Origin of the sequence: Alteribacter keqinensis (assembly GCF_003710255.1) — a bacterium.
Classification (GTDB): Bacteria; Bacillota; Bacilli; order Bacillales; family Salisediminibacteriaceae; genus Alteribacter; species Alteribacter keqinensis.
Genome location: NZ_RHIB01000001.1, coordinates 57672 through 115342 on the forward strand (window position 1 = coordinate 57672; position 57671 = coordinate 115342).

Here is a 57671-nt window from a genome sequence, read left to right on the forward strand (position 1 = left end):
TTTTTTTGAGGTGAAGAATCAGTTATGGGAATTCATGTTGTTTTGTATCAACCGGAAATCCCTGCAAACACGGGGAATATTGCCCGAACGTGTGCAGGTACGAATACATCGCTCCACCTGATCAGACCGCTCGGATTTTCAACAGACGACCGGATGCTGAAACGCGCCGGGTGTGACTACTGGCCAAGCGTTAAGATTCATTATTATGATTCATTGGAAGAGCTGATCGACTCCTATGAAGACGGGGAATTCTTCTTTATTGAAACGATCGGGAAGAAGTATTATCACGAATTTGACTACAGTGAAACAGACAAAGACTATTTCTTTGTTTTCGGCCGCGAGACAACCGGCCTGCCTGAAAGCATTACAGAGAAGTATGCTGACCGCTGTTTCCGTATACCGCAGACGGACAAAGTAAGGTCCCTTAACCTGTCCAACACAGCAGCCATCCTCGTCTATGAAGCGCTCCGACAGCAGTCGTTTGGGGAGTTGACGTAAGAGTCACTCAAAAGGCAGGAGCGGGTCTTCAGGATAAAGTGCTCGTTCTACAATCAAAACCCTCCCACACCACAAGCCAGTAAACCAAGCCTTTCCGCACAACGGGCCGTTCCGGAAAGGCTGTCCTCTTTTTTGGCACAAAAGACTCAAATATCCCTCCCTATAAAAATATTCCTTGCAAACATGATCACCGTCTACTAAAATACTAAATAAGCAACAACGATCATCACTAAAACACAATATATAGTATTAATGCTGAAATTCAGGTGTCATGCAGACTTAATAGGGAATCCGGTCCGAAACCGGAACTGTCCCCGCAACTGTGAATGCCGACGAAATGAGATCCACTGTACCAGCAGCCGCTCGATTGAGCGCGAGAGGTATGGGAAGGCTCAAAGTAGGACGACGCATGAGTCAGGAGACCTGCCTGAATTTCGACAGTTTCATACCTTCGGGGATTGAGTGTATGGAGCGGCAGGTCAATAGAGGTTCAGGTAAACTCATTTTTTGAAAAAGGAAATTCATTTTTCAAATGGAGATGACACCGTTATTCACCTCAGCCTCAACCGTTACCTGCCGTCTTCCATCAAAACGAGCTCTTTCCCTTCGCGGAAAGAGTTTTTTATTTTGCCAAAAAGAGAGGGGTTCCATCAATGACCAAAACAATCACCTACCATTCCGAACTGACTGAACAGCTTATCGCTGAGTTTCCAAACCTTACGTGGACAAACTGGCCGCAAGAAACAGGAAACACAACAGTAACGTTGAAGGACATGCAGCAGCAGGCACTGGACCGGATGCATACCGAGGAGCCCGACTGGACCTATGTGGCAGCAAGATACCGCCTTAAAGAACTCTATGAAACCATTGCAGCAGAACGTTTTTGCGAGGTTCGAGAGGCCTATGAACGTTTTCCGGAAACGCTCAGATATCTTACGAACGAGAACATTTACTCCCATGAACTCGAAGCAGGCTACAGCGAGGAAGAACAGCGTGAGCTGGCGAAAACACTGGACCCGGACCTCGATAAACAATTTACCTTCCTGGGGTTACATACGTTCATCGACCGCTATCTGGCTAAAAGCCAGGACAATAAAACGGTAGAACTGCCCCAAGAACGTTTTATGATCATCGCCATGGTTCTTATGCAGCATGAGCCAAAGAATGTCCGCCTGACCCTTGTAAAAGAAGCCTATTGGGCCATGGCTAATCTGTATATGACTGTAGCAACGCCAACCCTCGCTAATGCGGGGAAAACCCACGGCCAGCTGTCCAGCTGTTTTATTGACACGATGGGTGACAGCCTGCGAGGCATTTTTGACTCCACAACCGACGCGGCAACTCTAAGCAAAAACGGAGGAGGAATCGGTATTTATCTTGGAAAGGTCCGTTCAAAAGGATCATCGATCAAAGGATTCAAAGGAAATTCATCCGGTGTTCTTCCGTGGATGAAACAGCTTAACAACACTGCGGTAAGCGTCGATCAGCTCGGCCAGAGGCAGGGAGCCATCGCTGTTTACCTGGACGTATGGCATAAAGATATCTTTTCTTTTCTCGATGCAAAGCTGAACAACGGTGACGAGCGAAAACGGACTCACGACCTTTTTACGGGAGTCAGCCTGCCTGATCTGTTTATGGAAAAAGTCGAAGCAAGAGAAGCCTGGTGCTTGTTCGATCCACATGAAGTCAGACAGACGATGGGCTTTTCACTGGAAGACTGCTACGACGAGGAAAAAGGCGCGGGAAGCTTCAGGGAGAAGTACGAGGTCTGTGTAAATAATCCAAAGCTTTCCCGTGAGGAAGTACCAGCCATCGATATTATGAAGCGGATCATGATCTCCCAGCTGGAAACGGGAACGCCTTACATGTTTTACCGGGATGAAGCGAACCGGATGAACCCGAACAGCCACAGAGGAATGATTTACGGCTCGAACCTTTGTACCGAAATCATGCAGAACATGAGTGAAACCACCGTTACGGAAGAAAAAACGAAAGACGGCACAATCCTTATTACAAAAACTGCCGGTGACTATGTGGTCTGCAATTTAAGCTCGATTAATCTTGCCAAAGCAATCCCTGACGATGTTCTGAAGCGCCTCATCCCGATTCAGGTTCGCATGCTCGATAACGTCATTGATGTGAACAGGCTGGAAGTGCCCCAGGCAAAGCTTACAAACGAGAAGTACCGGGGAATCGGTCTCGGCACCTACGGGTGGCATCATCTCCTCGCCTTGACGGGGATTCGCTGGGAAAGTGAGGAGGCCGTTGCCTTTGCAGATGAACTCTACGAAACCATCGCCCGCCTTACCATACAGGCAAGTGCAAATCTGGCCAAAGAAAAAGGGAGCTACCCGGCTTACAAAGGCTCTGATTGGGAGAAGGGGCTGTACTTTACAAAACGAGGCCTTGACCTGCACTGGGAAAGCACAATTAACATGGTCAAACAGTCGGGTCTGAGAAACGGCTATTTAATGGCAGTTGCCCCCAACTCTTCAACGGCAATTCTTGCAGGGACAACCGCTTCGATCGACCCGATCTACCGGAAAGAATACGCCGAGGAAAAGAAAAACTACCGTATTCCCGTTACGGCACCGGATTTGTCCAGTGAAACGACGTGGTTTTATAAAGCGGCACACGAGATCGATCAGCATTGGAGCATCCGGCAGAACGCCGCACGTCAGCGCTATATTGACCAGGGGATTTCCTTTAACCTGTACGTGAAAAACACGATCAAAGCAAAGGACCTTCTGGCTCTCCATCTTCATGCCTGGAAAGAGGGGCTTAAGACCACCTATTACGTAAGGTCTACATCAAGTGAAATCGAAGAATGCGACAGCTGCGCCAGCTAAAAGGAGAGAGATTAAGATGACGAGATTACAAGAACGGAAACTTTATGATGTTTCTGCACCGAACGCTTCAACCGGGATCATTAACGGACAGAGTTCAAACGTGCTGAACTGGGATGACACCCGGTTCAGCTGGGCTTATCCCCTGTATAAAAACATGCTTGCAAACTTCTGGACACCTTTTGAAATCAACATGTCCAACGATGTGAAACAATATGAATCCCTCAGCAGTACGGAGAAGGAAGCCTTTAACAAAATCATCGGTCTGCTGGCGTTTCTTGACAGCATCCAGACCGACTACTCCATGCACGTAGCCAGGTATCTGACTGACTCGTCGTTGAGTGCCCTGATGACCGTGCTTTCCTTTCAGGAAGTTGTTCACAACCAGAGTTATTCCTACGTATTATCGAGCGTGACCGATAAAAACAAACAGGACGAAATCTTTGAATACTGGAAAAGTGATCCCGTTTTACGGGAGAGAAATGACTTTATCGCAAAAGGATACGAAGCTTTTACCAAGAACCCGACATCTCAGACATTCATGGAGTCGATTGTGTACGACGTCATTCTGGAAGGGCTCAACTTTTACTCTGGATTCAGTTTCTTTTACAATCTGGCAAGAAATCAGAAAATGGTCTCCACATCAACGATGATCAATTATATTAACCGCGACGAACAGCTCCATGTGCACCTGTTTACGAACATCTTTAAGGAGATGCTTCGGGAAAACCCGGAACTGAACACGGCAGCCAATCATCAATTTGTCCGGGAAACCTTTGTAAAAGCCGCCGAGCTTGAAATTAACTGGGCCAGGTACCTTTTCAAGGAGCCGATAGAAGGGATTAATCTGACCGACCTGGAAGACTATATTAAATTTATGGCAAATAAAAGAGTAAATGAATTGGGGATCGAACGTCCGTTTGATGGCCACAGGAAAAACCCGATGCGCTGGATCAAAGTCTATGAAGATGTTAACGGCGGAAAAACGGACTTTTTTGAACAAAAATCCAGACAATACACAAAAGTGGGAGCCGATAACGGCTTTGATGATTTATAGGAACGAAGGGCTGTCTCAAAAAATGAGACAGCCCTTTTTCTGATGTTTTTAATTAGTTGTGCTAAAGGTCATTGTGGGTATAAAGGTGTTGATTGGAGCGCAATGAGTGTAAATCAACACTTGATTTTAAAAATGTCATTAAAATTCAGAAGTTTTTTAACACCTCTGCCCCATTGCTGCATCAGTATTTCACCTGTTTAAGTATTCAGAAAATGATGAACGTTATTAAAATAAACGTTTACATTAAAACAAACCTATGATATTTTTTTATTAACGGTCTTATTAAAGACAATTTCCGTAATTTGAAAAAGAGGAGTGAACGTATATGACTGACTCAAATGGAGGCGGGGAAAAGAAAGGGATTTTCTCAAAGTTTCTTGACGGTGTAGAGCGCGTCGGAAACAAACTGCCTCATCCGTTTATGTTGTTTGTTTATCTTGCTTTGGGTGTAATCGGGCTGTCCTGGTTCATCAGTTTATTTAACATTTCGTTTGAACATCCGGGGACCGGGGAGACAGAACAAATACAAAGTATGCTTTCAGCAGATGGAATTGAGTACATTCTCTCCTCGATGCTAGATAACTTTACCGGGTTTGCGCCACTCGGCCTTGTTCTTGTGATGATGTTTGGTATCGGTCTTGCCCAAAAGGTCGGACTGATCGAGACATTTATGAAAAAGACAATATTAAACGCACCGAAAAGCCTGATTACGTATGCCATTATTGCAACTGGTATCATGGGGAACCTTGCCTCTGATGCGGCATTCGTTATCGTACCGCCACTTGCGGCAATGGTCTTTTACGCGATCGGCCGTCATCCGCTGGCAGGTATTGCTGCCGGTTTCGCCGGGGTTGGTGCCGGTTTTACAGCGAACGTCATCATCACAGGTACCGACGCCCTTCTTGCGGGTATTTCAACAGAAGCGGCACGGACAATTAACGCTGAAGCACTCATTACCCCTGTAGATAACTGGTATTTCATGCTTTTCTCAGTCCTTATGCTGATGTTTGTAGGTGCATGGATTACAGAAAAAATCATCGAGCCTCGACTTGGAAAATACGACCCGTCACTCGGTGAAGATGATGTTGTAGGGCAGAAGATTGAAGAGATCACACCTGAAAAAAACAGAGGTCTCAGAAATGCAGGGATTGCCGGTCTTATTTATACTATTTTAGTTTCATTGCTAATCGTTCCCGGTGATGCAATTCTCAGAGGGGAAGGCGGCACGATTGTACCTTCACCGTTTCTGACCCATATCGTACCGATCATTCTCTTTTTCTTTATCGTTGTTGCCATTGCATACGGCCTTACTGTAAAAATAATCAAATCCACAAAAGACATCCCGGAATTCATGGCTGATTCCATGAAGGACATGTCCGGTTATATTGTCCTGATTTTTGCGGCTTCCCAGTTTATTGCCTACTTTGAATGGACAAACCTCGGTGCTTTCATTGCCGTCTCTGGTGCAGAAACACTGACGAATCTGAACTTTACCGGACTGCCGGTTATTGTGGGCTTTATTATTCTGGCTGCGGTGCTCAACCTGTTTATCTTCAGTGGTTCCGCTCAGTGGGTACTCATGGCACCGATCTTTATCCCGATGTTTATGCTTCTGGATTACAACCCGGCATTCGTTCAGCTTGCCTACCGGATTGCAGATTCATCTACGAATATCATTACACCGCTTAATCCGTACGTGGTCATGGTTCTTGCATTCATGAAGCGCTATGATAAAAACGCAGGGTTTGGAACGCTCATTACGATCATGCTTCCATACTCTCTTATCTTCCTCGGAATCTGGATTGCGATCTTTATTGCCTGGACACTGCTCGGGATTCCGATCGGACCCGGTGTAGGAATGAACTAAATATAGTCAGAAAGGGAAAGGAGTTGTTGTGCAGCAACTTCTCTTTTCCTTTTTTACTGAGCGGAGTTAAAAAGACTTTTTTCATAAAGATTGTTGCTCTTACAATGGTGAATTCCGCTACAGGCGGACGCTTTCCGCGGGCATCATTTCAGCCTCCTCGGGGAGAACGCAACGGCACTTAAAAAGTTCGGTCTTTAACTTTTTCCAGTGCCTTGAGAACGCCCTGCGGGGTCTTCAGTCGAAGTTTTTCCTGCTTCTTTCTCTATCAGCGAATGCTTTGAGGTGTATGTGTCGAAGCAACTCGAAGCTTATTCCTGAAGTAAACGCTCGTCGCAGGAGTCGCCGCCTTTCGCTCCATTTTTTTTGCGCTAGGTTATCCTGTTCTTCTTTCTTTTCAACTCAGCTGAATTTGGATGAAGGGTCACACTCCCTCCTTGAATCTTTTTTGGTGTAGCGTGATTTTTGGAAGATTTCCGTATACTGCAACTTCACCTGGTGAAAGTTGCTGATTTGAATCTAAAGCGGACGCAGACAATTGTATAAACACCACTCTCAAAGAACTCAATGGAGCCGGAATGTCAGAGACTTCTGCGGTAGTGGGGGCCAGGGCGGGACCCCGCAAGCGAAGCGAGGAGGCTAGCCGGCACCTCCGCGGAAAGCGAAGGAAATGGAGGCTCCATTACACAAACCTTTAAAAGAATGTAATTTAAACAATGAGTTTCATACATTCACATATAAAACCAACTTAAGGAGTCGTTATCAATGGGATTTTCAGTCAAAGGACAAGGCATACAAATAGAAGAAATGGTCGTCCATTACCGGAGGCATTTTCATAAAAACCCTGAACTGAGCCAGGAAGAAGAAGAAACGTCAAAAACCATCCAGGCCTTTTTGAAAGAAGAAGGCATTCCTTATGAAACCGGTTTTGCCACTCACGGGGTTCTTGCCATCATTGAAGGAGAAAAGCCGGGGAAAACAGTCGCTCTCCGGGCTGATATTGACGCCCTTCCGATCACAGAAAAAAACAACGTCCCCTATGATTCTGAAACGAAGGGGAAAATGCATGCCTGCGGACACGATGCCCATACAGCGATGCTGATGGGAGCCGGTGCTCTCCTGAACAGAAATAAAGCCGAACTTCCGGGAAAAGTGCTTCTCGTTTTTCAGCCTGCTGAAGAACTGGCTCCTGTTGGAGGAGCGCAGGAAATGATGAAAGACGGTGTCTTTGATACACACAAACCTGACGCCATTTTTGCCCAGCATATGTGGCCGGATCTTCCGGTCGGACAAGTCGGGGTGATGGGCGGCCCTATCATGGGGAATTCCGACCGCCTGTCCATGACGATTCACGGGGCAGGAGGGCATGCGAGTATGCCTCACCAGGGAAAAGATGCGATCGTCATTGCCGCACAGGTCATTAACCATCTTCAAACGGTCGTAAGCAGAAATGTGGATCCCATGGAGTCTGCCGTTATTACGTTTGGGGAGATTCACGGCGGCGACCGCTATAACGTGATCCCGAGCACAGTGACTCTTGAAGGAACGGTACGCACAAATTCCGACGAGGTAAAGAACAGAGTAAAAGACCGGATAAAGAAAGCGGTAAACGGACTTGCAGATGCCAATGAAGTTGTTATCGATGTGGATTACGTGGACGGATATCCGGCAACGGTGAACTCTCCCGAGTGGGAGGCACCAGTTAGAGAAACCGCCCAGGCCATTCTGGGCAAAGAGGCAACACCACAGTTGAACCCAAGCCTTGGAGGAGAGGACTTCGGCCGCTTCCTTCAGGAATACCCCGGACTCTACTACTGGCTTGGTACTGCCATACCGGACCGGCCGGCGCAAAAGCCTCTTCATGATGCTGAGTTTGACATTAACGAAGAGTCTCTCGCCATCGGTACGGAGCTCATGACCCAGCTTGCATTTGACGCACTTGAACGACTGAACAAGGAGAACGGCCAATGAATATCGATGCCTGTTTAGAAGAGCTGAATCCGAAGCTTATACACTGGCGAAGGACCTTTCACGCGTTTCCGGAAACCGGCTGGACCGAATACGTGACTACGTACCGCATTTACGAACAGCTTCAGGCCCTGGGGCTTACGGTTTATACAGGCACTGACGTAGTTGAGACGTCGGCACGGATGGGCGTTCCCTCAGACCAGGAACTTTACGCCTCTGAAAAAAGAGCATCAGAAGCAGGTGTACCTGAAGAGTTTCTAAACAAGGTGGCTGGCGGGCATACAGGAGTGGTGGCTGTTTTAAAAACGGGGAAGCCCGGACCTCATATTGCCTGCCGGTTTGATATTGACGCGCTTCCGATTGAGGAGTCAGACACCTATGACCACGTACCGGCGGAAAAAGAGTTTGCCTCTTCTTTGCCTGGCTCGATGCATGCGTGTGCCCATGACGGCCACACTGCCATCGGCCTTGGAGTTGCAACCTGGCTGGCAAAAAACAGGGACGAGCTTACAGGAACGTACACGCTTCTTTTTCAGCCTGCTGAAGAAGGGAGCCGCGGCGCAAAAGCCATGGTGGAAAAAGGGTGGCTTGACGATGTTGACGTTTTTCTGGGAGGACATATCGGTATTGAAGACCTGACTGTCGGTCAGGTAGCTGCAACAACGGAGCAGTTTTTAGCCACTACGAAGTTTGACGTTCATTTTAAGGGAACAGCAGCCCATGCAGGGAAACGTCCGGAACAAGGGAAAAACGCCCTTCTTGCAGCGGCAGCGTGTGCCCAGCATCTTCATGCCATCGCTCCTCACTCACAAGGGGCGACCCGGCTCAACATAGGTACCCTTCACGCCGGCACGGGGCGTAATATTGTTCCCGATCAGGCAACCCTAACAGGAGAAACAAGAGGGGAAACGAACGAACTGAACGACTACGTGTTCCAGGAAGCAGAACGAATCATTCATGGCTCGGCCTCTCTATACGGTGTTGAAGCAGAAATGAAGGTTGTCGGGAAAGGAACGTCTGCTGTCTGTGATCCGGAGTTTACACGTATGCTGGAGCAGGCTTCAATAAGAACAGCGGCGATTACAGAAGTCCTGCCGGTTCTTTCTTTAGGCGCATCAGAAGACGTGACTCACATGATGAACCGCATTCAGGCACGGGGAGGAAAGTCAACATACATGATATTTGGGACACCGCTTCCTGCAGGACACCACCACCCTCGCTTTGACTACGATGAAGGGGTATTAAAAACAGGAGCCGCAGCGTTTATTTTACTTATATTAGAATGCAATCAAAGGGGGAAGCAGCGATGAAACAGTGGTTGGAAGAAACATTAATGAAACTGAACCTTGTAGAGACGATGGACCAGCCGGACGGATTTACCAGACTCGGGCTTACAGAGGAAGAATGGGAAGCCATGGCTGTTTTTACGAAAACAGCGGAAGAACTCGGCCTTTCTGTGAGTCAGGATAAGGCGGGAAACCGGATTGCCCGCTGGGAAACAGATGAAAATAAACATAAACCAACTGTAGCTACAGGGTCTCACGTTGACACAGTTGAACGGGGCGGGGGCTATGACGGTGTCGCAGGAGTACTGTGCGGACTCGGAGCCGTTAAGGAACTAAAAGACGAAGGATTTTCACCGGCCCAGCCCATTGAAGTGATTTGCTTTGCAGCTGAAGAATCATCCCGGTTCGGGATATCCACCATCGGAAGCAAAGCGATGTCGGGGCTGGCGGATTACCGCGCACTGGAAAACGTGACAGATTCCGGGGGAATGACCATACGTGAAGCGGTGGAATCAAGAGGACTCGTTTGGGGTGACGTAAAAAAGGCGGAGCGGGCACCTGATGAGATTGCTTCTTTCGTCGAACTTCATATAGAACAAGGTTTAAGAGTAGAACAGGCAGGCGCAGATTACGGAGCGGTTACGGCAATCGCATGCCCGATCAGACTCCTTCTCCATTTTAATGGGAAAGCAGGCCATACAGGAACAACACCGATGATGGGGAGGCAGGATGCCCTCGTAGCAGCGGCCCCTCTGATTTCCTTCATCTCTGAACGGGCAGGAAAACTTTCAGCCGAATCGGATTTGCCAATTGTAGCCACTGCTAGTACGATAGAACTAAAGCCGAATGTGATGACAGTCATTCCAGGCTCTCTTGATCTTGGCATTGACATTCGCAGTGTAGATGACAGTTTAAAAGAACAGCTCGAACGTGACATTTACGACAAGTGTAAGGAACTGGAGAAGCACTTTAACGTAACAATTGAAGGTGAAAAACTTGTCCATAACCCGTCTGTCCATTTAAACGAGCATGTCTGCGAAAAGCTTGTTTCAGTGGGAAGTGAACTGGGGTTCTCCTCACTTACTCTTGAGAGCGGTGCAGGACATGATGTGATGAATATGGCAGCAAAATGGCCCTCCGGAATGATCTTTATTCCGTGTAAAGGCGGTCTCAGCCATCATCCTGCTGAAGAAGCCAGTGTGGAAGACCTGGCCAAAGGGGTTAAAATTATTGCGGCTTATTTACGTAAAGAAGCAGGTGAGTAGATGTGAAAATCAGATTAGGTGCTGTAGGACCTGAGGACTCGATTAAAAAAATTGAACAGGAAGCGGGACGGTTCCAGGACCTTGTTCTTATTCCTTTTCCTTATGAAAGAACGGAAGAGACAAAGGGAATTATTGAAGCGAACAAAGACAAAGTAGATTACTGGCTTTTCTCAGGGCAGGCGCCGTACTTCTTTGCCCGCAAGCTTAATCTTGTAGAAGACCATGAAGCCACCTATCCGCCTTTATACGGCTCAAGCCTTCTTGGGAAGCTTCTTAAAGCACAATATGAAAAAGGGACCATTCTGCCCAGCATCAGCGTTGATACGATCAGTGATGAGGAGATGGATTCGTTCAGGAACATGTTTTCCCTTCAGGATCTTGAAGTCTATAATTATCCGTATGAAGGCTACCTCCCGCCTGATGAGATCGTGACGTTTCACGAAAATCTCTATAAAGAAAAGAAAATCGAAGCTGCATTTACGAGCATTCGCTCGGTTTATCTGGCGTTAAAAGAACGGGGCGTTCCCTGCTACAGAGTGACGCCCACAGAGCTTGCGATTCAACTGACGATCAAATTTCTCCGAGAACGGATTCATTCTGCTTTGTACCGGAAATCACAGATTGCAATAGTAGGGATTGAGAGTGTTCAAAGCCCTCTTCAGTCTGAAGAAGAATACTACTCCTTCAAGTCAAAGCACCGGGACCTTGATTTGAAGCGGCTGATTCTTCTTTATGCTGAGAAAGTCCACGGGTCCTACGTCCAGATCGGCGATGGTGTTTTCTTTATTTACACGACCCTGGGAGAACTTGAATACCAGACGTACCAGCCTCTTTTTGACCTTATTCACCAGGCGAAGCTGCAGACAGGACTGTCGCTTCGTACCGTATCAGGATACGGACGTACGGCTATTGAAGCAGAGCAGAATGTGCGCATGGCTTTCCGTGAAGCAAGATCAAGCAACGACCAAGTTGTCTTTACTGTAGATGAAGACAAATCAGTCCGTAAAGTTTGGGAAAACGAGGGTGAAGTCTCCTATAACCAGCGGCTCTGGGGGGAGGAATGGCTTGAAAAGTTTAAAAATGCTCATATCAGCCCTGCCATCGTGTCAAAAATTCAATCGATCTCTGTTTACTATGGCCAGAAGACCGTTACGGCCAAAGACATATCTACATGGCTGAACAGTACAGACCGGAACGCAAGACGGATTCTTACGGCCCTTGAGGATATGGGGCTTGCAAAAATCAGCGGTGAAGAGCAGCCCGGACAGCGGGGAAGACCAAGGAAAATATACACCCTTACGTTTGCTGAATAATAAGAAAAAAGCACCAGTTGGGTGCTTTTTTAGTGGGTTATTATTCACATATAATATTAAACCGATATCCTCAGTGGAATCCCATTTACTTGAATTTATGTATCATGATGGGTTTTATTACCTGGATAATACGAATGGTGGCAGTTATTGTTAAAATTCAATTATCCCCTGTGTGACGCGCATTTAAGCAGAATAGTCTAAAAAATAAGATATTAATATAGTTTTTTCCTTTACATTGCAGTGAAGGTATAGTAGCTTTGTACATAACGTTTTCTCTGCCGGCTTTCGGTGGAGGGGAATGGGATAGCTGGACGGAGAGAGGAAAATGGTGCAATACATAAACTGAATTTTCTGAATAAACACCATATTCCATATTATTTACTCTCATTGTTCAGGAGTAAAAATAAGATAGATAATTAAACAAGGGGGAGAAAGAGATGTTTAAAAGCAAAGTACTTAAAGCGGGGGCCTTTTCACTGGCTTTGGCCACAGTTGTAACCGGCTGTGCCAGCGAACCGGATGAAGGAGCAACAACGGACGAAGGCGGAGATTCAGACGGGAGCGCGGAAGAAGGTGGCTCCGGTGAAGCAGGGGGAGACTTGAAAATTGGTGTTCTTTCCGACATCAACACACTTGATCCGCATACCGCAAGTGACGTTCCATCAGGACAGGTTCATACAGCAATCTATGAAACATTGACGAAGTTTAACGAAGATATGGAACTTGAACCGCTTCTGGCAGAGAGCTGGGAAGCCACAGACGAAAATGTCTGGGAATTTAAACTTGTAGAGGGCGTTCAGTTCCACGACGGTTCTGACTTTAATGCAGAAGTTGTTAAAGCGAACGTTGAACGTATCCTTGATGAGGAGATTGGTTCTCCACGAGCGATTCTCTTTGAAATTATTGATGAAGTAAATGTCATTGATGACTACACAGTAGAATTTGTTACAGAAGACCCATTTGCTCCACTTCCGGATCACTTTGCTCACTACGCTTCCAGTATCGTAAGTAAAGAGTCCATTGACGGTGACTATGAAGCAATGGAAGACGGAGATCAGGCAGGAGCTTATATTAACCAAAACCCTGCAGGGACTGGCTTCTTTGAATTTGAAGAGTGGAATTCAGGTAACGATGTGAAGCTTGTAAACTTCGAAGACTACTGGGGTGAAAATGCGAAAGTGGATACGGTCACACTTGAGGTTATCCCGGAAGACTTAACACGTCTTGGGAACCTTGAGTCCGGCGATATGCACATTGTTGACCCTGTAACGGCAAGTGACCTTGCCCGGGTTGAAGGAAACGAAGGAGTAGAGCCTTACATCCGTGACGGAGCAAGCATCACATACCTTGGCTTTAACATGGAAAAAGAGCCGTTTGACGATCCACTCGTACGCCAGGCTCTCGATATGGCACTTGATAAGCAGGCGATGCTGGACGGTATCCTTGAAGGAACAGGGGAAGCTGCCAACGGGCCGATTAATGATACGCAGTTCGGCTACAGCGCTGATATTCCTGTACAAGAGCAGGATATTGAAGGAGCGAAAGAGCTTCTCGCTAAAGCCGGCTATGAGGACGGATTTGAAACAACGATCTGGACAAACGACAGCCGTGAGCGTCAGGATATTGCCGAGCTGGCACAGGCAAACTTTGAAGAAATCGGTGTAACGGCGGACATCAATACGGTTGAGTGGGGTGCCTACCTTGATGCTACAGGTGCCGGGGAGCATGACATGTTTATTCTTGGACTGTCACTTGGTACCGGTGACGCAGATTACCCGCTTCACATGCTCTTTCATTCTGATAACGCAGGACCTCCGGGTAACCGCGTATTCATGAAGGACGATGAGTTTGATGCCCTTCTTCAGGAAGCTCGTATAGAGCAGGATGAAGACCAGCGTCTGGCTCTTTACAAAGAAGCGGTCGAGTACCTGAACGAAGAACAGCCAATGTCGTTCCTGTACCACCCATCCCATATCATGGGTATGCAGTCCAACGTTCAAGGATTCTGGGCTGACGGCTCCGGAATCTATCAGCTTCAGGATGTAACCATTAACTAATGGCTGCATAAAATAACAAAAGAAATAACGTGCCGGGCAAAGGCTATCCTTTGTCCGGCATGTTTTGTATTTTTCTGATTAATATATGCAGTTACTATTTTCCCTGCAGATTACGTAAGATGAAGCCGGAGTGCACTTCATTTTCCGCGGTGTTGCCGGTTAGGCTGTCGGCATATAAAGAACCCCTGCTTCTTCCTCTGCCAGTTAAGCTTCGCAGCTTTCTGCGTCGAAGCAACTCGAAGCTGATTCGTGATGCAAACGCTCATTGCTCCCGCAAGAGTGTGATGCATTCGCTGCAATCAACATTTCTTTAAAAAGGTTACAACGTTCTAAGCCCTCCTCAGGCTGGTGTCTTACAGGGACTCAACGAGATTCTGCATCGAAGGAGTTTCGTGCACTCCGGTTTCACCCTTCTTTTTAAGAAACAAATTACATTTTTTACATTAAAAAGAAATTAGATAAAAACTGGTACTCCCCGGAACCATCTTCCTACATATACAAACTCGCAAGAAAAATCCCTAAACTATCTTCGTACATTTCGTCAAACTGCTCAATCGGAAGGGGGTTTTCGCCAAGGCCGAGTTCCACTGTAAACCCGGGCCTTCTGAACTCCTGGATAAACCAGTCTTTAAAGCCTGCGTAGCTCTCTACATATTGAATCGGTTCGAATCCTGACACTCTCGCAAACTCATTCACGATCGTTTCGGACTCTTCAGGTTCAAGTCCCTGATAACCCCAAAAAATAACCTTCCCCTGCGTATGATAGGCAAGAACCCGGTCAAAATCAGATTCAAAGACAAGATCAGCCATAGCGATGGCCTCCGGTTCTGTTAATGGTGCGTATCCAGGGAAATCACGGGGGGAAGGGCTTTGAGGCTTCGTCTCTGCTTCTTCTTCCCACTGGGCAGGGTACTGGTTGTTCAGATCTACACCTCGGATATTTGCTTTCCAACCTGAAAAGTCTGTGCTGTTATTATTGATTGCCAGCACCTCACTGCGGTAAGGCTCTTCATCGGGCAAGCCGTTGATAAGCAGATCCACACCATCTGGATTTACATTTGGGACGATGGACAACATCACCGATGAAAAGAACGGCAGAAGGGCAAGCCCTCTTACCGGTTCACTGTTCACAAGTCCGAGTAAGTACGTATTAAGTGTCTGCATCAGTACCGGTGTTGTGATCCATTCATGGGCATGAAAAGAGCCGTTCAGGTGAACCCGTTTGTCTCCTGTACCTACGCTCAGTTCATAAATGTCCTTTCCCATAACCGAATTCCCGATCGTTCTTACAGCCATAAAGGGATAAATTTCCTTAAGCATTGCTATGTCGTTTGCCATAGCGGCAGAGTTGTATTCCCTTCCCCCCTGAACAATCGGGGAGCGGACCCTGACCGGGATCAATACTTCCTGTTCGATCTGAAGCTGCAGCGGGTTCAGTGAAGGATTAAGAAGCTGGATCATATCCGTTGAAGCACCGATGCGCTGTCCGATCGTCCAAAAAGAGTCACCTGGCTGAATTGTATAAATGCTCACATAAAAACCAGGTATCCGGACAATCTGCCCAATTTGCAGACGTTCAGGGTTTGTATTTGGATTGGATGCAGTGATTAATGAAAGAGGGACAGAAAACAGCTGGCTGTAGAACCAGAAGCTGTCACCGCGACGGACGCGTATATTCATACTCAACTAACCTCCTTAAAGGTATCTTCATCATAAATATGAAAAAATCCTGACAGTCAGACCCCGCGGGCTTAATCAAAAGAGCGGCTCTCAGCAGAGCCGCTCAGGAAATGGTTTTTATTCTGGAAGCAATTCGTTCTCGTTGAAGTAACGCTGAAGCGTCTCTGTCTCCGAATAAGGTACTTCCCTGCCGTTAACAAACTGATGCCCTACAAAGCCGATACCTGTTAAAAGAACAATATCTCCTTTATCTGCAAACGAGAGGGCTTTATGAACGCCTTTTTCCCTGTCCAAGGCTGTATTGACGGACGGGTGAATCGGATCCTGAAACCCGTTTAGTACACCGGATACGATGTCTCGTCGGTCAAGCTGATCCGGGTGATCAACTGAAACGACGATATGATCCGCTTTTCCTTCCACTGTTTCTCCCATTTTCGGCCATTGGGCAGGATCACCGCCACCGGCACCTGTAACGAGTACTATCAGCTTTTTATGGTCCAGCTGTTTTGCAGCCGTAATGACTTTATCAAGGGCATCCGGGGAATGGGCAAAATCCATAATGATTTTGTAATTACTCAATTTGTCCTCAATCTGAAACCGGCCTTCCGGGAGTGACAGGGTCTGCAGTCCTTCCAAAAGGATCGGGATCGGAATACTCAGGTGAAGGCACGCGCATAAAGACGCAAGGAAATTAGAGATATTATAGTCTCCGAAAATGGGGACGAGAACAGGGAATCGTTTTCCCAGAATGGTAAGGTCCATAGCCGTACCGGCAGAGGTGGTTTCCATATTTTCAGCAAAGACATCTCCTTTTGTGTAAATCCCGTAAGTAAGAAGCGGTCCTTTAAACATGGCTTTAATGTCTCTGCCCATCTCACCGTCGTCAGCATTTACGACGGCTTTCTTCACCTGACGGAAAAGCTTGAGTTTCGATTGCTTATAGGCATCATAAGACCCATGAAAATCGAGGTGCTCGGGAGTCAGGTTTGTATGAATACCAACATCAAAAATCACACCGGCGACACGCTTCTGCTCGATGGCAATGGAAGTCACTTCAAGGGAAACAGCCTGAAGACCTTCTTTATAAAAACGGTGAAAGATGTACTGAAGGTCCGGCGCTTCAGGAGTGGTGTGCGTAGTATGGTTAAAGTTACGTCTGATCCGGTCATCCCACACACCGTTCGTCCCGATAAGTCCCGTTGGAATTCCCGATTTCAACAGGAGATTGCGGACAAAGGAAGAGACGGTCGTTTTTCCGTTCGTACCGGTCACAGCAATGGTTTTAACTTTTTCATCCGCATGGTCATACAGAACAATGGACAGGTAGGACATAAAGGATTTGGCGTCTGTTACCTGAACAAAGGTGGTGCCGGGAAAAAGCTGTACAGCTTTTTCAAGAAGCACGGTATCAGTCCCGATAATAATAGAAGCTCCTGAGCGGCAGGCTTGGTTAATGTAGCGGTGTCCATCAGTTTTTGTCCCTATTATGCAAAAGAACGCAGTACCCGGCTCCACCTTTCTTGAATCGTATGTAATGGACGTAAATGAGGTTTCAGAAAGTCCCCAGTATTTCTTAATGAGAGGATGTTTATGTTGAAATGATATAAGCATGGACATAACTCCTTTTATTTGCAACAACCAATCCTTATTTCCATAGTAGTATTCGTTTTTACAGGAATTCTATTATCAGGTTAAAAAGGAAAATAGTGTGCTCTATATCGCTTTACTACCCTAAAAGGTTTAGGTATAAACATAATTGAAAACACGAAAAAAAGCCGCGCCTGCTTTTGGGCGCAGCTTTACTATATTGAGTTGATTCTAAGGTCCGGCCAGCTTGCAAAGTTAAATTCGTGTAAACCCTTCTTCGTCCAAGTACTGTGCAGCCTGTTTATAGGATACAAACGTGCCATCAAGACCCGTATCAGCATACACGTTCCACGTATCCCCTTCTTTTATAACCGTAAGGGTCTGCGTGTTGTCATTGATCCAGACTTCTTCCTCTTCTTCACTTTCCGGCTGTGGGGAAAGGGAGGAGATGGCTTTTTCAATGACAGATCTGAGTGCTCTTTCTGTAAAATTACGGATGTTCACCATCCCTTTATCATTCACTTCATAACCGGTGAGTTCACCGGCGTAAACAAAGCCATTACCGTTTGGGTGAAGGTGGTACACGACATTTTTCTTGTCTTTAACACTGTCGGGATAGTGAAAGTTCACTCTCCCCATTGAAACGTCATTGCGTTCCAGCTCAGGGAAAGATTCAATTATTGTAAGTTTCTCTTCAAAAGTCAGCATATTGCCTCCATTAATGTAAAGTTATTCTTAGTATATCAACCTGTCCTTAAAATTAAAACGTTCATCTCCGTCACAAAATGTTTACAAAATGATTAAGAATAGTCAAATAGTTTAATAGACTTTTCAAGCCATGATGTTAAAATGGAAGCAGGTCGTATTAGGGAGCGTTTGTAATGAAACTTTGGTTTAAGAAGATATCCATTGTCATGATTACCTTTATCACGCTGGGAATGTTTATCCCGCCTACATATCTTGATACCAATGCAGATGGTGCAAAGGGACTTGACGATTCAGACAGCGATCCGGATTTGTCTTCTGTTTCTGATGGAGAAGGGGACCTGGATGACCTTGAATTAAATGAAGATGATCTCACAATAGATGATGACCTCACTGACGGGGAATCCCTGGACGAGGTTATTGAGAGGATAACCGAAGAAGCGAGAGAACATACCCTTAAGAAACTTGGGCCCAAAATCGCCAGGCAGGTGGAAGACGATGTTTTGAGTGCAATCCTGCCGAATATAGAGGAAGTACTCAACACTCTTGTTGAGCAGGCAGGAGACAGCTCCTATCAGAATTTCGTTGTTGCAGAAGAGCCATCCGGCGGTTATGGAGAAAGAATTTTTAACATCCACGACAGTGAGGCCAATGAAGATGTGGCGAAGTTTCACGTAAGGCGGGACAACCGGCCGAAAAACGGATACTGGTTTAATTTTCATTATCACCTGAGTTCAGATGGCTTTGAAGAGCACCATGAGCTTGGAGAAGTGTACTGGGATAAAAACACCCCGCCTAAGTGGATGTCATAATAATAAAGGAGTCCTTCCATGCCGGAGGACTTCTTTTATTTTATCAAGACGGTCCCATATTCTGCCCGAATTGAACCAGCAGGAGAAAGTGTAGTAAAATGTGCTTTAGACAAATGAGGAAAAGGTGTTGTTATGAAAACGTATATTGTAATCGGGGCCGGAATCCTGGGGGCTTCAACAGCCTATCACCTGGCAAAGAACGGTGCCCGCGTCACAGTAATAGACCGGAAAGACGAAGGTCAGGCAACAGATGCGGCTGCGGGCATTATCTGTCCCTGGCTCACACAGCGCAGAAATAAACCGTGGTTCCGCCTCGTAAAAGGCGGAGCTGCCTATTATCCGAAACTTGTAGAAATGCTTGAAGAAGACGGAGAAATAGAAACCGGGTATGACCGTGTGGGTGCCATGATTATGCACCACGAAGAGCACATGATTGACCGTATTGAAAAACGGGCCTATGAGCGAATACCGAACGCACCGGAAATGGGCGAAATTACGAGACTCGGACGAAAGGAAACCCAGGAGAAATTCCCTGTCCTTTCAGACGCCTATGGAGCGATCCATGTAAGCGGAGGTGCCCGTGTGGACGGGCGGGCCCTCCGGAATGCCCTGACGAACGGAGCGAAAAAGAACGGAGCGGAATTTATTACTGGAGATGCAGAAATCCTGTATAACAACGGCCGTGCCACCGGTGTGAAAGTAGATGGAGAGAAGATCGAAGCCGACAGTGTGATCGTGACTGCAGGTGCCTGGGCAAGAGAGGTTCTTGAACCGGTGGGAGTGCCTTTTATGGCTTCATCACAAAAAGCTCAGATCATTCACCTGGACATGCCGGATACCGATACGAGCGAATGGCCGGTGATTATGCCCCCCAGCCGCCTTTACATGCTCACATTCGGACCCGGAAGAGTCGTTGTAGGAGCTACCCATGAAGATGATGCAGGGTTTGATCCCCGGGCAACTGCCGGGGGAATTCATGAAGTGTTGAATCGTGCATTGGAAGTTGCACCGGGGTTAACTGACGCCGGCTACGTTGAAACCAGAGTAGGATTTCGTCCATTTACTCCCGACTTCCTTCCGGTGGCCGGCCCGGTACCAGGAACAGATGGATTGTATGCAGCAAACGGCCTCGGATCATCCGGGCTCACATCCGGTCCGTATCTGGGCGCAGAGCTTGCCAGACTTGTGATGGGCTTGGAAACCGATCTGGACATGTCTGACTACGACATCTCTGCCGCTATACAAAAATAAGATTCCAGATCTTACGAGGTCTGGGACCCTAAAGACACCAAGTTAAGATGAGGTTATATGGAGAATGGTGATGCAGCCGGTATGTCCGCAGACTCCTGCGGGAGCAAGGCCCAGGGTGAGACACTGCAACGAAGTAAAGAGGCTTACCGGTGCCCCAGCGGAAAGCGAAGAACATTCCGGCTGCATCTGACTTTTCAGCTGAATAATTTGACATAATCTATTAACAAGACGGCTATGGGGCCTGTTCCTGCTTTGCTGAAGCGCAGCACTTTTTAGTGCTGCGCTTTTTTTGAGAGCTTCATTGAGTATGGAGGAAAGTGAAAAAAGTTTTTTTCCTTCTTGACTGTGACGTAACGTCATTGTTTATAGTAAGTGGTGAGGTGATCACCGTGTATTTAATCAAGGAAATTTCCGGGATAGCCGGGGTAAGTGTGCGTACGCTTCACCACTACGATCATATCGGTCTTTTAAAGCCAGTCGAAGTAAAAAGAAACGGCTACCGCTACTACAATGATGAAAGCCTTGAACGATTGCAGCAGATCCTGTTTTTCAAAGAGCTTGGCTTTTCCCTTCAGAAGATCAAAGACATTTTGGAAGGCCCGGGTTTTGACCGGAAAAGAGCACTGGAACAGCATAAACAAGTACTCATGGAAAAAAAAAAACGCCTGGAAAAGATCATAGCCTCCGTTGATCAGACCGTGGCAGCTATGGAAGGGGAGAAGGGGATGTCAAAAAAAGAAATGTTTGAACCGTTTGATACGGAAGAAATTGAAAAGCATCAAAAGAAGTATGCCGATGAAACAAAAGCAAAGTACGGCCATACAGATGCCTATAAGGAGTCCATGAAAAAAACAGCCTCCTATAACAAAGAGGACTGGGCTCAAATCCAGACCGAATGGAACGAGTTTTATAAAAAGCTCGCCTCACATATGGGGAAAGGTCCAAAAGACCAGGAAGTGCAGAAGCTTATCGGTGAATACCATCAGTTAATCAACAATCACTTTTACGCTTGCCCGACAGAAATGTTCCGGGGACTTGGTGAAATGTATGTAAGTGATGAGCGTTTTACAAAAAACATTGATAAACACGGAGATGGACTGGCAGCTTTTCTGAAGGATGCCATGGGAATTTATTGCGATGACTGGGAAGGGAAATGAAGGAAGGTATTATTAAGGTCTGAGAGCAAGACCGGCAATATCTTGAGGTAGACCCAAAAGGCAAAAAATCTGCCTTTTGGGTCTGTCTCCCTTTTTTATGGCTGAAATAAGACGCTTTCTACTCTTGGTTTCACAGGATGGAAATGGCGCTCGAAAAAGGAAAGGATCTCTGTCCACGACTCGAGCCCTGCCAGTGCATTTGCCCTTTCGTCTCCTCCCAGTTCAAATGGCAAATCTGCAGGGAGGACGGAGGGGAGGTAGGGAAGTGTTAAAACATGTCCCGCGTCCTTAAATGACACATGTTTCTTTTCAAACGGGAAGCTGTGTTCTGCGAGGCGGGCCATTATGGTTTCGCACATAGGGGTGGAAGGCCAGAGACGATCCTTTTCCCCGCTCAGGAGAAGGACAGGACCATTGATCTTTTCAACTGGAATGGCAGCTTCTTCTCCTGATTTTTCCAGGCTTCTTTCAAACATTCCCCGAAGAGCAACCGGCTTTTTTCGCCACTGGCTCTTGAGTGATTCGAGCGTTATAGAAAAGGAGAAAGAATATTTCACGTACGGTAAGCTCTTTCCACCATACGTCCACGAGGAACCCTTTCGTTTCCGGTTGACACTTTGAAAAGCGTGACTTGCCGGCACTTCACCGACTACTGCACGAATCTGAGGGTAATAACTGGCGGCGAGTAAAGCAAGTTCTCCTCCTTTTGACGTCCCCATACAGCCTATTTCCTCACGGTTGATGAAGTCTTTCCCGGACAGCCATTCCACCGCTCTTCCGACTACTTCGAGAGGAACTTCATGGAGGGTGGCAGGGAGAGAAGGGGCACCGAAATATGCAAGAGCGAATACAGCGTAGCCGTGCGCACTCAGCACCGCAGCTGTTTCTTCATAGATTCCCCCTTCAGAGCCCCCGAGGATGATTACAGCCGGTACGTTACTTTCATTTTCGGGATAAAAAAAGACGCCGTTTAAGCCTGGTTCATCTACTTCTTCCCACTGGATATGGTCTTCTTGAAACAAGCGGGTAATCGTGCGTTCGAGCACAACAATTTTCTCTTCATTAATTACTGTGATATCAATATTCATCGGTTCAAGCCTGCTTTTTTGCAAAACTGAGGATGGTGATTCCACCGGTGTAAGAGACCATAACAACGCCTGCAGCGTGTCGGGGCCGTTTTCTTTTGAGAGCCTTATTTTTCCGGTTTCATCTGCCTGAACAGAAATAGCGGATGCCCAGCGTTTCTCCGTTCTGTCGATCCACCGTGCTTTTATTTCAAGAGTTTCAAAAGGGGTTAATCCGTCCAAATGAAGCTGAACGGGCTCATCAATCCGTCCGATATCCGGGTATAAAAAACAAGTCATTTTTTCTTCACCTGCCGTATCATTATTGGCGAAGCAAAAGGTGCTGTTTCTGGATGAAGAGTCTTCTCCGCTTGTCTTATCTATATTCGATAGAAGGGTGGAAAACACATTCTTTTTGCCGTATGTTACTTAAATGATTTCTTTTACACGGTAAAAGCAGAAGAAGCCTGTGTACTGCATCAAGAAATAAGCCAACAAAAAAAGCTGAATTTCTTCAAGAGAAGAAATTCAGCTTTTCATTGGATTAGCTTCGGTTTGGGTTGTCGTTGTACCCAGCTGTAAAGATAGCAGCAAGAAAGGCTGCACATACGCCTAGAATTAAAAGCAAGTTCATGTTTTATGGCCTCCTTCGGTCAATCAATATCTGTAATTCAATATACCACGAATTAAAACCGGATGCACGTCTAATTTCTTTCATTCCTTTTTTGACTCCCGTATAATGAAAGCGTAGTACAAAATGAAACATTCTTAGGATGTGTACCAACAGCGAAAAGTAACCAAACTGGAATGATGATTGAATCATAAGGAGGTTTTCCCGATGTATGTAGTCATGAATGAGCTGCATGTACCAAAAGAGGGGCGTGAAAACGTCGCTGCTCGTTTTTCTGAAAGTGCGGAGAAAATGAAGGATGTTCCCGGCTGCCTCGATTTTATGTTTTTACATCCTGCAGATGACGAAAATTATCAGGTTGTTCTTACGAAGTGGGAATCCGAGGAGGATTATAAGGCGTGGGTTGACAGCCGTGCGTTTAAGGATGCACATAAAAAGCGCCGTGAGAATCTGGACAAGAGCCCGACGTCAGGTAATAAAATATACGAATATGTCGCTAAACACCACCTGTAATACGATGAGGATGTCCAAAACGGGCATCTTCTTTTTTGCGAATATTTATTGTTCAGACTGCACAACCGATAATAATAGTAGAAGAATTGATTATTGAGAGGCGTTTGACATGAAGAATACATACTTAACAAGTCATTTTCCCCTTATTTCCATCGTGCTGTTCAGTCTGACCCTGGCTCTTTACAGTGAGAGAGTGATTGTCAGCTTACTTCAGGAAGTGGGTATTTACAGCGGGATGGTGGAGGTGTTCAGTGAACGGGGAATCCAGATTTCTTTACTGTTTGTTTTGCTGTTTTACTTTTTCATGCTTTTTTCTGCTCTAAAGCTCATCGCAGATACGGTAAATGAAGTGTCTTTGCTGTTTTTCTCAAGAGACAGGGAAGGCAGCGATTTGCAAAAGATACGGGGAGGCGTCTGGGTTTTTCTGATCGGAAGCATTATCGCGGTTTTACTCTCTTTTAATATCTGGTACAGTACGGCAGCTTTTTTTCTTGCCTGCCTCGGTTATTTCATCTTTTTTGTCTACAGGCTGGGAGACTCACTCTCTTCAGCTTCCCTGGTAGGTATGGTGTTTTTCCACATATTTTTTTGGCTTACCCTTACGGCAAGTGTCTCCTACGCCACGCTGAAACTTTACAACACCATTATCGCAAGTCTTCCGATCTGACTTTCCAAAATGGGGGAGATACATAAAGGATGCTGTCCCTTATGTCTCCCCTCTTTTTTATTGGTTGTGTTAAAGGTTATTGTTGATTTATTAAAGAGTTGATTGCAGCGAATGCGCGGCGCCCCCGCGGAAAGGGAGTGCAATGAGCGGAAATCAACACCTTAAATTAAAAGAGTTTTTTTATTTGTCCATAATGTTTTTCCAAAGGCGTGTATGGTAGGACCCGTTACTTGCCTCAATAATTGGACCCGGGGCGTCTTTTCCAAGCCATACACCTGTTGTGTAGTGGTCATTAAGGCCCACAAACCACAGATCATGAAAGCTGGACGTCGTCCCGGTCTTGCCTCCTGCGTAGCCATTTCCCGGAAGCCGCGCAGCCGTTCCTGTCCCCTCTTGAATAACGATCTTCAGCATACGGCGCATTTTCTGGTTTGTTTCTTCAGACCAGACCTGTTCGGATTTTTGTTCCCATTCATAAAGGACGCGCCCATTTTGGTCCGTGACATGTCTGATGGCTCTCGGCTGAACGTAATGCCCGTCATTTGCAAAAGGAGTGTAGGCGCCGGTAAGCTCCAAAAGAGATACCTCCATCGTACCGAGAGCCGAGGAAAGAACGCGGTCTTTAGCAGATAAGCGGCTGAAATCAAATTGTTCTATGTAGCTGAAAGCCTGCTCAATGCCCGTTTGATCGAGCATTCTTACAGCAGCTGTATTGTATGAGGAGGCAAGAGCTTTTTCCAAAGGTACTTTCCCGTAAACGGCACCGCCGAAATTATTAGGTGAGTAGCCGTTTTTTTCGTAGGGGCCTGCATCAACAATGGATGAAGGGCCGAGTCCGGTATATTCAAGGTAAGGGACAAAAGAGAGCAGCGGTTTCATGGCAGACCCTGGCTGATTGTAGGCTTGGTACGCGCGGTTAAAATCAAATTTCCGGTAGGACTTTCCTCCGGAGAGGGCAACGATTTCACCCGTCAGATTATCAATCATGACGGCACTTCCCTGGAGGTCACCGGGCCCTGGGATCGCATTCACTTTATTGACAACGTGAACCTGCTTAGCCGGATCAAGAGCAGTATGTATGGTAATGCCGCCCGCCAGAAGCTCATCTGTTTTTTCATTCCACCGCTTGTGGATTTCTTCTCTCTTTTCATCGGAAACTGCCTGCCTGAGGGAATGTTTAAATCCGTGGCTGATGCCGACAAGCTCTTTGAATTCATGATGAACGTAGGTCACGTAGTCCGGATGGTCATCGATACGGGAAGATACATTCAGGACAATGGCTTCTTCTTTTGCCTGATCAAACTGTTCATAAGTAATGAGCTCCTCATCCTTCATTTTTTTCAGTACCCACTCTTTTCTTTTTTCTGTGTTTTCTTTATGAAGGAGAGGATTATAATACTCTGGCCGGTTCGGAATGGCCACTAAAAAAGCAGCTTCAGCAAGACTTAACTTTACTGCAGGTTTGTTGAAATAAAAGCGGCTCGCGGCCTCAATACCGTATACGCCGTTATGAAAATACAGGACGTTTACATAAAGCTCAAGAATTTCTTCTTTACTCAGATGCCGCTCAAGCTGGTACGCATAAAGCAGTTCTGTCAGTTTTCGTTCGTAAGTCTGCTCATGGGTGAGGTACACGTTTCTCGCAAGCTGCTGGGTGACGGTACTTCCTCCCTGCTCGACTGACCGGGATTCAAGGTTAACTAGAAGAGCCCGTGTCATTCCCTGAATATCAAAGCCCTGATGGTCAAAAAAGGCCTGATCTTCCACAGCAACAAGAGCTTCAAGGACTGTGGCCGGGATTTCATCAAAGGTGAGGTTAATCCGGTTTTCCCCTGAAAAGATTTCAGAAACAACCGCACCGTCCTGATCCGTAATCAGGCTTGTCTGAGGCAGGGCTGCTTTTTTAACAGGAATCTCTTCATCCAGCACCACGTGGAGTGAACGGGTATCCTGATATTCAGCTGCTCCTTCCATTAGAAGGAGTGAGAATGCTCCCATTAAAAAAAGTATACAAAATGTTCCTGCAACCCCTCGCATGTCCTCGTGCCTCCTTGGTTTCTCCTTTTATTCTATTAAAAAATGTCGGAAATTGACAGGTTTTATACGCATGTCTTTTCAAAGAGAGCGAATGAACCTATAAAGCCATGCATAAGATGAATCAAGATATCTGGTTATTTCCCCAGCCAGTATTGGGAGGAGGCCCAAAATGGACATTCTTAATAAAATTCAGCAGTACCGGGAAGAAGAAGAAAACCTGAAGTGGGAAGGGACATTCGCGGAGTACCTGGACATCTTGAGAGAACGACCGGAAGTGGCACAGACTGCACACTCCCGTATTTATAACATGATTAAAGATGCGGGCGTAGAAGAGGTCGATGGTAAAAAGCATTATTGTTTCTTTGAAAACCAGATTTACGGCCTTGAAGATGCACTTGAGAGACTGGTAGAAGAGTATTTTCATTCAGCAGCCAAAAGGCTTGACGTTCGTAAAAGGATCCTCTTATTGATGGGTCCTGTCAGTGGTGGTAAATCAACCCTTGTTACGATGCTGAAGCGAGGTCTTGAAAAGTATTCAAAGTGCGATAGCGGTGCTGTTTATGGAATTAAAGGCTGCCCGATGCATGAAGACCCTCTTCATTTAATCCCCCATCACCTGCGTGAGGAATTCAAGCAGGAAACAGGCATACGGGTCGAAGGGAACCTGTCTCCTCTTAACCTGATGCGCCTGGAACAGGAGTATGGCGGACGAATTGAAGACGTGATGGTCGAACGCATTGTCTTCTCTGAAGATAAACGCTGCGGCATCGGAACATTCAGTCCGTCTGATCCGAAATCACAGGATATTGCGGACTTAACCGGAAGCATTGACTTCTCAACGATTGCTGAATACGGGTCCGAATCGGATCCGCGTGCCTACCGGTTTGATGGTGAGTTGAACAAAGCGAACCGCGGTCTGATGGAGTTCCAGGAAATGCTCAAGTGTGATGAGAAATTCTTATGGCATTTATTATCTCTTACTCAGGAAGGAAACTTCAAAGCCGGACGTTTTGCCCTTATTTCAGCTGATGAAATGATCGTGGCCCACACGAACGAAGCCGAGTATAAGTCGTTTATTTCAAATAAGAAAAATGAAGCCCTTCACTCGCGGATCATCGTCATGCCGATCCCGTACAACTTGAAAGTGAGTGAAGAAGAGCGGATCTATCAAAAAATGATCAGAGACAGTGATATTTCAAATGTTCACATTGCCCCTCACGCTCTGAAAATTGCAGCAATCTTTACGGTGCTCACAAGACTTAAAGAGTCCAAGAAAAACGGCGTGGACATTCTAAAGAAAATGAAGTTGTATGATGGTCAGAATGTAGAGGGCTTCAATACCCAGGATGTAGAAGAGATGAAGAAAGAGTATCAGGATGAAGGAATGAACGGAATTGATCCTCGTTACGTGATCAACCGGATTTCATCTGCTATTATCCGCAAGGAGCTTACATCCATCAACGCCCTGGACGTTCTTCGTTCCATTAAGGACGGACTCGACCAGCATGCTTCAATCTCGAAAGAGGACAGGGAGCGTTATTTGAACTACATTTCTGTAGCACGTAAAGAGTACGATGAAATTGCCAAGAAAGAAGTACAGAAAGCTTTTGTCTACTCGTATGAAGAGTCGGCGAAAACGCTTATGGATAACTACCTCGACAATGTGGAAGCGTACTGCAACAAAAATAAGCTGCGCGACCAGCTGACCGGAGAAGAAATGAATCCTGACGAGAAGCTTATGCGCTCTATTGAAGAGCAGATCGGCATTTCCGAAAATGCGAAAAAAGCATTCCGTGAAGAAATTCTGATTCGCATCTCCGCCTATGCCCGCAAAGGGAAGAAGTTTGACTACCAGTCTCACGAAAGGCTTAGAGAAGCGATCCAGAAAAAGCTGTTCGCCGACCTTAAAGATGTGGTCAAAATCACCACATCGACGAAAACGCCGGACGAAAATCAGCTTAAGAAAGTCAACGAAGTCATCGCCAGACTCATCGAGGATCACGGCTACAACTCAACATCGGCCAACGAGCTGCTCCGCTACGTCGGAAGCCTCTTAAACCGCTAAAAATACCGGGAAAGTTCGGGGGTCTGTCCCCCGAACTTTTTTGTTTTGGGGTTGACAGATAGGTCTGAATGTTGTAAGTTGAGGTTTTTTTATTTGAAGATCGGGGAATAAAGGGGATATAGGAGTCCATCTTCTATCCCCCTTTTTTATTCATACTTTCCTCATACATAACCTGAAATTTCTGCAAAATATTATCAACTGTGTTTAATTATTATCAATTATGGTTATGCTGACATCATTTTGAATCCTCCATAAAACCTTAATTCTCCTGTTATCTCTGTCATTTTCAGGATTATATGTTTCATTTCATTAACAATTATTATTATTACTTAATACTAGTTTGAAAAAATTCAACCGTGGCTATTAATAGAGTATAAAAGTCCTTGATTCAATCAAATAAATGGAGGAGAACGACGGATGAAAACAGAAGGTGTCCGCAGTCGCAGAGTTATGAAAGATCCTTTTAAAAAGAAGAACTGGAAGCTGGAACTCTGGAGCTGGACGAAAACGTTTATGGTCGTGTTTATTATTGCAGTAATGATACGTGGATTTATGTTTACCAACTATGTTGTCTACGGTCAGTCTATGATGCCTACTATTAACGACGGAGAACGGATTATTGTAAATAAAATTGGTTACGAAATCAGCCAGCCAAACCGGTTTGACTTAATTATCTTTCACGCTACTGAAGACACAGATTATATTAAACGGGTCATTGGTTTACCTGGAGATAAAATCAGATATGAAGAGGATACACTTTATATTAACGATGACCCTCATGACGAAGAATTCCTGAATCAGTTCAGGGAAGAGCAGGACAGCGGCTTTCTGACAGATGATTTCACTCTTGAAGACATTACAGGGGAACTTACGGTTCCAGAAGGCCACATTTTTGTACTTGGTGATAACCGCCAGAATAGTATAGACAGCCGTCAGATCGGTTTTGTACCGATGGAGCAGATTGTCGGACGAGCCAACATGGCTTACTGGCCGATTCAGGCGTTAAGAATATTTTAACCACAGACCACAATACGAGTGGTTGGATGTCTGTCATCATAACGACGAAGAGGTGGCCCGCCAAAGGGACACCTCTTTTTGCTATACTTAACCTGAGTATAAGGAGGGATGGTTTATGAAAAATTACAGCACAGTTGTTCTGGGAAAAGAAACAGACGAAGAAACCCGCTGCTCCCACTTTCATTCGGAAAGCGACCGGATTGCCATCAAGTTTAAATGCTGCAATACATACTACGCATGCATTACCTGCCACGAGGAACTCAGTGACCACACGGTTGAAAGATGGACAAGAGATGAATTCGATACCGTAAAAGCCATTCTCTGCGGTTCATGCAGGACAGAACTGACAATCAGCACCTACTTAAACAGCGAATCACGATGTCCGAATTGCCGTGCTTCCTTTAATCCGGGGTGCGCGAACCACTATCATCTTTATTTTAAAATGGATGAAAAGCAAACAAAATAAAGTACACCTTAACCCATTAGGCTATATGGAATAATAAAAAGATGCCTCTCGTAAAAGAGGCACCTTGCCAGTAAAAAATTACGCCCTTTTCCCAGCCTGATCTGACTTTTTCTCCTGTCTTAGGGCTTTAAATAACGAAAGAACCATCATAATCATAATAATTGAGAATGGAAGTGCGGCAATGATCAAGGCATTTTCCAGTGCCTGCAACCCTCCTGTATATAACAGGATTAATGCAGTCGCGGAGAGCATAATCCCCCAGACAAGCTTGATCATCTTGGGCGGATTCAGATGTCCGCCAGTTGTCTGCATACCCAAAATAAATGTTCCGGAATCAGCCGATGTAATAAAAAAGGTACCGATAAGCGTAATGGCTGCATAAGACATAATCAGTCCTAACGGGAAGTTGGCAAATACACCGAATAAAGCTTCTTCCGTCGCGAGCTCAGAAATCATCGCGACTCCACTGGTTTCAAGAGAAATAGCTGTACCGCCGAAAACGGAGAACCACAGAAAACCGACAAGGCAGGGAACAAACAGAACCCCCAGTACAAACTCCCTTAATGTACGCCCCTTTGATACCCGGGCAATAAAAGAGCCCACGAACGGTGCCCAGGCAATCCACCATGCCCAGAAGAAAATGGTCCATCCATTAATCCACTCACGTCCTTCTTCGTTAAGCGGACTGATCCTGAAACTCATACTCGGAAGTGTCTGAAGATAGGTCCCGATTGTATTCGTAAACAGGTTCAAAGAATAAATCGTAGGACCGACGATGAGCATAAACAGAAAGAGAAGAATGGCCAGGATCATATTCACATTACTCAAATACTTAATTCCTTTATTTAATCCGGTGTAAGCAGAGATCATAAACAGAACCGTAACTATGGCAATAATGGCAAACTGAACACCGAAACTGTTGCCTACACCTAGTAAATAATTAAGTCCGCCGTTTATTTGGACAGCGCCAAAGCCGAGCGTACTGGCAACTCCAATGACCGTTGCGGTAACGGCGATGATGTCGACCACATTACCTGCAGTTCCCCGGGCATATTTCCCCAGTAAAGGTTCCAGCGTGCTGCTGATGAGACCCGGTGCTCCTCTCCGGAATTTGAAATAAGCGAGAACGAGGGCAACGACAGCGTAAATTCCCCAGGCATGTACACCCCAGTGAAAGTAAGTAAAACGCATAGCATCAAGAATGGCCTGGTCGGTTCCGGGCTCTGTTGTAGGAGAGTCAATCATCGAGTGTGAAATCGGCTCTGCAGCACCCCAGAAAACAAGGCCGATCCCCATTCCTGCACTGAACAGCATGGCAAACCACGTGGCATAATTATAGTCCGGTGTATCATCCGGCTTCCCCAGTTTAATTTTCCCGTACGGGGTTACTGCAAAAAATAAACATACAAGCACAAACACAGATACAATAACCAGATAATACCATCCTAATGTGTCTGTAATAATTCCTTGAAGGTTTGCTGTCGCATCCTCCAGCCCCCCTGGAGTTGCTACACCAAAAGCTACAATGAAAAGTAGAATAATAAGTGCGCCCCAAAATACAGCCGTTACTTTTTTCATTTGATTTTCTCCTCCTTGATAAGATTGTTTTACTATATTCCCTATTTCTCGACAAAATCATGTTCTTTTTTAAAAATACTGTGATATTCACCGTATATACACTAAAAAAGGCCTAATTTCCTGATAAAGGAAGAGGAAACTTACAATAATTGTCGATTATCTTAACGGATCAGAAAAGCTTGTCCGTTTTATGACTGCAAAGTGATGTAAGGACTTGTATATTTATCAGATTTTTTTGTCAACTAACCGAGCTCTCTGCATAGGATAGAGTAAGCTATTCAAAATGGATAGCCGGCAGACCTGACGATGACAGTTAGCCTGATTTCGTCACTTATAATGTATGTACGCTTGAAAAAAAATGTGCCTGTCCGAAAAACATTTTGTAAATGACCAAACGTTACGTGAAGTGACGATATTCATTTAAACGTAAAAACGTGTGTTAATTATTGAAGGAGGGAGTAAGACAATGAAAAATAACGTTGGAAAAAATTATGTTGTCTCTCAGGATAATTGGTCCCTCCACCGTAAAGGCTACCAGGATCAGCAACGCCACCAGGAAAAAGTGCAGGAAGCCATTAATAAAAATCTGCCTGACCTGGTGAGTGAAGAGAACATTGTTATGTCAAATGGCCGGGATGTCATTAAAATACCTATTCGCTCTCTGGATGAATATAAGATCCGCTATAACTATGATAAAAACAAACATGTGGGCCAAGGTGACGGAGACAGTGAAGTTGGTGATGTTGTAGCTAGGGACGGTGCTCCACAGCCCGGTGCAGGACAGGGAGAGGGAGCCGGTGATCAGCCGGGAGAAGATTATTACGAAGCCGAAGTGGCCATTTCAGAACTTGAAGAGATGCTTTTTAAAGAGCTGGAGCTGCCGAACCTGCAGCAAAAGGAAGAGGACAACATTGTTGTAGAAGACATTGATTTTAATGATATTCGTAAAAAAGGACTCATGGGCAATATTGATAAGCGCAGAACGATCATACAGGCGATCAAGCGGAATGCCATGGCAGGGAAAAAGGGAATTATGCCCATTTATAACGATGATCTCCGCTTTAAGACGTGGAACGAAAAAGTAAAACCGGAATCCAAAGCCGTTGTTCTTGCCATGATGGATACGAGTGGCAGTATGGGGCGCTGGGAAAAGTACATGGCGAGGAGCTTTTTCTTCTGGATGACCAGGTTCCTCAGAACAAAATATGAAACAGTGGATATTGAGTTTATTGCCCACCACACCGAAGCAAAGGTTGTAACTGAAGATGATTTCTTTATGAAAGGGGAAAGCGGCGGGACGATCTGTTCCTCTGCCTACCGTAAAGCCCTTGAGCTGGTAGATGCCAAGTATTCGCCGGAGCGCTACAATATTTATCCTTTCCACTTTTCCGACGGAGACAATCTCACTTCAGATAACCAGCGGTGTCTGAAGCTCGTTAAAGAACTGATGGAGTTCTCAAGCATGTTTGGATACGGGGAAGTGAATCAGTATAACCGCCCGTCAACATTAATGAGTGCGTATAAAAACATTCAGGATGAAAGGTTCAGACATTTCATCCTGCGGGAAAAAGGCGATGTGTACCAGTCACTCAAATGGTTCTTTAGAAAAGACGAAGAAGCGATGACTCGTTAACAGGCTGCGTCCCCGGACTTACAGACAAGTCCGGGGACGTTTTTTTAGAACGGATCCGGGTAAAAGATATAAATAACACATACGAAAAAGGAGAGAAGAACATGCCTTGGACGAAAAACGATTACCCTGATTCGATGAAAAACCTTGACGACCCCATCCGCGAAAAAGCAATTGAAATTGCCAACTCTCTGCTGGAAGATGGTTATGAAGAGGGACGAGCTATTCCTATTGCCATCGATGAAGCAAAAAAGGTGGGGCAGAAAAGCGATGTAACGTATCACGTTTCTCCTGTTGACGGAAACGATGGATGGGAAGTGAAAAAAGAAGGAGCAGACCGGGCTGTTAACCGTTATGATCGAAAGCAGGACGCCCTCCACCGGGCAGACGAGCTTATCGACTCCCAAAATGCCCGAATCATTATTCACCGCCAGGATGGAAGTGTTCAGGAAACGAAAAAAGCCAATGAGTAACTGTGATAAAGACAGCCGGACACTGCCGGTTGTCTTTTTTGTGCGACAATCGTTAAACTGAAGGGAGTGTGTACAACCGTTCAATGATCAGAAAGTGAAAAAGTAAGCAGAGGGAGGAATGTTATTGTGAAAAAGTGTGCAGTGTTTTGCGGATCAAGAGCAGGGAATCACCCAGAGTACATAAGAGCAGCAAAAAAGCTGGGTGAGGAAATGGCTAAAAGGGACATTGAGCTTGTCTATGGCGGAGCAAGTGTCGGTATTATGGCCACCGTGGCTGATGCAGTGCTGGAAAACGGTGGGCGGGCAACAGGTGTTCTTCCCCACTTTTTAGGGGACAGGGAAATCGCTCATAAAAAGCTGACAGAACTTCATATGGTGGAAACGATGAGTGAACGAAAGCAGTTGATTGCAAAATTATCTGACGGGTTTATTTCCCTGCCTGGAGGAATCGGGACAATGGAAGAGTATTTTGAAATGCTTACTCTTGGATACCTCGGCCAGCATACGGGAAAAAGTGGTCTGTTAAATGTAAACGGCTATTACAAACCTCTTATTTCTTTTTTTGATCATATGAAAGAACAGGGATTTGTGGATGAGAAAACGAGAGAAGGGATGATCGTAGAAGAGGATCCGAGCGCTCTTTTGGATATTATTTTTCCAGAATAGGGGTTGCAGCTGTTCTTCACATTACTATAGTAAAGGGAAAACAAAAAAACTGCCTGGCTTCTGAGAAGCCTTGGGCAGTTAATGTGTCTGTGCATTTTTCTTGGAAAATTCCATCACCACATTCACAAGCTGATAGATACTGAATAATACAACGCATGTTACGAGTGATCCGGCCATGTATCCCGCTGAGAAGTGGGCATTACGGAACCATTCTTCGTTCCCGCCAACAAACACGCCTGTACCAATGGAAAGAAGGAAAATGACGACTACAATGATTTGTTCAATTTTTTCTTCTTTGGTTACATTCTTGAATTTAAACAAGCCTCTTCCCACCCTTCTGTGTAAACGCTCTTAGTGAAATTATACGATTTCAGATAGAAAATGGCAATGGGAGAAACTGTCGCCCGCACTCAGCGAAAAGAAAAAGCTGTCCCAAAAGGTAAAGCCCTTTGGGACAGCCTGTCCAGATTAATGAATCTCTTTCAATGCTGCTCCTATGCTTGTATCACCTGAAAGAAGTTCGAATGCCTGATGACTTGTTTCCTCAATGGTTAACGAATTGACTGCAACCGAGGCTACATCTTCACGGGGGATGTCCCCATTTTTATTGGACAGACTTTTCGCTGCACGAATCGTTCCTTTACCTGGATCGTCAGTGAGCGGTCCGGGCCTCAGAATTGTATAATTCAGTCTGCTTTTTTCAAGCGCTTCATCAGCTGCTCCTTTTGCTTTCATGTAATGCCGAATGTTGTCCGGGGTTTCATCAGGCTTGCCTGCTCCCATGGCACTCACCATCACATAACGTGCAATTCTATGCTTTTCTGCTTCTTCAATGGATTTTATTGCTCCGTTTCGGTCAATAACTTCAGTCTGTTCCTTGGACGTGTGTCCTCCTGAACCGGCAGTAAAGATAACAGCGTCCACACCTTCATAGGCATGAGAGAAGTCCTCCTCCAGATCTGCAAGAACAATTTCATCTGCTCCGAGATCCTCCATTGTCTCTTTCTGTTCCTCTTTCCGGATCATCGCTTTTACGTGATGCTCGGTACTCAGACCAAGCATTTTTACGATATGTTTACCAATGTTGCCGTTTGCTCCAATGACTAACACGTTCACAACCATCACACTCCTCGGTCTGTTTTTATCTACAAATAAAATGTTCCCCTTCCATTCAGTCCCTAAACGTTTCCGGAAAGCAGGTCAAATAAACGCAGATAATGTCGAATAATATAGCAATTATGTAATTTCTAAAAAAATATTGACTTATTATGTCTAATCGTTAATAATTTGAAGCGACAACTATTGATGAACACCGACCCGTCGTATAATTAAGGGGATAGGGCCCTTAAGTCTCTACATAGTCACCGTAAATGGCTGGTCTACGAGGGATTGAGTGTGTATCGGACCTGTGAAAAAGGCTCTTGACACCATTCGATTCTTTCTGACTCCAGGGACAATTTTGCCCTGGAGTCTTTTTTACGACAGTCGAATTTTCAAAAATGAAAAAATTCAAACTGTTTCGACGTGGTGCTCATCAATTGGGTTATTAAAAAGAGGAGGGGTCAGGTTGTTTAAGAAAGCATTTTTATCATCAGCATTAGTGTTAAGTTTAGGGGTTATGGCTGCATGTGGAGCCGATGACGATGAAACAGCAAACGGAGATGCGGAGGGTGATTCCGGAGACGATGTTCAGGAACAGGAATTCGACGAGCTTGTAATGGGCTTTGTTCCTTCTACAGACTCGGATCAGATTGCATCCACTGTTGAACCTTTAACAGAGCGCCTTTCTGAAGAACTTGGTATCGAAGTTGACGGTCGCGTAATGACAAACTATTCCGCTTTGGTTGAAGCGATGGGCAGCGGACAGGTTCAAATCGGATTTATTCCGGCATTTGGTTACGTTCTTGCCAATGAGCGTCACGATATCGAAGTTATCCTAAAATCACTTCGTGCAGGAGACGACAGCTACCGTGCCCAATATTCTGTCCGTGCTGACAGCGGAATTGAGTCTTTAGAAGATCTTGAAGGTAAAGTATGGGCATTTGCTGACTCTGCTTCTACAAGCGGATTCTTATTCCCGGCTACGCAGATCCGTAACGACTTTGGTATGACGGAAGACGAGTTCTTCGGTGACATGGTTGAAACAGGTTCTCATGACAACGCCCTGATCACTGTACTCGAAGGTGGGGCAGACGTTGCCACAACTTTTGAAGATGCACGTGAAGTAATCGAAGGTGACTATCCTGAAGTTTACGATGAGGAAAATGGTCTTATTCAGCTTGACTTTACTGAGCCGATTCCAAACGACACAATTTCAGTCATCAGCGAACTTTCCGAAGATATGGTTAACCAGATTCGTGAAGCCTTCCTTTCTTTCAACGACGATGAGGACATGATTGAGATCATGAACGAAGTGTACCGTTGGGACGGAATTGCCGAAGCTGAAGACAGTGAGTACGATATCGTTCGTGAAGCATACGATAACTTCTCAGACGAAGTGGATCCACTTAACTAAGGCTTGAAAATAAAAGAGGCCGGGACATAAAGAAAGAGTTTAGCTGAAAATCCGAACGATGCGCTAACTTAGCGTATGAAATATATGCAGACTCCTGCGGGATGAATAGCAAAGGTGAGACCCCACAGTGCGCAGCACGAGGAGGCTCACCAGCTTCCCGCGGAAAGCAAAGTATATTTCAGGAGCGATTTTTTTGCACCGCATGTTATTCGTTCGAATTCTCATTGACTAAAACACTTTTGACCCAGCCTCTTTCTTTACGAAAATAGAAGAGACCACTCTCTATCTATAGATGAACTTAAATTTACGAGACTACCATTTGCTGGGGGAGTTAGAAATGATCGAGTTTAAAGACGTCTCTCTTGTTTATCCGAACGGAACACAAGGGCTGAAAAATATTAACCTTAACATTAAAGAAGGCGAATTCGTTGTTATTGTCGGCCTTTCAGGAGCCGGTAAATCCACATTGATTCGAAGTGTAAACCGTATGGTAACACCTACGGGCGGTGAGCTTTTAGTAGATCAAGAGAACATCCTTCCTTATAAAAATAGAAAGCTGCGAGAACTTCGCACTAAAGTGGGTATGATTTTCCAAAACTACAATCTGGTAAAGCGTTCAACTGTAATGAAAAACGTCATTGCCGGTCGTCTTGGTCACACCGGAACGCTTAAAAGTATTTTGAACCTTTACAGCAAGGAAGATATGTCTCTTGCTTACCAGAGCTTACAGCGTGTTAATATCTCCGACAAGGTTCATTCACGCGCCGATCAACTGAGTGGTGGACAGCAGCAACGAGTAAGTATTGCCCGGGTACTGACACAGCAGCCAAAAGTTATTCTTGCTGATGAGCCGGTAGCAAGTCTTGACCCGCCTACATCACACCAGGTGATGACATACTTAAGAAAAGTAAATAAAGAAGATAACATAACAACCATCGTTAACCTTCACTTCATTGATATGGCCATGGAATATGCGGACCGTATTATCGGTATGAGAGCCGGTGAAGTAGTATTCGACGGCCCGGCCAGCACTGTGAACGAAAGCACGTTCGAGGAAATATACGGACGTAAAATTCGTGAAGAAGACATGGTAGGGGGAGAAGACGATGAAGGGAACTCCTAATCCGCAGCAAGGGACAGTTGACCATGGCAACCCGCCTGGCCTACGTGCCCAGCAGGCAAAATGGAAGCTTACCTTCGTATTCGTCGTCGTTGTTCTCGTATACATGTTCACCTCCTGGCAGACAGGCTCAAGCCTGATTGATTTATGGTATGGGTTGCCGGACGTCTGGAGAATGGTACTCGAGCTTTTCCCGCCTAACTGGGGGTATGCAACAGAAACGTGGGGACGTCTGTCCGAGACGATTCAAATGGCTATTATCGCAACCACGGTTGCAGCAATTCTCTGTATCCCCATCAGTTTAATGGCATCATCCAATATTGCACCTAATAACTACGTTTATAATATTACAAAACAGATTATGAACATTCTCCGTACGATTCCTGACCTGTTACTCGCAGTTATCTTTGTTGGTATTTTTGGAATCGGCGCTTTCTCTGGAATCATGGCTTTGATCATTTTCTCTCTCGGAATTCTGGCCAAACTGCTGGCTGAAACGATTGAAGCGATTGATAAAAACCCTCTCGAAGCCATCCGGGCTTCAGGTGGTAATACCCTGCAGGTGATTGTTTACGGTGTCATGCCGCAAATCCTGCCGCAGTATACATCGTTCACGCTTTACGTCTTTGAAATTAATGTCCGTGCCTCTCTCGTACTTGGTTTCGTAGGAGCAGGAGGGATCGGTCAGCTGCTTCAGCGTTCGATCAGCTTTTTCCAGTACGGAAGAGCGATGATGATCATTATCATTATTTTCGTAGCCGTTGTTATCATCGAATACATCAGCGGTAAGATTAGGGAGGAGATCATGTAATGGCACAATCACAGACGCTTGTTCTTCCTCCGAAAAAGAAGCGATCAACAAAAAAAGTCGTTCGTAACTGGATTATTGCTGTTCTTCTAATTGCCATGTACGTCTGGACATTCTCAGACATCGGCATTAACTGGTCCCAGATTTTCAGCGAACGAACGTTAAACAATATGGGCCGGGTTATTCCCCAGCTCTTTTCACCTGAATGGGCAGTAGCGCCTGACGCATTAAGACTCATGGGTGAAACGCTGGCCATGGCCTATACAGGAACATTGATGGCAGCACTGCTGGCGGTACCTTTTGGCTTCTTCGCCGCGAAAAACATGATCGACAGCCGCCTCATCAATACGGCAGCGAAGTGGTCACTTGACGGCATCCGTGCTTTCCCTGAAATTATGCTCGCGTTAATTTTCGTAGCCGCAATCGGTCCATCGGCGTTTGCCGGGGTTCTGGCGATCGCTGTCGGGTCTATCGGGATGCTTGGTAAACTGTATTCTGAAGTTATTGAATCCATCGACATGCATGTGGTCGAATCATTGGAAGCGAACGGGGCTAATAAGGCGCAGATTCTTTTCTACGGAATCATTCCGCAGGTTATTCCAGAGTTTCTGTCCTACGCCATTTACCGTTATGAAATTGACGTGCGTTCATCCACAATTCTAGGTCTTATCGGGGCCGGTGGTATTGGTATGATGATTCAGATCTCAACAATGAATCGAAACTGGGACGAAGTAGGGATGGCTTTATTGATCATCATCCTGGTCGTTACCGTTATCGACTATTTCAGTTCCTACTTAAGAAAACGAATTGTTTAATCCGGCGGTGTTCTAAACACAGCCCTTATCATAAAAAGTACCGCTGCATATAACGATGCGGCGGTACTTTTTGTTCCATTTTCAGGTGAAAAGCCACCGGACTTTTTTCACCTGTTCGAGAGCCTGTATTTCCGCTATAATGTCAATCACCGGTCTCAAACGGGACAAAACAGGGTATAGATAGAAAAAAGATAAAAAGGGGAAGGGGCGACGGTGATGCCTGAATTACAACAGAGCACATTCAGGGCCGTATGGCTTGGAGCAGTCTTAGCTGCGGCAATGGTTTTGACAGCAGGATGTACGGATAAGGCAGCGCCTGAAAGTGCAGAGGCAGCTAAACCGCTCGTAGCTGAAACACAATCAGGGGATTTTCTGCTGCGCCTTGTTTCGGAAAAGCCATTCTATTATTCAGACGAAGAAGTGAAACTTACAGCCAAGCTTAAATATATCGGAGAAAAAGACCGGGTCACCTTGTCTCATAAAAGCTCCCCCTTTCAATACCGGATTCAGGAAATGACGAGAGGCGTTGACATTCCTTTAACAATGGAAGCCATCACCCGGGAAACAGAGCTGAAAAGAGATCACTGGTATGATGAGAGCTTTGTGAAAGCAGGTGTGGATCTGTTTGACGAAGCAGCACGTGACAACGAGTTCATCCGCAGTTTTGAAGAAAGTGATACATTCCCGGCCGGGGAATACGAAATTGAATTAAACTCTGACTTTTATGTACAGATGGACGGTGAAGAAGTACAGCAACTGGTTACCACCGGGTTAATCATCACAGTCGGAAAAAAGTAATACGCTGCCTGAACTGGCGGCTTTTTTTTTTGTTGGTAGAGCTTTATGGTTAAGGTTGTTGTTACGTGGTAGGGCATTCCACCGGGTTCGATTTTTGAGGGGGAGCTTAGCTTCGGGAAGGAACTGAATTTCAGCATTTTTGGTTCTGATGTTGTTAAGGTATTTTAGAACCAGTTGACGCTTTTTATATAACGGTCTTATTTTGTAATTAAGACTCCTGCGGACGCAGGCGCCAGGGTGAGACGCTGCAAACGAAGTAAGGAGGCTCACTGGCAACTGGCACCTCGTAAAGCGTGAGGCATATCGGCTTCATCCATCACTTTGTTTATTCAAGATTAATAATCCACAATAAACTTAATAACCGTTCAAATTCAACAGGCTGTTCTTAGTAAAAAGTGTTGTTATAGCTGAAAAAAAAATATAGCCGAAGTGCCTGATACTCCTGTGTCAGTGACGAGCGTTCTCATCACGAAATAGCTTCGAGTTGCTTCGACGCAGATTGCTGCGAAGCGTAACTGGCAGAGGAAGAAGCAAGGGTAATTTCTCTTGCCAGCACCGCCACGGAAAGCGAAGGGCACTTCGGCTTTATCTTCATTTTCTGTACATTAAAGGAGCAAAAATAAAATACCAAAACAAAAAACTAAAGCAGAAAAACCACACTCATGATATAATCAAAAACTGGTTCGTGTTTTTTGAACCATCTCAGCAGCCGATGCTGAGAGGTCGGGCGAGGGGCTATCAGCAAAGGAGAAGATACATTGAACCAGAGACTCAATAACTGGTTTCAGATCGATCAGCACAACTCAACAGTCAAACAGGAAATGATGGCAGGCATGGTTGCCTTCTTTACGATCGTCTACATCGTTATCGTAAATGCAGCCATTTTATCCGACGCAGGAATCCCGCTTGTTGCCGGGATCATAGCAACGGTATTCGTATCTTTCCTGGGCAGCATGATCATGGGCTTTTGGGCCAATGCCCCAATTCTGCTCGTTCCCGGTATGGGAATCAATGCCATGTTTGTGTACACATTCGTCCATTCCATGGGGCTCATGTGGCAGGAAGCATTGGCTGTAGTTGTGCTGTCGGGCGTCATCTTTTGTATAATCGCCTTTACAAAACTTGCACCGGTTATCACGGAATCCATACCTTCTTCATTAAAGGAAGCCATTGCGGTAGGGATAGGAATCTTTCTTACATTTATCGGCCTTCAGCAAGGCGGGCTCGTTATTGCCGATGATTCGACCTTTGTGACCCTCGGAAACATATCCGACGCTCACGTGATTGTCACGATCGTCACCCTGCTTGTAGCCGTTACGCTCTTTATCCGGCAGGTACCCGGGAACTTTTTGATCAGTATTCTGTTTGGTACAGCTCTTGCCTACTTTCTAGGTGTAATCGGCACAGGTCAGACCGCCTCCATGTCACTCGCGCCGTATGGAGAAGTTTTCTTCGGATTCTCTTTTTCAAGCTGGCTGACAGTGGCGTTTATGGCTGCCACGTTCTCGCTGGTAATGGTTATCGTGTTTGAAAACATCGGACTGATCCACGGCCACTTAAACATGGTCGGATCACCCGAAAAATATAAACGGACCCTCCAGGCAAATGCTGTTTCCGTATTGTCTTGCGGCTTCCTTGGAACAAGCCCCACAGTAGCCACGGTAGAAAGCGCAGCAGGAATTGCAGCTGGAGGCCGGACAGGTCTTACAACGATTACAACAGGCTTTATGTTCCTCGCATCACTGTTCTTTATCCCGTTTATTACGATGATTCCGCCCAGTGCCATTGCACCGGTCCTCATCATTATCGGTGGACTCATGATGCAGAACATACAAAAGATCAACCTGAACGACTTCTCAGAAGGCTTTCCCGCCTTCCTTGTGATCGTTCTGATTCCACTCACATACAGTATTGCTGACGGCATTGCATTTGGCTTTGTTGCCTATCCGTTACTCAAGATTCTTCTCGGAAAGCACAAAGAGCTGTCCGCACCATTAGTAATTATATCTGCCCTCTTTTTCCTGAACTTTGTTCTTCAGGTCTGGAACGGCGGGTAAAACACGGCCCTCTGCGATTTTACGTGCAGAGGGTCTTTTATGCTGACTGCCTTTATTGTACGTTCGATCCCGGAGTGTCCGCTCTTTTGTGCGGGCAGCCGGTTTTGCACCATAGGACCACACCCGGACGTTTTCGGTTACACTATTGAAGAGAATACATACATGCAGGAGGTATTACAGATGGTCAGTCATGAATTTGGTCCCCTGATTAAAAGTAAGTTTGTGGAACGGCCAAACCGGTTTATTCTGAAATGCAGACTGGAAGACGGCGAGGAGGTTACCGTTCATTTACCCGACCCGGGCCGCCTTAAGGAACTATTGATACCCGGATGTGATGTCATGCTTCGGTATGTGGATGATCCGAAGAGAAAGACAAACTGGTCGGCGGTTCTTGTGAGTCGTGGCGACGGAGGATGGGTCGGTGTAAATGCCCAGCTTCCGAATGCACTGGCGAAAGGGGCGGTTCAAAAAGACTTGATAAAGGAATTCGCCGGCTGGACCTATGTCCGTGCCGAATATAAAAAAGGCAGATCAAGATGGGACTTGTTAATGGAGCACCCTGACGGCCGGAAGATGGTTGTGGAAGTAAAGGGGGTGTCCCTCGTAGATGCCAAAGGTGCCGGGGCATTTCCCGATGCCGTAACAGCGCGTGGAGCGAGACACGTAAGTGAACTTGGTGATATTGCCCGCGAAGAAGGCTGGGAGGCTGCTCTGTTCTTCGTTGCCCAGCGTGACGATATTCACTCGATCTCACCGGCCAGACACATTGATCCCGCCTTTGCCGATGCCATGGAAGAAGCAAATCGTGCAGGAGTAAACATCATCGGAAGAAAATGCACGGTTACAGCAGATAAAATGACGATGGACACAAACGAGCCTTTAAAAATAATCATCTAGCCACCGCACCATTTCACTTTAACCCCTCCCCCGTCAACCCCGATTCCCCAATTGTACGGGGACAGACCCCCGAACTTTTTGATTACGGGGATAAAAGGGGTAAAATTTGGCATACTACGTGTATATGTGTGCTGAAGTGATTTTAAAGAGGGGTGCTTAGAATGTTTGATGCAGGTGTTAGAGTTTTCTCGCTCAAGTTGGTGTTGTTTCTTGGGCTGGCAGTGATCATGCTTGCTGCATGTTCGCCCGGGCAGGATCAGTCCCGGGAACCAAACCGTGACAATATTGGACTACAGGGTGATACGGAACCGTTTTACCCGTCTGCGGGCAAAACTCCGCAGTTGAAGGGCGGCCCGGAACCGGCTTTGCGGGTCGAAATGGAGCCTGATTCCCCTTCAGCTTTTGCAGGGCAGGCTGATGGAGGAGATACATCTTTGGAAAACGTGGGATTTGGTGAACTGCAAAAGCAGTATCCAAATACTGTTGTATGGAGAGGACCGACCAACCAGAAACGTGTCGCCCTTACGTTTGATGACGGGCCGGATCCGCGCTTTACCCCGGCTATTCTTGATGAGCTTGAATCCAACGATGTAAAGGCAACATTTTTTGTGATGGGTGCAAGAGCAAAAGAACACCAGGAAATTCTAAAAAGAATACACAGGGAAGGCCATGTGATTGGAAACCATACGTACTGGCACCCGAACCTCGAGGGCGAATCTGTAGGGCAGCTCCGCTGGGAAATGGATGAGACAAACGATATTATTCAAAATCTCGTCGGTATCAGACCGAATTTATTCCGTCCGCCTTATGGTATTTTCGGAACAGCCCATACGGAGAGTCTTGCAGCAAATGGGGAGTCCGCTATTTTCTGGACTGTCGATACGATGGACTGGGATGGACCGTCACCTGAAGAAATCCTTGAAGGTGTCATGGAAGATACAGGTAACGGATCTATTATCCTTATGCACGACGGGGCCCACTGGACTGGTGATATGAACAATACCGTTGAAGCTCTCGGTCCGATCATTAGAGAGCTTAAACGAGAAGGATACCAGTTTGTGACCGTACCGGAATTGTTGAATGTAAGTGCCATTCAGTAAAAGTTTTGAGCATTGATTTGACCTTTAACCGCCATCGCCGCACGCTTTGGCAGAATTATTCAAATAGAGGCTGAGACATAAAGAAAGAGTTTAGCTGAGAATCCGAACGATGCGCTAACATAGCGGATGATATATAAATATACGCAGACACCCTTCCGGATGAAAAGCAAAGGTGAGACCCCACAGTGACGAGCATTTACTTCATGAAAATGCGACGAGTTGCTTCGACGCAGACAGCTGCAAAGATTAGCTGGCAGAGGAAGAAGCAGGTATGCTGGAGGACGGTAACCCGCTTCCCGTGAAAAGCGAAGTATATTTCAGGAGCGATTTATCAGCGCCGCTTTTGTTTGTTCGGATTCTCGTTGACTAAAACACTTTTGTCCCAGCCTCTATTCTTGTTTTAACCGAAAGGATGACTGCAAAAGGAGGTCCATTCAAGTCGTAAAAAGTGCAAATCAAATATAATCACTCCTGGTTTTAAGACAAACACCTCATTTCATAAGGATGAAAGAGAGATTACGTCTAAGATATGGAGGGACTGCTTTGATTACACGAATAAACAAATTACAAATTGAACTGCCAATGCCGAAGAACCCGGATGCCAACGCGGCGGCTGCTGTACAGGAGCTTTTAGGCGGTAAATTTGGAGAGATGTCCACCCTTAACAACTACATGTTTCAGTCGTTCGCATTCAGACAGAAGAAAAAACTGAAGCCTTTTTATGACCTGGTAGCAAGTATTACTGCAGAGGAATTTGGTCATGTGGAACTTGTATCGAACACCATTAATCTGATGATTCAAGGGACGACGTTTCCTGGAGACCCGAATCTTGCCCCGATGCAAAATGGGAAAGACAAACGCAATTCATACCACTTTATTGACACAGCCCAGACAGCCAAACCATTTGATTCCATGGGGGCCGGATGGAATGGAGCTTCCAATGTCTTTAACAGTGGAAATCTGATTCTCGATCTGCTGCACAACTTTTTCCTCGAGTGTGGAGCAAGGACTCACAAAATGCGGGTGTATGAAATGACGGATAACCCTGTGGCACGGGAAATGATCGGTTATCTCCTTGTGCGTGGCGGCGTCCACATCATGGCTTATGCAAAAGCCCTTGAAATAGCGACAGGTGTGGATATGACAAAAATGCTCCCGATTCCGAACCTGGATAACGATAAGTTTGAAACGGCAAGAAAGTTTGAAGCCGAAGGTGCCCACCGTAAGCTTTACACGTTCAGTGCCAATGATTACAAAGATGTGGCGAAAATCTGGAAAGGGGAGCACCCTCTTCAGGGAGGCCAGCTGGAAGTCATTCAAGGGACACCGCAGGGTGGACCGATCCCAGATCTGCCTGAAATCCCGGAAAGTTTTGCACCGGGCATTTCAGAGGAAGACTTCAGGGAAATTGCCAAACGGCTTCAGCGTTCAGCCGGAATATAAGAAAACGAATATGCCTCATAAGGTCTTACCGCCTTATGGGGTATTTTTGTACTGTGAGCAGACCTTTGATTTCGTTTTATATCTTCAATGTGTTTCTACACAATCCAGCAATTTTAAAGAGGTTTCTGGTATTTACCGGAAGAAAAATGCCATATTTAGTCTCTTTAAGTAAAAAAGTTTTCGGCAATTTAACAATTTTTTGCTAGAATAGGAATATGATAACTCATGTGTGAAGATTAGAGGTGAGAATGATGACGGAACGATCTGCCAATAACATACACAAAAAGCTCCTCACACTTCCCCGTGAAGGAGATAACCGTACGTATGATTCTGATGCTTTGATCCTTGACAGGCTAAGCGATGCTATCGTTGCTCTTGATCATCATTTTACGGTTACATACGTAAACCAGGCGGCCTCCAGGCAGCTCCATACAAAAAAAGAAGACATGCTCGGTCAAAATATATGGGGAATATTCCCTGATGCTATAAATACAAGAGTATATGACGCTTATCACAAAGCGATGGAAGAAAGAGTACCGGCAGAGGTGGAGTATGAATACTTCTCCCCGTTGAAGACGTGGTTTAATTTGCGTGTGTATCCATCTGAAGAAGGGGTCACTGCTATTTTCAGAGATGTAACCCGCCGCCAGATCGCCATGCTGGCAGTTGAACAGAGCTACCGTACCCTTTTCCATGAACATCCGGATGCGGTGTGTTCGATCGACCTGGATGGTTACTATCTGTCCGTTAACCAGGCCTTCGAGAAGTTATTCGGATTAAAAGAAAAGAAACTTGCAGGCCGGGAGTTCGTTTCCCTTTTACCTGATGAGCAGGCCAGAAAAGCAGAGGAACTTTTCACCCTGGCCAAAGAAGGAAAACCTGTAACACAGGATTTTGATCTGACTGAAATAAAAGGAGAACCGTTCTTTGTACAGTGTACGGCCCTGCCGATCATTGTGGAAACAGAGATTATCGGTGCCTATGGGATTTTAAAAGATATAACAAGCCAGAGGCTGAACACTCTTGAATTAAAGCGGATGAACCATATGAACCAGCTCATCCTTGAGTCTGTGGAAGATGGGATTCTCGGTATTGATAAAGATTTTGATGTTGTCATGTGGAATGAAGCTGCCGAGGAGATGACAGGATTCGGGCGGGACGAATTGAAACCGAATTTCATTATCCAGCTACTGTCCACCCTCTATGAAGGGGAAATGGAAGAACTGACACAGAGTTTTAAAAGAGGTTCAGGCCTGGCAAAAAAAGAAGTGATACGAAAAAGTAATATAACCCTTTACCGTAAGGACGGAACCCCTTATCTTGCTGAATTTACCGTCACTCCTATGGTTTCTGATGAGGAAGTGGTAGGGAGCGTATTTACTTTCAGGGACATTACAGAAAAAAGAAAGTCTGAAGAGATGCTTCATCAGTCTGAAAAGCTGTCTGCAGTAGGTCAGCTTGCAGCAGGAATTGCCCATGAAATAAGAAATCCTCTTACGTCTTTGAAAGGTTTCCTGCAGCTGATTGAAATCTACGGAAACGAGAAGAAAGAGTACTTTGATATCATGAAGTCAGAGTTTGGCAGGATCGAACAGATTCTTACGGAGTTGTTGATTTTGTCCAAACCTCAGACTCTCACAAAAGAGACGTGTGAAATGAGTGAAATGCTTTCCCACATAAGCACCCTGCTTGAAACGCAGGCCATCATTAAAAACATCGGTATCGAAAAAGAGTTCACAGCCAGTGATGTGTACATAACCTGTGCCCAACACCAGATCAAACAGGTATTTGTGAATCTGATCAAAAATGCAATCGAATCGATGGAGTCCGGCGGTGTGATCACAGTGCGTCTTGAAAAATCAGGAAACCAGGCAGTAGTTAAAGTGATTGATCAAGGCTGCGGAATTCCGAAAGAAAAGCTCGCCCGGATCGGGGAACCCTTTTATTCAACGAAGGACACGGGAACGGGACTGGGGCTCATGGTTACATTTAAGATTATTGAAGAGCATGGTGGTACAGTTACGATTGACAGCCGTGTAGGAGAAGGGACCACATTTACAATCGCATTTCCTATAACACAACCGTAAACTGCAGCTGGTAAGGGCTGAAATTGTCCTTATGAGCTGCTGTTTTTTGAGAAGATGTTACTAATGGTAAGCTGTGGAGGGCAGTGGTATTACCGGGCTGCCATTGGATATGCATGAAGCTTTATAGTAAAATCCATAGAAGAGAACACGCGAGGAGTTGTCATGCATGAACCGACTGATAAAAATAACTGTATTTCTGAGCCTTCTGGCAGTAGCAGCTGTTGGCTGTAATTCTGCAGAGGAGGAAGCACAGGAGACCTTTGAGAATTTCATCAACGCTCTTGATGGAGGGACGATCAGCGAGATTACCGCATATGTGACCGATGATTTTATGGAAGAGGAATTCGGTGTGACGAAAGAGGATTTCGAGAATGACGCTGAACTGATTGACGAGCAGATGGGTGAACTGCTCGCTATGTTTAACTATGAGATTCTGTCTTTTGAAGTAAGCGAAGAAACGGATGAACAACTAATTGCTGCCTACGAAATTACCATCGAAGAAGAAGAAACAGGTGAAACAGAAACAGAAGGCGGCGTTGTCACCCTGGAAAACCACGACAACAACTGGCTGATCAGTCAGATGGACGAATAATCGGAGGCAGTTTACCACCCGGCACGAGTTTCGTGTCGGGTTTTAGTTGTGCGCCCGGTGCATCAAGGGGTCCATCAAGGGGTCTGTCCCCGCACAATAGTGTGTAAAATTGTGGTGGGAGTGGGGTGGGGGAGGCTGTAGCAGGATGTTCAACAAAAAAACTAGAGAAAGTGATTAACACCTCGAAAACGGGAAATTCCTCATTAAAAACGGAAAATCAACCTATCCCGCCAGTGACAGGCCTGCGACTGCCCATACTCTTGACAACTTTTTTTTGATATGATAATTATTTATTGTGGTTAGCACTCGGGAACAGGGAGTGCTAAAAAGGACTTTTACATATAAATGAAGGGGAAGATGATATGGTGAAGAAGCAGTTTGAAGCAGAATCGAAACGATTGCTGGATATGATGATTCACTCGATTTACTCACAGAAGGAGATTTTTATTAGAGAGCTCATTTCCAACTCCAGTGATGCGATTGACAAGATGTATTATAAAGCCTTGACGGATGATTCCTTAACATTCGAAAAAGATGATTATTTTATAAAAATCTCTGCAGACAAAGTAAAACGAACATTAACGATCAAAGATACAGGAATCGGGATGACGCAGGACGAGCTCGAGGAAAACCTAGGGACAATTGCGAAAAGTGGTTCTTTAGCTTTTAAAAATGAAAACGAAATCAAAGACGGCCACGACATCATTGGGCAATTCGGCGTTGGCTTTTACTCGGCGTTTATGGTAGCCGATGCTGTAACGGTGTATACAAAATCAGTGTCAGATGAGACAGGTTATAAGTGGGAATCTACAGGTGCGGATGGCTATACTGTAGAGCCGTTTGATAAAAAAGAAGTGGGCACAGAGATTATCCTTACTTTAAAAGAGAATACAGAAGAAGAGAGCTATGATGATTTCCTTGAAGAATTTCGTCTCAAGCAAGTAATCAAGAAGTACTCCGACTTTATCCGCTATCCAATTAAGATGGATGTAACGGAGCGCAAGCTGAAAGAAGGTAGCGAAGGTGAATACGAAAGCGTTTTTGAAGAGAAGACCGTCAACAGCATGGTGCCGATCTGGAGAAAGAATAAGAGCGAGCTCAACGATGAGGACTACGAGAACTTCTATCAGGAGAAGCATTACGGATTCGACAAGCCATTAAAGCATATTCACGTCAGCGTCGACGGGGCTGTGAGGTACAACGCAATCCTGTATATTCCATCAACGATGCCATTTGACTATTACAGCAAAGAGTATGAGAAAGGTCTCGAGCTATATTCGAACGGGGTCCTAATTATGGAAAAGGGCCCGGAGCTGCTTCCGGATTACTTCAGTTTTGTAAAAGGTCTTGTAGATTCAGAAGACCTCTCGTTAAACATCTCAAGAGAAATGCTTCAGCATGACAGGCAGCTGAAGCTGATTGCGAAAAACATTAAAAACAAAATTAAGAATGAACTGAAAAAGCTCCTCAAAGATGAGCGTGAGATGTACGTAAAGTTCTTCGGAACGTTCGGCAGACAGTTGAAATACGGTGTCTACAGTGACTTTGGTGCCAACAAAGACGACCTTAAAGAGCTACTCATGTTCTACTCATCAAAAGAGAAAAAGCTGATCACACTGCAAGAATATGTTTCCAACATGCGGGAAGATCAGAAGTACATCTACTATGCAACAGGCGACAGCTATGACCGCATCGAGAAGCTTCCGCAAACGGAAGTCGTCCTGGACAAAGGATATGAAATCCTCTACTTAACGGATGAAATTGACGAATTTGCGATCAAGATGCTCGCAACGTTCAATGAGAAAGAATTCAAATCCGTTTCAAGTGGCGACTTGGGCTTTGATGAAGAAGAAAGCCAAAAGGCGGAAGAGGAAGACAAAGCGAACAAAGACCTTTTTGAAGAAATGAAAAAGCATTTAGAAGGAAAAGTAACAGACGTTCGCGTATCCAAACGTCTGAAATCTCACCCGGTCTGCCTCACAAGCGAAGGAGAAGTCTCCATTGAAATGGAAAAAGTCCTTCAGGCAATGCCGGACAACCAAAACGTCAAAGCAGACAAGGTACTCGAAATCAACACGAATCACGACGTGTTCCAAACATTAAAGAACGCGTTTGAAAATGATAAAGATCAAGTCAAACTGTACACGAATCTCCTTTACAACCAGGCACTGTTAATCGAGGGGCTTCCGGTGGAAGATCCGCTCGCCTTCTCAAACGACATCTGTAAAGTAATGGTATAAAAACTTGAGCCCTGTCACGTTGTGGACAGGGCTTTGTTTCAGTGGACGGCTGTGGGGTCTGACCCCGCACAATTTTGTGTAAAATTATGGAATAGAACGAAGCGGGATGAGAAAAGCTGGTGAGAGGGTACTGGGGAAGATTGCATATTGCAAATGCCCATTCCTGGCTCTATGATATGGATAGGAAATATGCCGGATAAGGTGATGAAAATGATAAAGAAACTGATTTTGCTCACAGTACTCCTTGGGGTGCTCGGCTACTTTGGATATAACCTGGCACTTGATTACGCTTCTAACAGAGTTGCAGATCAGGTGCGGCATGAGGTTCTTACAGAAGAAGTCAGGAACGACCTTCTGAATAACCCTGAATTACAGGCAGTCGCTGAAAAGTATGGAAATCGTGAACTGACCGCAGAAGAAAAAGATGCTCTTCCTTTTACAACAGCTGAAGAGGCGACACGGGTCCTTATGTCGAAGTTCTCGCTTTCGGAGCTGTACAGCATTTCTTCCAAAGCCTCGGGAGGCATGACAACTGAAGAGCAGGCTGAACTGGAAACCCTCCTCAGAAGCCGTCTTACGGATGATGAGATAGAAGCGATCATGGTGATCGGCCTGTCAGAAATTAAAAATGCGTTCTAAACTTTAAAATGGACATTCCTTCGTGAAGCATTTTGGGTTTGTGGATATAGAGGTAACGGCAAGAAGGTAATCGCAAAAGAATAAAAGGGAATCCCCCGTTCGATCTCGTACTTGATTAAGTAGCAGAGCAGGAACGAGGGATTTTTCTATGTGGCTTAACGACGCAGTAATCTGGACGATTGCGGTTTTTGCGGTGGTTGGTGCAGTTGACCGGATCTTTGGAAACCGGTTTGGATATGGGGAGCAGTTTGAGAAGGGATTTCTTGCCATGGGGCCGCTGGCGCTTGCCATGGTGGGGATTATTTGTTTTTCACCTGTGGTGGCGGAATGGCTGAGGCCGGTGTTTATTCCGGCGGCAAACCTGACGGGGGCAGATCCGTCCGTTTTTGCGGGGATTCTCTTTGCGATTGACATGGGGGGGTATCCGTTATCTGTGGAGCTTTCGGAGACAGACCAGGCGGGGCTTTTTTCGGGAATTATCCTGGCGACGATGCTCGGTCCGACGTTTGTGTTTACAATTCCTGTCGCGCTTGGGCTGATAAAAAAAGACGATCACCGCTTGTTTGCACGGGGGATTTTGATTGGTCTAGTTCCTGTGCCGGCGGGGGCTTGGCTTGCCGGGGTAATGGCGGGGTTTCCGACGTGGATGGTGCTGGTCAACCTTGTACCGGTGCTTGTTGTGAGCGTGTTTGTTATGGCGGGGCTTGTCCTTTTTCCAAACGGGATGATCCGGGGATTTATCTGGCTTGGGAAAGGGATTGTGGCTCTGTTTACCATCATGGCCGGGGTGATCGGGTTTGAAGTTCTTACAGGTGTTAACGTAGTGGCAGGAACGTCTCCTGCAGGGGAGGCGTTTATGATTGTGGGAATGATTGCGATCACCCTGTCCGGTGCGTTTCCTTTCGTTCATTTTTTAAAAGGGATTCTCGGTGGTGTGATTGCACCTGTTGCGGCGAAGCTTAATGTAAAGCGGGTTTCCCTTGTGGGGCTTGTATCGTCTCTTGCCCACAGTATCCCTGTGTTCCAAGTGCTCCATGAGATGGACAGCCGTGGCAAGGTGATGAATGTGGCATTTGCTGTGAGTGGAGCGTTTGTCCTCGGAGGGCACCTCGGGTTCGTGTCGTCGGTTGAGCCTCAGATGATTGTGCCCATGATCGCAGGCAAGCTATCAGCAGGTTGTCTGGCGGTGGGGCTGGCTCTGATTACTGTGAAAGGGATTGAAGAATCATGAGAGCCTCCACCGACTTTTCACGGTTGGCAAATCAAGTACCTTTAACCTGAAACACCCCTCCGGTAAATGTCGGAGGGGTGTTTCAGGTTCTATGCACGTACTTTTCCTTTAATAAGGGCAAGCCGGGATTTTAATTTTTCCAAAAAGGGCTGGTATCGTGTCTGAGTAGCTTGAGTGGCTGGTTCAAGAGGCTCTCGAGTATGTACGGTTTTTTCTTCAGGTGCAGGAGCCGGTGTGCTTACCCAGTGCTGCCAAAGCTGTTTGTGTACTGCCGCTTTATCGGAATAACGACTTTTACCATAATAATAGCTTTTAACAAAATTAGAATAATAGCAGAATCTGTGCCATTGAATTCGAAAAGTACGGTTTTCACTAATACGGCTGAACGGCTTCATATGAGACCCCTTTCTGTTGTTAGTTCTTTTTTCTATATAGTTTCCAATACCCCTATACCCAGGCATGGTAAACATTTAATCACAAAGTAAAGACAGGCTGAGTTATTTGTATGAGCCATCGCTAATCACGATGACATCAGCATTACGGTTGTCTGTTTTATTAGAATCTGTGAAATTTATCTCTGTTTTTGACGGGGGAGAAGCTAACATGACTAAATGGGTGGCTAACCTGTTTAAAGACGGCGCTAACCTGTTTAAAGGCCGCGCTAACCTGTTTAAAAGGATAACAAACCTGTTTAAACAAGATCCGCCCTGTCCCATTGCCCGGACCTGAAGTATAAATAATTCCCCCTTGAAATCGCATACATTATTGTGTATTGTAATAGTCAAAGAAATATCCGAAACGTTTTGGAGGGCAGCCGATGGCAACGATAAAAGATATTGCAAAAATGGCAGGTGTCTCTGTTACTACAGTTTCGCGGGCATTAAACGGCTACAGTGATGTAAACCCAAAAACAAGGGACCGCATTAAAAAAGTAGCAGAACAATTAAATTACAGTCCGAATGCTTTAGCAAGAAGCCTGGTTATGAGCAAATCCCATACGATCGGCCTCCTTGTTTCAGAATTAAACCGTTCCGGTGCAAAGGACATGTTTACGTATGAAGTCATGTGTGGAATCAACGACGCAGCATCAGATGAGAACTATGATTTGATTCTCTTTAGCACAAACCCTGTTAAACAGGAGCAAAAAAGCTACTCCCAGCTTTGCCGGGAACGGCAGGTTGAAGGGGTCATCATGCAGGGAATCAAAACAGATGATCCTTATCTGGAAGAGGTTATTGAATCGAACATTCCCTGTGTTCTTGTGGACGTAGAGCTGGAAGGTGACAACGTTGGCTATGTGTCAACGGACAACGTATTTGGGGCCCAGATGGCCATGAGGCATTTGATTAACCTGGGTCACGAAAACATCGCCATGATGAACGGGCACAACCAGGCGAGAGTGAGTCAAAGACGTCTTGAAGGGTACGTAAAAGCCCTCGAGGAAGCAGGATTACCGGTTTACGATCACTACGTTGCTGAGGGTGATTATTTAGAGCCGAAAGCCGAAACAGAAGCAGTGAAACTCCTGACTGATCAGCCGGAAATCACGGCCATTTTTTGCGCCAGTGATTTGATGGCACTGGGGGTGCTCCGGGCAGCTGAACGCCTCGGACGAAAGATACCTGAAGAATTATCTGTGGTAGGTTACGATGACATCGTGCTCGCGCAGTATGCCCATCCGCCCCTTACAACGGTAGCCCAGGATAAATACCAGATCGGTTACGAATCAGCCCGGTTACTTACAGCGATGCTTCAGCAAAAAACGAAAAAAAGAAAAGTTATACTGGATAATCAGTTAATTGTAAGGGGATCCACTGCTCCGCCAAAATAATGCGATCCTCTTACACGATAACCGAAACGTTTCGGTTATTTTTAAGAGTTAAACCCGAAACGTTTCGGAAATAATTAGCAATTAGGAGGCCCACAACGATGAACTACCGCGTAATCAAAGAAAACGACGTATTTTTACTTACTGACGAAAAAGGAAACATTCCAAAAGACCACCCATACGGACCGGGTTTATATTCAAAAGACACACGATTTTTAAGCAAGATGGACCTGAAAATCAACGGACAGGAGCCGATTCTCCTGTCATCGGAAGCCGAAGAAAGCTACATCGCTTCCATGATTCTTACAAACCCGCACATGGAACAGGACGGAAACGTTGAACTCTGGCGTGAATCCGTTGAGCTGACAAGAAAGCGTTTCATCTACGAAGACGTTTTCTACGAAATGATTACGGCTAAAAATTACAACCCGAAGCGTACAGCTTTTGATATCAGCCTTCATGTAGATGCCGACTTTAAGGATATGTTCATCGTCCGGGGGTTCCAAAACGGTAATATCGGTTCGAGGGGAGAAACAACCCTTGAAAACAACCGCCTTGTTCTTACTTACAACGGTGCAGATGATGTGAAGCGTGAAACAGCAATTGCGTGGAATGAGGAAGCCTCCTCTGTAAATAAAGAAGGAGACGTTCACTTCCATCTTGATCTCGAACATGAAGAAGCACGAACCATCGTCTTTACGTTTGCACCAACAATCGATGGACAAGCCCCAAAAACGTATCCGCCTGAGGGAGCGCTTGAAAACCTTGCTGTTTCATACCGGGAGTGGGAAGAAGAAACCACACAGGTTAAAACCGACAACGAAGCACTGCAAAGGCTGATTGACCGGGGAATCGGGGACTTAAGAATCCTCCTTACAGATCTCGGACATGGACGTTTTCCCGTTGCCGGACTGCCGTGGTTTGGTGTTCCATTTGGACGTGACAGCCTGATTGCCGCTCTGCAGATGCTTCCGTTCAACCCGGACGTAGCCAAGGGTACACTCAAAACGATGGCCAGCACGCAGGGACAGTCAAAAGACAGCTGGCGTGACGAAGAACCGGGCAAGATCATGCACGAAATGCGCTTTGGTGAGCTTGCCAATACGGGCCAGATTCCATTTACTCCTTACTACGGAACGATCGATGCGACTCCGCTTTTCCTCGTGTTGTTAAGCGAATACATTAAATGGACAGGTGACCTGGATCTTTTCACGGAGCTTGAACCGAACGTGGAAAAAGCGCTCGAGTGGATTGACAGCTACGGCGACCGGGACGGGGATCTGTTTGTGGAGTACCACCAGGAATCGTCCAAAGGCATTGCCAACCAGGGGTGGAAAGACTCAGGTGATTCCATCGTTCACCGAAACGGGGATTTGGCAAAAACACCGATTGCGTTGTCCGAAGTACAAGGCTATGTGTATCAGGCAAAAGAAAGCATTGCTGCCATTTACGAGAAACATTCTGAAGGCCAAAAAGCTGAATCCCTTCGAAATGAAGCAGCAAAACTTAAAGAAGCATTTGAAAAAGCCTTTTGGATGGAAGATGTGAACTTCTACGCACTGGCACTCGATGAAGACAAGAACCAGGTCGGTACAATTACATCAAACCCGGGACACGTATTATTCTCCGGCATGCTTGATGAAGACCGTGCTCAAACGGTGAGCCGCATGCTTGTCTCAGACAAAATGTTTTCAGGATACGGCATTCGGACGATGGGGAAAGGTGAAGCGGGTTACAACCCGATGAGCTATCATAACGGAACGATTTGGCCTCACGACAACAGCATGGTCATTCTCGGAATGAGTAAAACAGGAAACAAATCGGACGCTGCAAAAGCGATGAAAGGCTTGATTGATTCGGCTGCTTCCTTTGAATATGATCGTCTGCCTGAATTGTTCTGCGGGTACGATGCAAAAGGAAAAGCGGTTAATTATCCGGTTGCCTGCTCACCTCAGGCGTGGGCTGCAGGAACACCACTGCTATTTATCCAGTCCATCCTGGGTTTGTTCCCTGACAGCTTAACAGAAACGATTGAACTCAACCCGGTGCTGCCTGAAGGCACAAACGAACTGGAAGTAACGAACCTGTCTATCGGAAAAGGACAGCTGAGCGTTCGTGTCACTGGAAAAGATGACGGCTTTAAGACAGAAGTTTTGTCCAATACGACCGGTTTTACTGCAGTAACGAATAGATATCACCATCCGAAAGGGGAATGAACGAAGATGAAAAAAGCAAACTGGCTGAAAGTACTAGGTATGGGTTCATTAGTGACGGTTGCAGGAGTCTTGACGGCATGTGGTGATGGTGGAAACGACGCAGGGGGAGACGGAGAAGAGGAAGTGACGATCCGTTTGACCGGGTGGCAGTCATCTCCAACGGAACAACGGTATTTTGAAGAAACGATCGCTGCCTTTGAAGATGAGTATCCGCACATTAACGTACAGGTTGATACGATTGCCGATCAGTACATGGATGTTCTTCGTACCCGCCTTATTGGAGGGGAAGCAGCGGACGTATTTTTCCTCGATGCCTTTGAAGCACCTGGCCTTATTCAATCAGGCGTTCTTGAGCCGCTCGATGACTACATTACAGATGAATTCGATATTGAAGATTTTCAGGAGCCATTAATTGACGCTTTCCGCCGTGATGACCAGCTTTGGGGACTTCCGAAAGACACATCTACACTCGCTCTTTTCTATAACGAAGATCACCTCGAAGAAGCAGGTTATGACGGCCCGCCTGAAACGTGGGAAGAGCTTGAAGAAATGGCCGAAACACTCACGGAGGGGAACCGCTACGGATTCGGTGTCGTAACGGACCTTGCCAGACTTAAGTTCATCGCAGAATCCGGCGGGGGACAAATTGTTGAAGACAACCGTGCCAGCTTCTCAGACCCAAGCGTTCTTGAAGCACTGCAGCCGATTGTGGATATGAGAAACGAAAAAGAAATCGCTGCGTCACCTGCTGACGTAGGTGCCGAGTGGGGCGGAGACATGTTCGGGACAGAGCGTGCGTCCATGATCATCGAAGGAAACTGGATGCTTGAGTTCATGGAAGACACGTTCCCGGATGTCAACTACGGTGTTGCTGAAATCCCGACAATCAACGGTGAACAAGGATCGATGGCTTACACGGTGTCTTATTCGATGAACAGCGCGTCTGAACATAAAGACGAAGCATGGCAGTTAATAGAGTTCTTGACCGGCAAAGAAGGTATGGAGATCTGGACAAGCTCCGGTCTTGCCCTACCATCCCGTGAAAGTGTAGCTGAAGAACTTGATTATGTCGATGACGAGCTGTACGCACCATTTATTGAAGCCGCTTCCTACGCGACGGTCTGGGCAGACG

Annotated in this window: 47 protein-coding genes and 2 riboswitches (1 of these 49 only partly in view); of the genes, 38 read left to right on the plus strand and 9 right to left on the minus strand. The window is 45.9% G+C overall.

Features of this window, described 5'->3' with window-relative positions; translation table 11 throughout:
- Window positions 1–24: 24 nt before the first annotated feature.
- The 9 genes from trmL (at window position 25) to EBO34_RS00340 (ending at window position 14154) form a co-directional block, all read left to right on the plus strand.
- Window positions 25–498, plus strand: coding sequence for a tRNA (uridine(34)/cytosine(34)/5-carboxymethylaminomethyluridine(34)-2'-O)-methyltransferase TrmL (trmL, locus tag EBO34_RS00300; protein ID WP_122895978.1), 474 nt, complete (start codon window positions 25–27; stop codon window positions 496–498).
- A 247-nt stretch (window positions 499–745) separates the two neighbouring features.
- Window positions 746–943: riboswitch (cobalamin riboswitch) on the plus strand.
- A 208-nt stretch (window positions 944–1151) separates the two neighbouring features.
- Complete coding sequence (locus EBO34_RS00305; RefSeq protein WP_122895979.1) at window positions 1152–3347, plus strand: ribonucleoside-diphosphate reductase subunit alpha; 2196 nt, start codon at window positions 1152–1154, stop codon at window positions 3345–3347.
- A 16-nt stretch (window positions 3348–3363) separates the two neighbouring features.
- A complete protein-coding gene (locus EBO34_RS00310) occupies window positions 3364–4401 on the plus strand; it encodes a ribonucleotide-diphosphate reductase subunit beta (protein ID WP_122895980.1) in 1038 nt (345 codons plus the stop codon).
- A 325-nt stretch (window positions 4402–4726) separates the two neighbouring features.
- The gene (locus EBO34_RS00315) at window positions 4727–6268 is read left to right on the plus strand and encodes an AbgT family transporter (protein ID WP_122895981.1); all 1542 of its coding nucleotides are present in this window, start codon (window positions 4727–4729) and stop codon (window positions 6266–6268) included.
- A 762-nt stretch (window positions 6269–7030) separates the two neighbouring features.
- A complete protein-coding gene (locus EBO34_RS00320; RefSeq protein ID WP_122895982.1) occupies window positions 7031–8236 on the plus strand; it encodes a M20 metallopeptidase family protein in 1206 nt (401 codons plus the stop codon).
- Complete coding sequence (locus EBO34_RS00325) at window positions 8233–9543, plus strand: amidohydrolase (protein ID WP_122895983.1); 1311 nt, start codon at window positions 8233–8235, stop codon at window positions 9541–9543. Before EBO34_RS00320 ends, EBO34_RS00325 begins: the two co-directional genes overlap by 4 nt.
- Complete coding sequence (locus EBO34_RS00330) at window positions 9540–10784, plus strand: M20 family metallo-hydrolase (RefSeq protein WP_122895984.1); 1245 nt, start codon at window positions 9540–9542, stop codon at window positions 10782–10784. The genes EBO34_RS00325 and EBO34_RS00330 overlap by 4 nt, the downstream gene beginning before the upstream one ends.
- A 2-nt stretch (window positions 10785–10786) precedes the next feature.
- Window positions 10787–12097: a helix-turn-helix domain-containing protein gene (locus tag EBO34_RS00335; RefSeq protein ID WP_122895985.1), complete on the plus strand. Its 1311-nt coding sequence runs from the start codon at window positions 10787–10789 to the stop codon at window positions 12095–12097.
- Window positions 12098–12534: 437 nt separating this feature from the next.
- On the plus strand, window positions 12535–14154 hold the full coding sequence (locus EBO34_RS00340; RefSeq protein ID WP_122895986.1) for a glutathione ABC transporter substrate-binding protein: 1620 nt from the start codon (window positions 12535–12537) through the stop codon (window positions 14152–14154).
- A 489-nt stretch (window positions 14155–14643) separates the two neighbouring features.
- Here EBO34_RS00340 and EBO34_RS00345 read toward each other — a convergent pair whose 3' ends face one another.
- From EBO34_RS00345 to EBO34_RS00355, 3 genes are all read right to left on the minus strand, one after another.
- Window positions 14644–15834, minus strand: coding sequence for a M14 family metallopeptidase (locus tag EBO34_RS00345; protein WP_122895987.1), 1191 nt, complete (start codon window positions 15832–15834; stop codon window positions 14644–14646).
- Window positions 15835–15951: 117 nt separating this feature from the next.
- Window positions 15952–17445 (minus strand): UDP-N-acetylmuramoyl-L-alanyl-D-glutamate--2,6-diaminopimelate ligase, encoded by a 1494-nt coding sequence (locus EBO34_RS00350; RefSeq protein ID WP_183163646.1) that lies wholly within the window; start codon window positions 17443–17445, stop codon window positions 15952–15954.
- A gap of 231 nt (window positions 17446–17676) precedes the next feature.
- Window positions 17677–18129: a hypothetical protein gene (locus tag EBO34_RS00355; RefSeq protein WP_122895989.1), complete on the minus strand. Its 453-nt coding sequence runs from the start codon at window positions 18127–18129 to the stop codon at window positions 17677–17679.
- A gap of 173 nt (window positions 18130–18302) precedes the next feature.
- On the opposite strand from EBO34_RS00355, the gene EBO34_RS00360 reads away from it, so the two are divergent.
- From EBO34_RS00360 to EBO34_RS00370, 3 genes are all read left to right on the plus strand, one after another.
- The gene (locus EBO34_RS00360) at window positions 18303–18938 is read left to right on the plus strand and encodes a YpjP family protein (RefSeq protein WP_122895990.1); all 636 of its coding nucleotides are present in this window, start codon (window positions 18303–18305) and stop codon (window positions 18936–18938) included.
- A 132-nt stretch (window positions 18939–19070) separates the two neighbouring features.
- Window positions 19071–20189 carry an NAD(P)/FAD-dependent oxidoreductase gene (locus tag EBO34_RS00365; RefSeq protein ID WP_122895991.1) on the plus strand — a complete coding sequence of 373 codons (1119 nt, stop codon included), beginning with the start codon at window positions 19071–19073 and terminating at the stop codon, window positions 20187–20189.
- A gap of 317 nt (window positions 20190–20506) precedes the next feature.
- Window positions 20507–21346 (plus strand): MerR family transcriptional regulator, encoded by an 840-nt coding sequence (locus EBO34_RS00370; protein WP_249413960.1) that lies wholly within the window; start codon window positions 20507–20509, stop codon window positions 21344–21346.
- A gap of 95 nt (window positions 21347–21441) precedes the next feature.
- On the opposite strand, the gene EBO34_RS00375 is transcribed toward EBO34_RS00370, so the two are convergent.
- Window positions 21442–22710 carry an acyl-CoA thioester hydrolase/BAAT C-terminal domain-containing protein gene (locus EBO34_RS00375; RefSeq protein ID WP_122895992.1) on the minus strand — a complete coding sequence of 423 codons (1269 nt, stop codon included), beginning with the start codon at window positions 22708–22710 and terminating at the stop codon, window positions 21442–21444.
- Between the two features lie 538 nt (window positions 22711–23248).
- Here EBO34_RS00375 and EBO34_RS00380 point away from each other — a divergent pair.
- Together EBO34_RS00380 and EBO34_RS00385 are read left to right on the plus strand one after the other, a co-directional pair.
- The gene (locus EBO34_RS00380) at window positions 23249–23554 is read left to right on the plus strand and encodes an antibiotic biosynthesis monooxygenase family protein (RefSeq protein WP_122895993.1); all 306 of its coding nucleotides are present in this window, start codon (window positions 23249–23251) and stop codon (window positions 23552–23554) included.
- A gap of 109 nt (window positions 23555–23663) precedes the next feature.
- Window positions 23664–24221 carry a DUF5366 family protein gene (locus tag EBO34_RS00385; RefSeq protein ID WP_122895994.1) on the plus strand — a complete coding sequence of 186 codons (558 nt, stop codon included), beginning with the start codon at window positions 23664–23666 and terminating at the stop codon, window positions 24219–24221.
- Window positions 24222–24401: 180 nt separating this feature from the next.
- Here the strand turns inward: EBO34_RS00385 and EBO34_RS00390 are convergent, their stop codons facing one another.
- Window positions 24402–26258 (minus strand): transglycosylase domain-containing protein, encoded by a 1857-nt coding sequence (locus EBO34_RS00390; protein WP_122895995.1) that lies wholly within the window; start codon window positions 26256–26258, stop codon window positions 24402–24404.
- Between the two features lie 169 nt (window positions 26259–26427).
- Here EBO34_RS00390 and EBO34_RS00395 point away from each other — a divergent pair, with 169 nt between their 5' ends.
- The 3 genes from EBO34_RS00395 (at window position 26428) to EBO34_RS00405 (ending at window position 29806) form a co-directional block, all read left to right on the plus strand.
- A complete protein-coding gene (locus EBO34_RS00395; protein ID WP_122895996.1) occupies window positions 26428–28323 on the plus strand; it encodes a PrkA family serine protein kinase in 1896 nt (631 codons plus the stop codon).
- Between the two features lie 417 nt (window positions 28324–28740).
- Complete coding sequence (gene lepB / locus EBO34_RS00400) at window positions 28741–29340, plus strand: signal peptidase I (protein WP_283234569.1); 600 nt, start codon at window positions 28741–28743, stop codon at window positions 29338–29340.
- A gap of 115 nt (window positions 29341–29455) precedes the next feature.
- A complete protein-coding gene (locus EBO34_RS00405) occupies window positions 29456–29806 on the plus strand; it encodes a CHY zinc finger protein (RefSeq protein WP_122895997.1) in 351 nt (116 codons plus the stop codon).
- 78 nt (window positions 29807–29884) lie between these two features.
- Here EBO34_RS00405 and EBO34_RS00410 read toward each other — a convergent pair whose 3' ends face one another.
- A complete protein-coding gene (locus EBO34_RS00410) occupies window positions 29885–31384 on the minus strand; it encodes a glycine betaine uptake BCCT transporter (protein ID WP_122895998.1) in 1500 nt (499 codons plus the stop codon).
- A gap of 466 nt (window positions 31385–31850) precedes the next feature.
- On the opposite strand from EBO34_RS00410, the gene yhbH reads away from it, so the two are divergent.
- From yhbH to EBO34_RS00425, 3 genes are all read left to right on the plus strand, one after another.
- Window positions 31851–33017 (plus strand): sporulation protein YhbH, encoded by a 1167-nt coding sequence (yhbH, locus tag EBO34_RS00415; protein WP_122895999.1) that lies wholly within the window; start codon window positions 31851–31853, stop codon window positions 33015–33017.
- A gap of 101 nt (window positions 33018–33118) precedes the next feature.
- Entirely contained in the window at window positions 33119–33487 is a 369-nt protein-coding gene (locus tag EBO34_RS00420) for a DUF2188 domain-containing protein (protein WP_122896000.1), read from the plus strand.
- Between the two features lie 126 nt (window positions 33488–33613).
- Window positions 33614–34153, plus strand: a complete 540-nt coding sequence (locus EBO34_RS00425; protein ID WP_122896001.1) for an LOG family protein — start codon at window positions 33614–33616, stop codon at window positions 34151–34153.
- A 78-nt stretch (window positions 34154–34231) separates the two neighbouring features.
- Here the strand turns inward: EBO34_RS00425 and EBO34_RS00430 are convergent, their stop codons facing one another.
- Entirely contained in the window at window positions 34232–34474 is a 243-nt protein-coding gene (locus tag EBO34_RS00430; RefSeq protein WP_122896002.1) for a hypothetical protein, read from the minus strand.
- Between the two features lie 147 nt (window positions 34475–34621).
- On the minus strand, window positions 34622–35275 hold the full coding sequence (locus EBO34_RS00435; protein WP_346725787.1) for an SDR family oxidoreductase: 654 nt from the start codon (window positions 35273–35275) through the stop codon (window positions 34622–34624).
- 178 nt (window positions 35276–35453) lie between these two features.
- A riboswitch (purine riboswitch) is annotated at window positions 35454–35555 on the plus strand.
- A 165-nt stretch (window positions 35556–35720) separates the two neighbouring features.
- On the opposite strand from EBO34_RS00435, the gene EBO34_RS00440 reads away from it, so the two are divergent.
- From EBO34_RS00440 to eutH, 14 genes are all read left to right on the plus strand, one after another.
- Window positions 35721–36668 carry a phosphate/phosphite/phosphonate ABC transporter substrate-binding protein gene (locus EBO34_RS00440; protein ID WP_283234570.1) on the plus strand — a complete coding sequence of 316 codons (948 nt, stop codon included), beginning with the start codon at window positions 35721–35723 and terminating at the stop codon, window positions 36666–36668.
- A gap of 337 nt (window positions 36669–37005) precedes the next feature.
- A complete protein-coding gene (gene phnC / locus EBO34_RS00445; RefSeq protein WP_122896004.1) occupies window positions 37006–37791 on the plus strand; it encodes a phosphonate ABC transporter ATP-binding protein in 786 nt (261 codons plus the stop codon).
- Window positions 37775–38599 (plus strand): phosphonate ABC transporter, permease protein PhnE, encoded by an 825-nt coding sequence (phnE, locus tag EBO34_RS00450; RefSeq protein WP_122896005.1) that lies wholly within the window; start codon window positions 37775–37777, stop codon window positions 38597–38599. The genes phnC and phnE (EBO34_RS00450) overlap by 17 nt, the downstream gene beginning before the upstream one ends.
- Window positions 38599–39411 carry a phosphonate ABC transporter, permease protein PhnE gene (gene phnE / locus EBO34_RS00455; RefSeq protein ID WP_122896006.1) on the plus strand — a complete coding sequence of 271 codons (813 nt, stop codon included), beginning with the start codon at window positions 38599–38601 and terminating at the stop codon, window positions 39409–39411. The genes phnE (EBO34_RS00450) and phnE (EBO34_RS00455) overlap by 1 nt, the downstream gene beginning before the upstream one ends.
- Before the next feature lie 216 nt (window positions 39412–39627).
- The gene (locus EBO34_RS00460; RefSeq protein ID WP_122896007.1) at window positions 39628–40209 is read left to right on the plus strand and encodes a hypothetical protein; all 582 of its coding nucleotides are present in this window, start codon (window positions 39628–39630) and stop codon (window positions 40207–40209) included.
- A gap of 821 nt (window positions 40210–41030) precedes the next feature.
- Entirely contained in the window at window positions 41031–42266 is a 1236-nt protein-coding gene (locus EBO34_RS00465) for an NCS2 family permease (RefSeq protein WP_122898408.1), read from the plus strand.
- Window positions 42267–42446: 180 nt separating this feature from the next.
- Entirely contained in the window at window positions 42447–43163 is a 717-nt protein-coding gene (sfsA, locus tag EBO34_RS00470; RefSeq protein ID WP_183163647.1) for a DNA/RNA nuclease SfsA, read from the plus strand.
- A gap of 161 nt (window positions 43164–43324) precedes the next feature.
- A complete protein-coding gene (locus EBO34_RS00475) occupies window positions 43325–44263 on the plus strand; it encodes a polysaccharide deacetylase family protein (RefSeq protein WP_122896009.1) in 939 nt (312 codons plus the stop codon).
- A 543-nt stretch (window positions 44264–44806) separates the two neighbouring features.
- Complete coding sequence (locus EBO34_RS00480; protein WP_122896010.1) at window positions 44807–45706, plus strand: manganese catalase family protein; 900 nt, start codon at window positions 44807–44809, stop codon at window positions 45704–45706.
- A gap of 251 nt (window positions 45707–45957) precedes the next feature.
- Window positions 45958–47793, plus strand: coding sequence for a PAS domain-containing sensor histidine kinase (locus tag EBO34_RS00485; RefSeq protein ID WP_183163648.1), 1836 nt, complete (start codon window positions 45958–45960; stop codon window positions 47791–47793).
- A 166-nt stretch (window positions 47794–47959) separates the two neighbouring features.
- The gene (locus tag EBO34_RS00490) at window positions 47960–48385 is read left to right on the plus strand and encodes a hypothetical protein (protein ID WP_122896012.1); all 426 of its coding nucleotides are present in this window, start codon (window positions 47960–47962) and stop codon (window positions 48383–48385) included.
- 362 nt (window positions 48386–48747) lie between these two features.
- Complete coding sequence (gene htpG, locus EBO34_RS00495; protein ID WP_122896013.1) at window positions 48748–50625, plus strand: molecular chaperone HtpG; 1878 nt, start codon at window positions 48748–48750, stop codon at window positions 50623–50625.
- A gap of 210 nt (window positions 50626–50835) precedes the next feature.
- Window positions 50836–51264, plus strand: a complete 429-nt coding sequence (locus EBO34_RS00500) for a hypothetical protein (RefSeq protein ID WP_142996754.1) — start codon at window positions 50836–50838, stop codon at window positions 51262–51264.
- A gap of 148 nt (window positions 51265–51412) precedes the next feature.
- The gene (gene eutH, locus EBO34_RS00505; RefSeq protein WP_122896015.1) at window positions 51413–52495 is read left to right on the plus strand and encodes an ethanolamine utilization protein EutH; all 1083 of its coding nucleotides are present in this window, start codon (window positions 51413–51415) and stop codon (window positions 52493–52495) included.
- Between the two features lie 89 nt (window positions 52496–52584).
- Here the strand turns inward: eutH and EBO34_RS00510 are convergent, their stop codons facing one another.
- Window positions 52585–52890: a hypothetical protein gene (locus tag EBO34_RS00510; protein WP_122896016.1), complete on the minus strand. Its 306-nt coding sequence runs from the start codon at window positions 52888–52890 to the stop codon at window positions 52585–52587.
- Window positions 52891–53098: 208 nt separating this feature from the next.
- On the opposite strand from EBO34_RS00510, the gene EBO34_RS21010 reads away from it, so the two are divergent.
- The 4 genes from EBO34_RS21010 to EBO34_RS00525 all read left to right on the plus strand — a co-directional run.
- On the plus strand, window positions 53099–53224 hold the full coding sequence (locus tag EBO34_RS21010) for a hypothetical protein (protein WP_283234571.1): 126 nt from the start codon (window positions 53099–53101) through the stop codon (window positions 53222–53224).
- A gap of 88 nt (window positions 53225–53312) precedes the next feature.
- Complete coding sequence (locus tag EBO34_RS00515) at window positions 53313–54326, plus strand: LacI family DNA-binding transcriptional regulator (RefSeq protein ID WP_122896017.1); 1014 nt, start codon at window positions 53313–53315, stop codon at window positions 54324–54326.
- Window positions 54327–54424: 98 nt separating this feature from the next.
- Window positions 54425–56539, plus strand: a complete 2115-nt coding sequence (locus tag EBO34_RS00520) for an amylo-alpha-1,6-glucosidase (protein ID WP_122896018.1) — start codon at window positions 54425–54427, stop codon at window positions 56537–56539.
- A 6-nt stretch (window positions 56540–56545) separates the two neighbouring features.
- Window positions 56546–57671 carry the 5' portion of an ABC transporter substrate-binding protein gene (locus tag EBO34_RS00525; RefSeq protein ID WP_122896019.1) on the plus strand. 128 nt of this gene lie beyond the right edge of the window, so only the first 1126 of its 1254 coding nucleotides appear in the window; the start codon lies at window positions 56546–56548; its stop codon lies off the right edge, out of view.

Excerpts from the sequence above, each read along its gene's own strand:
- trmL (WP_122895978.1), top strand. The coding sequence starts at position 25 with ATGGGAATTCATGTTGTTTTGTATCAACCGGAAATCCCTGCAAACACG.
- EBO34_RS00305 (WP_122895979.1), top strand. The coding sequence starts at position 1,152 with ATGACCAAAACAATCACCTACCATTCCGAACTGACTGAACAGCTTATC.
- EBO34_RS00310 (WP_122895980.1), top strand. The coding sequence starts at position 3,364 with ATGACGAGATTACAAGAACGGAAACTTTATGATGTTTCTGCACCGAAC.
- EBO34_RS00315 (WP_122895981.1), top strand. The coding sequence starts at position 4,727 with ATGACTGACTCAAATGGAGGCGGGGAAAAGAAAGGGATTTTCTCAAAG.
- EBO34_RS00320 (WP_122895982.1), top strand. The coding sequence starts at position 7,031 with ATGGGATTTTCAGTCAAAGGACAAGGCATACAAATAGAAGAAATGGTC.
- EBO34_RS00325 (WP_122895983.1), top strand. The coding sequence starts at position 8,233 with ATGAATATCGATGCCTGTTTAGAAGAGCTGAATCCGAAGCTTATACAC.
- EBO34_RS00330 (WP_122895984.1), top strand. The coding sequence starts at position 9,540 with ATGAAACAGTGGTTGGAAGAAACATTAATGAAACTGAACCTTGTAGAG.
- EBO34_RS00340 (WP_122895986.1), top strand. The coding sequence starts at position 12,535 with ATGTTTAAAAGCAAAGTACTTAAAGCGGGGGCCTTTTCACTGGCTTTG.
- EBO34_RS00345 (WP_122895987.1), bottom strand. The coding sequence starts at position 15,834 with ATGAATATACGCGTCCGTCGCGGTGACAGCTTCTGGTTCTACAGCCAG.
- EBO34_RS00350 (WP_183163646.1), bottom strand. The coding sequence starts at position 17,445 with ATGCTTATATCATTTCAACATAAACATCCTCTCATTAAGAAATACTGG.
- EBO34_RS00355 (WP_122895989.1), bottom strand. The coding sequence starts at position 18,129 with ATGCTGACTTTTGAAGAGAAACTTACAATAATTGAATCTTTCCCTGAG.
- EBO34_RS00360 (WP_122895990.1), top strand. The coding sequence starts at position 18,303 with ATGAAACTTTGGTTTAAGAAGATATCCATTGTCATGATTACCTTTATC.
- EBO34_RS00365 (WP_122895991.1), top strand. The coding sequence starts at position 19,071 with ATGAAAACGTATATTGTAATCGGGGCCGGAATCCTGGGGGCTTCAACA.
- EBO34_RS00375 (WP_122895992.1), bottom strand. The coding sequence starts at position 22,710 with ATGACTTGTTTTTTATACCCGGATATCGGACGGATTGATGAGCCCGTT.
- EBO34_RS00380 (WP_122895993.1), top strand. The coding sequence starts at position 23,249 with ATGTATGTAGTCATGAATGAGCTGCATGTACCAAAAGAGGGGCGTGAA.
- EBO34_RS00385 (WP_122895994.1), top strand. The coding sequence starts at position 23,664 with ATGAAGAATACATACTTAACAAGTCATTTTCCCCTTATTTCCATCGTG.
- EBO34_RS00390 (WP_122895995.1), bottom strand. The coding sequence starts at position 26,258 with ATGCGAGGGGTTGCAGGAACATTTTGTATACTTTTTTTAATGGGAGCA.
- EBO34_RS00395 (WP_122895996.1), top strand. The coding sequence starts at position 26,428 with ATGGACATTCTTAATAAAATTCAGCAGTACCGGGAAGAAGAAGAAAAC.
- lepB (WP_283234569.1), top strand. The coding sequence starts at position 28,741 with ATGAAAACAGAAGGTGTCCGCAGTCGCAGAGTTATGAAAGATCCTTTT.
- EBO34_RS00405 (WP_122895997.1), top strand. The coding sequence starts at position 29,456 with ATGAAAAATTACAGCACAGTTGTTCTGGGAAAAGAAACAGACGAAGAA.
- EBO34_RS00410 (WP_122895998.1), bottom strand. The coding sequence starts at position 31,384 with ATGAAAAAAGTAACGGCTGTATTTTGGGGCGCACTTATTATTCTACTT.
- yhbH (WP_122895999.1), top strand. The coding sequence starts at position 31,851 with ATGAAAAATAACGTTGGAAAAAATTATGTTGTCTCTCAGGATAATTGG.
- EBO34_RS00420 (WP_122896000.1), top strand. The coding sequence starts at position 33,119 with ATGCCTTGGACGAAAAACGATTACCCTGATTCGATGAAAAACCTTGAC.
- EBO34_RS00435 (WP_346725787.1), bottom strand. The coding sequence starts at position 35,275 with ATGGTTGTGAACGTGTTAGTCATTGGAGCAAACGGCAACATTGGTAAA.
- phnC (WP_122896004.1), top strand. The coding sequence starts at position 37,006 with ATGATCGAGTTTAAAGACGTCTCTCTTGTTTATCCGAACGGAACACAA.
- phnE (WP_122896005.1), top strand. The coding sequence starts at position 37,775 with ATGAAGGGAACTCCTAATCCGCAGCAAGGGACAGTTGACCATGGCAAC.
- phnE (WP_122896006.1), top strand. The coding sequence starts at position 38,599 with ATGGCACAATCACAGACGCTTGTTCTTCCTCCGAAAAAGAAGCGATCA.
- EBO34_RS00460 (WP_122896007.1), top strand. The coding sequence starts at position 39,628 with ATGCCTGAATTACAACAGAGCACATTCAGGGCCGTATGGCTTGGAGCA.
- EBO34_RS00465 (WP_122898408.1), top strand. The coding sequence starts at position 41,031 with ATGATGGCAGGCATGGTTGCCTTCTTTACGATCGTCTACATCGTTATC.
- sfsA (WP_183163647.1), top strand. The coding sequence starts at position 42,447 with ATGGTCAGTCATGAATTTGGTCCCCTGATTAAAAGTAAGTTTGTGGAA.
- EBO34_RS00475 (WP_122896009.1), top strand. The coding sequence starts at position 43,325 with ATGTTTGATGCAGGTGTTAGAGTTTTCTCGCTCAAGTTGGTGTTGTTT.
- EBO34_RS00485 (WP_183163648.1), top strand. The coding sequence starts at position 45,958 with ATGACGGAACGATCTGCCAATAACATACACAAAAAGCTCCTCACACTT.
- EBO34_RS00490 (WP_122896012.1), top strand. The coding sequence starts at position 47,960 with ATGAACCGACTGATAAAAATAACTGTATTTCTGAGCCTTCTGGCAGTA.
- htpG (WP_122896013.1), top strand. The coding sequence starts at position 48,748 with ATGGTGAAGAAGCAGTTTGAAGCAGAATCGAAACGATTGCTGGATATG.
- EBO34_RS00500 (WP_142996754.1), top strand. The coding sequence starts at position 50,836 with ATGATAAAGAAACTGATTTTGCTCACAGTACTCCTTGGGGTGCTCGGC.
- eutH (WP_122896015.1), top strand. The coding sequence starts at position 51,413 with ATGTGGCTTAACGACGCAGTAATCTGGACGATTGCGGTTTTTGCGGTG.
- EBO34_RS00510 (WP_122896016.1), bottom strand. The coding sequence starts at position 52,890 with ATGAAGCCGTTCAGCCGTATTAGTGAAAACCGTACTTTTCGAATTCAA.
- EBO34_RS21010 (WP_283234571.1), top strand. The coding sequence starts at position 53,099 with ATGACTAAATGGGTGGCTAACCTGTTTAAAGACGGCGCTAACCTGTTT.
- EBO34_RS00515 (WP_122896017.1), top strand. The coding sequence starts at position 53,313 with ATGGCAACGATAAAAGATATTGCAAAAATGGCAGGTGTCTCTGTTACT.
- EBO34_RS00520 (WP_122896018.1), top strand. The coding sequence starts at position 54,425 with ATGAACTACCGCGTAATCAAAGAAAACGACGTATTTTTACTTACTGAC.